Here is a 57,671-nt window from a genome sequence, read left to right on the forward strand (position 1 = left end):
GGTTGATTGCCGTGGTGCCGGACGCGTTGATGGTGGCGAGAAGCTCGATCTGCGAGCCGGCCGCAAGGGCATGGCTTACCGAGGCCAGTACTTTGTCGGTGCCGCCGCCCACTGCCTCGTTGACCTTGTCGCCGGCATTATCGACATAGTAGGTGTCGTTGCCGCCATAGCCGGTCATCGTGTCGGCGCCGCCGCGGCCGTTGATGATGTTGGCGCCGGCATTGCCCTGGATGGTCTGGGCGAACTCGTTGCCGGTGAGGTTGATTGCCGTGGTGCCGGACGCGTTGATGGTGGCGAGAAGCTCGATCTGCGAGCCGGCCGCAAGGGCATGGCTTACCGAGGCCAGTACTTTGTCGGTGCCACCGCCCACCGCCTCAATGACGACGTCGAATGCGTTATCGACGCGGTAGGTATCGTTGCCCAGACCGCCGGACATTCTGTCAGCACCACCTCTGCCGTCCAGAACGTCGTCAAAATTGCCGCCCTTCAGGATATCCGCCGCATCCGTCCCGGTCAGGTGCTGCTCCATCACGTTCGGCGCGGCATAGGCGCGGACGTAGTCGACGACCATCTTGTACGTGCCGGAAGCCTGCTCGACCCCGGAGGAATACATGCTTAGCGTGACCAGCATATAGAGCGGCGTGCGGAAAAAGTCGCTCATTGGAAAGCGGCTCAGCTCCTTGCCGTCATAGTACATGGTGATCCAGTCCGTCGTGATCCTCGCGCCGTAGGTGTGAAACGCCCCGTCGAACATCGAATCGGCCAGGCGCGTATAGTCGCTTTCCCAAGCGTGGCTTTCCTTATTGCTCAAGTGCACCGCCCGGTGATGACCATCGGGATCGCCCCCATACGCTTCAACGATGTCGACTTCCGGACGCGTTACAGAAGTATCCTGCGGCAGCATCCAGAAGGCCGGCCAGGCTCCCGCCCCGCCGTGAAAGGCGGCGCGCATCTCGAAGTACCCGTACTCTTGCGCGAAACCCTCGCCGGCGCTGTTAACCGTTTGCATCGTTCCCGACTGCCAGGCGCCGTCCACCTGCTTCATGGTTATCGTCAGAAGCCCGTCAGAGACGGAGAACGGGTTGGTTTCTCCGACCGGCGGCATGTACTTTGCGGCCCCAGCGGGGGCGTGAACAGGCGCGAACCACTTGCCGATGCCGTTGTTCGGCACGACATCAAGCGTGTTGAACTCGTCAGAAAAGGAAAGCTTGAACCCCGAGAGGTTCAGTTTCGATCCCTTGTACTGTCCGGTCCAATCGCCAGGAAGATCCGTCGCAGCCATTGATGGGCACCTCGTTCTCTCAACATTCTTGTGGTTACCCCACCAAGGCCTAATCGTGTAGTGGACACCCATTCGCAATGCGGCCAGTACGGTTATCCCCAACATTTCACGAGAAATTTGGGAGATGTCGCAAATCGGTTGACGTAGCCGGCACACGATACTGCGTATCCTCCGATACCGTAACGCCGGGCTCGAACGCGCCGCAACCAGCCGCTCCTTCACCGCCCGCGACCAGCGCCGCCGGCGCTGCACCGAGGTGATCACTTCCACGCGCGGAATCGTCATAGGATTATTCCCCGGACTTGCAATGTTCGTCCTAAGGCGACAAGGCGGCCTTCACCGTAGGCTTGTAGGCCGGCGGAGGCGGCCTTCAGTCGGGGTTTCAAGAGGCTCACGGGCGTCTCGCCAGCGGGGTGGCGCGACGGTCGGCGCAGATAGGATGGCCGAACGTCCGTTTTCTCAATCCGATTCGGACCTGCAATCTCGCCTCCGGAATGACCATTAGGGGTCAGTGAACGACCCGCTCGCGGGATGGCGCGGGCTTCGAGGCTTGCGCTTTATCGGCAGCATCGGTGAGGCTTTAATCGATCAGGGGTGACGGACGGCCATCGGCCTCCGAGCATGAAGTGTCAACCTTCAGCTTGAGAGGAGCATCCGATGACCGTCCCTACGCATCCATCCGGCAGCCCGCTTCGCGAGCGCATGATCGAAGACATGTCCATGCGCGGCTTCACCGAGGATACGCGCCGTGACTATATCCATTGCGTGAAGGCGTTTGCAGCCTTCATCGGGCGCTCGCCTGATACCGCGACGCTGAGGACCTGCGCCGTTTCCAACTGCACCAGACCGAGAGCGGCATGCGGCCGCCGGGGATCAACAGCGCGGTCTCGGCGCTGCGCTTCTTCTTCACCGTGACGCTCGACCGGCCCGATCTCGCGCGCCGTCTCACCGTCATCCGCCAGCCGCGCAAGCTGCCGCTGGTGCTGAGCGTCGAGGAGGTGGCGCGGCTGCTCGAAGCCGCACCAGGTCCGAAGTACAAGGCCGCCCTCGGCACGGCCTACGGGGCGGGGTTGCGGGTGTCGGAGATCGTGGCGCTCAAGGTGAGTGACATCGACTCGACGCGCATGCTGATCCGTGTCGAGCAGGGCAAGGGGCGCAAGGATCGTCACGCCATGCTGTCGCCGCAACTGCTCCATCTGTTGCGCGCCTGGTGGCGAGTGGGCAAGCGCCGCGGCGTGATGCTGCCGAGCTATTCCCGAGCCGCAACCCAAGGCCTGACCGAGCGCGCCATCGCGCGCACGCTCGGGGTGAGCAATGGGGTCGTGCATGGTTACCTGCGGCGTGCCCGTCTTGCCGGGCTGAGCTGGCCGCTGCCCGAGGGGATGGATGACGAAGGGCTTGAGCTGCTGCTCTTCCCGGCGCCGAAGGCGGCTTCGCAAAGCCCTCGGCGGCCGGTGCCCGATTGGAGCTATGTGGAGAAGGAGTTGCGCTGCCAACCCTGATGGCTTTGGCTATACGTGGTTTTGCACGACCTTCGAGGCCTGGAAAGGGCACGCGCGCCTGACGATGCGCCAGACGCATCTGGGCGGCGAGAAGGTGTTTGTCGATTTCGCTGGCGACACTATCGACATCTTCGACCCCGTCACCGGCGAAGCGCATTCCATGAAGCTGTTCGTCGCGGCGATGGGCGCCTCGAACTACACCTACGCCGAGGCGTGCCCGAGCGAGAGCCTGTCCGACTGGATCGGCGTGCACACGAACCTTTTTGCCTTTCTGGGCGGCGTGCCGAAGTTCGTGATCTGCGACAAATCTCAAGGCTGCCGTCACCAACCCCGATCGCTACGACCCCGGCCTCAACCGAACCTATGCCGAGATGGCAAGCCATTACGGCACCGCAGTGCTCGCGGCGAGGCCGAGACGCCCGAAGGATAAGGCAATTGTTTCATAATGAGTCCTGTTCGGTTGACGGCACGGTAATTGAGGTACGGCGGGCGGGAACGGCGTTTCGGCCCGGGCGGCCTTTGACGATCTCGAGGTCATGAGGAATGTCCCACAGACCACGGTTGAGATTGTCGCTGTAGACTTTGGTGATGAGGCCCTGGCGCCCCCATTGATGCACGGTGGTCTCGGCGATAGCGAAGCGCTCGGCCACTTCCTGGGTGGTGAGCATACCACAATCCCGCAGGCGCTGGCGGCGGCTGGACAGGTTATAGGCTCCGCGGATGAAGCCGATCTTCTTGAGATTGAACGGCTTGCCTTCCCAGGTCCGCAGACCGCGTTCATTGAAGATATCGGCGATCTCGCGATCGCAATGACGGTCGAGCAAGCGGTCGACCTCGGCGACGAGCTCGGGCTTGAGCTTGCGGATCTGGGCGATCGGCAAAGGCCGGTCGAGCGTCAAGGTGCGGGTCGCCCCGCCGGAGAGTCGCACGTTTGCGGTAATCGTCTCGGCCTTGACCAAGGTGACGTCGGCGACCAGCAGACGGAAGATGCGCTTGCGCTCGCGCATGTCGACTCGAGGATCGCTCCAGATCCGGGGGAACTGCTCGGCAAGATCGCGGACGCGTTGCTGCGTCTCGGCATCGAGGGCGGCGGCTTCCTCGGGCGCGCGTCGTTCATAGTCCTCGAGGACGTCGGTGTGGAGCCGCAGCTTCTCGTTCCACTCGGCCTCGAGGGTGTCGGCAACGAGGCGATTGTCGGGATCGACCTTCATGTAGCGGCGCCGGGCGAGCTCGGCGTCATGACGCGTTCGCTCGATATGTTGTCGGCGCAAAGTGTCCGGCTCGGCGGCGCGTGCCTCAAGCTCGCGCTGCACCGCCAAGGTGACCTCAAGCGTCATCGGCGTCATCAGCTCGACAAGCAATGCACCCACTGCCGGGTCGACGACTTTGCCGGGCACGGACTGGCAGACCTTGCCGCCTCGGCGGGTGGCGGTCTCCTGGCAGATATAGGTCGGGACAGGCTGACCATGCTCTTGGCTGTAATGGACGCCCATGCGCCCGCCACACAGGCCGCAGAGAACTCTGCCCTGGAGCAAGGCAGATCCTTCGCGAACCGGTCCGGCGTGGCGCTGCATTCGGTAGGCTTGCGCATTGTCGGCGAGACGCTGCTGCTTGGCCTTGAAGCGCTCCCAGTCAATATAGCCCGGATGCATGTCGGGGATCACGAACCGCCACTCGGCCATACCAACCTTGATCTGCGAGACGCCGCCGCCCGGCCGCGGCCGACCACGCGTTCGACCGTAGACGAAGGCGCCGGCATATCTCGGATTATGCAAGACCTGGAGGATGCGGGCATGCCGCGGCGGCGCCCACATCAGCTCGCCTTTGTGCGGTCCCTTGCGCCAATCGCCGCGGGAACAAAATACCTTCGTCGAGGAAAAACTTGACGGTTCTGGTTGCGCTGCCCAGGCGCTCGAAGGTCGTGAACACCATGCAGAGCGCGGCCTGCACCTCGGCGTCCGGGTCGAGCGCGATGATGCCGTCGGACAAGTAGACCAGGCCGACGGGCGGCCCTATCTTCAGATCGCCGCGGCTTGCCTTGTTGAGTTGGCCGCCGCGCATGCGCGCCTTGAGGAAGTGCAACTCTGCCTCAGACATCGTTCCTTTTAAGCCCAACAGCAGCCTGTCGTTGAAGCTGGCCGGATCGTAGATGCCGTCCTCGTCGAGGATGAGGGTGCTGGTCAGGGCGCACAGCTCAAGCAGCCGGTGCCAGTCGGCGGAGTTGCGGGCCAGGCGCGAGACCTCCAGCCCCATGACGACGCCGGCCTTGGCGAGGGCTACTTCGCTGACCAGTTCCTGGAAGCCGTCGCGGGCAACGGCGCTGGATCCCGATTTGCCCAGGTCGCAGTCGATAACGTGGATGCGTTCGGCCGGCCAACCGGCGGCAATGGCGCGGTCACGCAGCCCATACTGTCGCTGCGTGCTCTCGCCGTTCTCGGCGACCTGTCGAAGCGTAGACTGACGGATGTAGAGGTAAGCGTCGCGCCGCAGGTGATCGGCGGTGACTTTGAGGTCAGGCATGTGCTGGCTCCGCGGTTAGCGTGACAACAAGGCTGGCAAGGATGAGGGTGAGCTCGCTGGTGGCGATCGCGCCTGCCGACGGGGGGCGATGTACCGGGCAAGGCGGCGTAAAGTTGGGTGCTGTCGATGCGGCCTTGATCCAGGCGACCATGCCCTGACGGCGCAGCGTGAGCAGCCCTGATCCAGTAATCAGCTGGGCGCTGAGCACCGCGGTGCGCAGTTGTTCGTATGTGCCGACGAGGCTGGTCGCGCGGACGGTTAGGGCAGATCGAGTCGTTTTTTTTTGGGCGCCATGGCCCGCTCCAGACTTCGCCGGTGCACCCTGACGCCAAAGCGTGTGGCGATCGCGTCGATACATTGCGGCACGGTGAGGTCGGGCCGCGTCGCCCTGAGTTGGTCGATGTAGGTGAGGACCTCGGCAGAGATCTTGTGGCCGCCCTTTGGCCCCCGCTGCTGGGGCACCAGCCCGGCGAGGCCGTGCTCGGCCAGGGCGCTCTGCGCTTTGTAGAAGGTCGGCCGCGACACCCCGAAGGCGCTGGCGACGTCGCTGATCGGCACGCGATCGGCGTGATGGCGGCGCACCATCTCGTAGCGGACCTGCACAAGATCCTTGGCATCGAAGAAGGGATTGCCGGCGAACAGCGTGTCGCGCACGGCCTCGGGGTGGGGGTTGAGCGCGCCGTCGCGGGCCAAGGCCTCGGCCTTTGGGTCGCGTCGTCTTAGCTTTGGATTCGCCATGCCCATCGTCCAAACTGATTCGTAAATATAAATACGCCTTACTTGATGAGACGTCAAACAAGGAAGATCCGCGATGCCCGGGATAAGTCCTGCAATTGCGGGCATAGCTCCGGTGCGCAAGCAAGCGGTGCGGCGTAATTTGCCTTACACAAGCGGCGTATTTAACCTTACGCATCCTCCGCCTCCGCCGGCGCAGAGATCCGATCCAGAAGCGTCAGCAGATCCAATAGGTCGGATGTCCGGAAGGCCGCGCGCCCGGCGGCGACGCGCCGGAATGCGTCAGGCTGCTCCATGTCCGTCATTGCGGCGGCAATCGTGGGTAAGGTCCCGTCCGCCGCCCGGTAAATCACCCGGTCCTCGCCCCAATGCGGGCTGCGGCTGATCATCTCGAAGCTCTGGCCTTTAAGCGGGTGGAATGGGTGAGTAATGCGGACCGTGAGGCCGGTCGTCCCCACACGGGCTGCAGTTGACGGCTTTATCCAAGGCAAAGGTCGAGGTTGCCGTGCAAATTGCCCAGCGCTGGGTCCTGGCGCGGCTACGCAATCAGCGCTTCTTTTGTCTGGCGGAGCTGAACGCCGCCATCCGCCTGCTCGTCGCCGAACTCAACGCCCGCCAGATGCGCGGCTTCGGCTCCAGCCCGCCGAACTCTTCGCCGAGATCGACAGGCCGAAGCTGGGAGAACTGCCGGACCAGCCATACGTCTTTGCGCGCTGGAAGCGTTGCCGCGTCGCGCCCGACTATCACGTCGAGGTTGACGGGCATTGGTATTCCACGCCCTACCGCCTGATCCGCGAGCTCGTCGATGTGCGGGTCGCCGACAAGACCGTCGAAGTCTTCCACAAGGGGCAGCGGATCGCCAGCCACGCCCGTGCGCCCAACCGGCGCGGCCATACGACCGTTGCCGATCACATGCCGAGCGCGCATCGCCGCTACGGCAAGTGGACGCCGGGGGAACTGATCGCGGCCGGCGAGAGGATCGGGCTTTCCACCGCCGCCTTCTTCCAGACTGTCATCGCTGACCGGCCGCATCCCGAACAGGGCTTTCGCACCTGTCTCGGCATTCTTTCTCTGACCAAGAGCTACGGCAACGCGCGCGTCGACGCAGCCTGCCAACGCGGCATCCTCATCCAGGCACGCTCCGTCGCCTCGATCCGTTCGATCCTTAAGAACGGCCTTGATCGCGCTTTCCTCGACGAGACGCCCGACCATCAACCCCTACGCCACGGCAACATCCGCGGTCAGGGCTATTTCCACTGAACCATGGAGATCTCAATGCTCACCCATCCCACCCATGAACGGCTGATCGCACTCGGCTTGACCGGAATGGCCAAGCCTTCGAGGAGCAGCGACGATCACCGGATCTCGAGGCCCTGTCGTTCGAGGAGCGCATCGGACTTCTTGTCGATCGCGAAGCCGCCGAGCGCGACACCAAACGGCTCACGACGCGGCTCAAATTCGCCGCGCTGCGCCAGAGCGCCTGCCGGAAGATGTCGATTTGCGCACGCCGAGCGGCATCGACCGCGCCGTCTTCGCCAGGCTCGTCGGCGGCGACTGGATCGACCGCCATGAAAACCTGCTGGTCACAGGCGCAACCGGCCTGGGCAAGAGTTGGCTTGCCTGCGCGCTCGGCCACAAGGCTTGCCGCGACAATCGATCGGTGCTCTATCATCGCGTCCCGCGCCTGTTCGAGGCGCTCGCCCTGGCGCGCGGCGACGGGCGCTATGGACGGCTGCTCAAGACGCTGGGCGCGTTCAACTCGTCATCCTCGACGACTGGGGCCTGTCGGTTCTCAGTGCCGCCGAGCGCCGCGACCTGCTGGAGATCCCTCGACGATCGCCATGGCCGTGCATCCACAATCGTCACCAGCCAAATCCCCGTGCAGCACTGGCACGACGTCATCGGCGATCCCACCCTCGGCGACGCGATTCTGGATCGCCTCGTCCACAACGCTCACCGCCTTCAACTCACCGGAGAAAGCATGCGAAAACACAACGCCCGCGCCCACGCTCTTGACGCAGCCGCAAACACCTGAATCAATGAACAGGTCGGTCGAAGCGGCTGCTCATGATCGCGTGAAATACCTGCTCACGATCAAATGAAATGAGCGCTCACCATCGCGTGAAATGGCCGCTCACAATCAGCGAAATGCGCAAACAGGGGATGGCACCGCCGAAGATGGTACGCCAGCGACACCGAATAAGGCTCGCGTCACAGGAAGGCAGTCAGCATGGCAGAGAGCATCCTACCGCAGCACAAGTCACCGCGTCCGACCGAGACGAGACCGGCGACCTTCAGCCTGTCTATGGGCCAGCCGAGCAAAAGACCGAAGACCGGGCAATAAGGACTGCCAAAGCTCTGGCGACGAAACACGCGGGTGTCATTGCGTGGTCGCGTGATGCTCACCCAGCGCTGGGCGAATACGGCGAGCCGACGACACTCTTTGTTGGTGGCGACGTGCCGGACATAGAGTGACGGTCGGCCGGTCAGGAGACTTGGTCATGAGGAAAGGAACAACCCCTCCTCCTCGGCAGCGGCCAGGAATGCCTTCCGTGCCTCCTCAGGTTCCATCTCGTCGGCAATGCAGGCGATGCTTCGTGTAGTGCCGCTTTGATCGAGACGGTGTCGCGACGGTCCGCCCTGTTTAGGAGTGTGGAGATTGCTTGCATAAGAACCGGACTGACCCTTTGCGCGACGCTCATCCAACCCTCCCCAGGGACACGCCGAAGGGGACTCTACTCCCTCCCTGACCGACATCAATGCCATGTACGAATCGTACATTGGTACGGTGCTGGGCCGCAACAGTCGGGAATTTTGGATAGAATTTCTGTGGCGGGGATCGGATAACTGGCTCGCGCGAAGACCTCCCATGCCCCTCTCGACCCTATAGAGCGCGCCTCGATCCGCATTTCGTCCCACAACCTGGTTCGGTCGTCCGACGTACACCGGAGGGGAGAACCAATGGGTTGCCACGAGGCTATTCGCGAAGGTCGAACGCGACGAACAGGCCAAAGGCTGGGGCAGCATCGACAATAAGCTTCACCAGCTCACAGTCACTTACCACCAGATGTGGCCCGTCTCGGCGCACCGCTGCGATAGTCTCTTTGACGGAGATGATTTGGCCGCGACGGGATTGTAAGATCAGCTCTTCAACAAGCTCATGGGCAGTCATTTTGCTGGGTCGACAGTTCGTCCGAACGTTCATCCGAGGCCTCCACCTCAGCGATAACCCAAGGGAACATTGATGATCCTGTGTCGGGAAAAATCAAGGGGAAGGTTTGTAGGAAATTTTCTAAGAGGGGATCAGAGAAACCAGCACGGAGCGAGCCTCTGTTTAACGCTTAGCTAGCCCGCTAGGTACCTTCTTCGGTCGGCCCCTGTTTGGCCCGATCAATAGCCGCGAGTAATGACGCTAGGGTCGGCGGCAGTTCTGGTTCGACTTCTAGCCTTAACAGCTTGCGTATGTGACGACGATTGTCTTCCGAATGGATCAATTTCCGAACTGCTTTGGAGACAGACGCATGACCTTCATTGTTTCTCTTTGTCATGTTCGGGGCGTCCCTTCCCAGTCAGCCGCAACTCGCGTAGGCGCGGATGAGGGAACGATGTAGGCCCTCGCGGGTTTAGAGCTCGCAGCGGTCGATTCTTCGTGGATGTGCAGCCACTGTGGGGGGGCCATCGCCTCTCCCTCACCGGGCTCCTTTCGCGAGGCGGTGTTGGTCAGAGACACATAGAACCTCATACCGCAATCCAATTTAGCTAGTTGTCCTTGGGGGGAGTAACGTCCCTTCCTCTTTTGCAGCAGCCAGGAATGCCTTGCGGGCCTCCTCAGGTTCCATCTCGTCGAAAATTACTGCGATGCAAACGCGCACCGCGAGGTCCCAGCAAGTGCCACGCTTGGTCCACTTCATCAGCTCCTCGCCGGCTGCCTCGGCGTTGTTGACGTTGCGGATGATCCCGAGACGCTCGGTCTTGACGGGGACCGGAGGGTTGAACCAGTGGGGGGCCATGAAGGGACCTCAGGGCGGCTAGCGGGTTTCGTCTTTACTAACCGGCTCAGCGATGAGGACGGTTAACCGTTTGTTAGGCATGTCTGAGTCCGTGACGGGCTGTTTCCAAACGTTTATCGACGGTTGTCCGAGCGGTCGGTACGAAGCCGGTATACGCTTGCCGCGGCATGCCGAATCGACGGCTAACAGTGCTTGGGCCGAAGTCGGGCGCGGTTTTCCCTGACCCCAGTCGCGCCGCCATGCGCGGTATCTCTTTTCGCACATGGCGGACAGTTGGGTCAGCCGTAAACCTGCTTCGGAACGGCCTTGCTCATATCCAAAGCTGGTAGCGGGAATGGTTCGACTTGTCCTCCGGTGTTGTCCAGATACTGCATCAAGGCCGTCACGAGATGGTAGAAAATGCTCGCGGGGACCTCAGTCGCCAGTGACCTTCCGCGCTCGTCAATCCTGTCGACCCACAAGCCAAGCGGTGCGGGATCGATATGCCATTTGAAGAGGCGGGCGACACGAGCTTCGATCTCTGGTTTCAGATCGGGCCCGCCAATTCCGTCCAGGGCGATGGACGCCTTGATGGCTTCGCATTGCGGCCAGCTGCGGGAGAGCCGGTCAAAGGGCATTCCCTGCCGCGACACGGCTGCATAAGCCAGCCCCGTGGCCCGGTTCAATCCGCTGGCGATCGCCGACGAATAGAGCTTCCTTGCGTACGCTGCCAAGTCTCTCTGCCCGCTCGCCCGCGCGAAATCGACGAGGAGCGAGGCCCATTCGAAATGGTGCCCTGGTTCGGTCCACTGTCCCTCGTCTCCCGGCAACGGTAGCCACTCGACATCGAAATGTTCCCCAAGCGTCCAGCTCTCCTGGTCGAAGAAATGGCACCGAAAGAGATCGACGATGCGTGCCGCCCGACGGAGATATGCACGGTCGCCGGTGACCCCATGCCAAGCAAGGAAGGATTCCAGCATGTGCATATGCGGGTTCGAGAACCGCACCCCGTCCCGGCCGGAGGGTCCGAGAAAGCCGTTGAGGCTATCGTCCTCGAGATGGGTGTCGATGAAATGGAACGTCTCTTGTGCCAGCCGTAGGGCGTCCTGATGGCCGCATCGATGAGCATGGGCAAGCGCCAGGAGAACGCAGGAATGATCGTAGGCGTCCTCCGCCGGGTCAGCCACGCTACCGTCGGAATTAAGGGTGCGCACCCAGCCACCGCGATCGGTGCGGCCGTGTCTCGCGATGAAGTCGATGCCGTGGTCGATGAGCTTGTCGGCCGGACCGACCCAGCCGCGTTCTTTGGCCACCGCGAACGCGTAAATCTGGCGAGCCATCGTGCGCATGCGCTTGCGTTTCCCCAGCGGCCTTGCATCGAAACCGAGAGCCTCGTGGAAGCCGCCATACACATCGTCGACACCTGCAGTGGACCACAGCGGCAGGGTTTCGTTGAAGAGCCAGTGCTCGACGCGCTTGCGCCATGACCCGCTGATGATGACCCGGTCTTCCGACGCCGTGAACTTCGTCTCGAGTCGTCCGCTCTTCTCGAGTTGTTCGACGACTTTCTTGACATTCTGGCTGTGGCTGACAGGAGCGACGAAAACCGCGTCCGGTGTTGTCACCACCGCCACATTTTTCATTCCGATGACTGTCAGCAGTCTGCCCTGGCTCCGGAGATAGGAGTTGCCGCAATCCAGGGCGACAACGTCGCCGATTACGACATTGCCGTCGCGGTCCGTCGGGCTGGCTTCCAGCAGCGATTGCCACGATCCAAGGTCGTTCCAGCGGAAGGAAGCCGTGACCATCGCAATACCGCGTGCATGCTCCATGACTGCGTAGTCGATCGACGTCGATGGGACAGCCGAATAGAAGCCCTGGGGCAGGTAGATGCCCGAGACGTCGGTCCGTGCAGTTTTATAGGCCCGTTCCGCGGTGTCCCAGATGTCCGGCCGGAAGTCGAGAAATGCCTTCCGCATCGTGTCGGCACGAAACAGGAAGATGCCGGCGTTCCAGTAGAATCTTCCCGAAGACACATATTTGCGGGCCGTCTCGGCATTGGGCTTTTCGACAAAGTGCAAAACGGAAACGGCGGCCCCGCCGTCACTATTTGCCGTAACCTCGATGTAGCCGTACCCGGTTTCGGGATGCGTCGGCCTGATGCCGAAAATGACAATGCTTCCTGAATCGGCGGCGGGTATGCCCGCCTCGACGGTTTCCCAGAATTGCGTTTCGGTCGATATCTGATGGTCGGAGGGGACCACGAGCACAAGCGCGTCACCGCCATATCCGGAGATCGTGTGCAAAGTGGCTATGGCCACCGCCGCGGCGGTATTGCGGCCGACGGGTTCGAAAATCGGTCTGCCGCCATTTAGGCCAAGCGGACCGATGTCCGAGATAACACGGTCGGCATGCCGCTCGGAAGCTATCAGGTAGATCGGCGTCTCGCCGTCCCTCCGCGCCTTGAGGCGCCGGACAGTCTTCGCAAGCATGGAGCCGTCGCCCGAAAGGTTGTGGAATTGCTTGGGATTATCTTCGCGCGAGAGCGGCCACAGCCGTGAGCCGACGCCCCCGCTCATGACAAAACTTACGATCCGCTCCGGCATGGTCCAGTCCCTCTCAGAATGTCTGGTTGTAGGCTCCGACCTCTGGATTGCGGCGCCGCTCGGCATCGAGAGCCCCGAACATCTCGCGACGTCGCGCCGGAGACCAGCACCATCTTGCTCCGCCCTGGCGCGGAACAGCCCTAGCACGCTGCCGGGCGCAGGCCCCCTCATGAATTCGAGTAGTCCTAACACGCTGGTTCGCGCCCCCTCATCCAATGGGAGCATCCATGCCGATGGCCGAAATGATGACGCGTCCAGGCGTGGTAGTGTATTCCTGAAGCTGCACTCTGCTCGGGCGCCGACGACAAGGATGCGTTGCAAGATGCCGCGGCCCGCGGGTTCCTTGTCCGCGAGAATGTCGGCGAAAGGTGTTTCTGACGCTTGGCTCGCCTTCTCGAAGGCATTCAAGGAAATCCAACGGCATCCGCGGAACTCCGCCCCCCGTGCGAAGAAGGATGACGGACTGTGCGCCGTTCGCACTGGAGGCGATCGAAAACGGCGAGACCCCGAACGTATGTGCGCGAAGATCGATACCTCACGCGGAATGTAGCGATCAACCGCGGACGGCGGGTCTCGTTGGAACCGCAATATCATTTGTCGACAGATCGAGAACGAGGCCTGCCGCGCATTCTCCCCTCCCATAGGGCGTAGGCTATACGCCCATTGGCGGCGTTTACCTTTCCTGGCGCAGGGGTAGCCTTTTGCGGCACTCTGGGAACGCCGGGCCTTCGCTTTCATGAAAACATCGGCCGAATGCCATGGACCGCTTGCGTCGAGACGGCGTGCGCGCAGGATTTTTCCGCACGCGTGCTGGAGAACGTGATTGGATCGCATATCCCCCCACCAATGGGCCTCGACAACTGACTTGCAGCCTTCCGCTAGTCAGGAGTTTATCAGCCTCGCCGATATAGCCGGATTTCTGAGGCGCTATTTCGGAACGATCATTGCCTGTGTGGCCGCAGCTGTCTTGGTGGCCTGGTTTCACAATTTGACCACCGACCCAGCTTTCACTGCCAGCACACAAATCCTGATCGAGCCGAAACTGCCGCAACACCTGCAGGAGGGGGGCGAAGTCAATCTGTCATTGGACACTGCCCAAGTGGAAAGCCAGATCGCAGTCATGCAGTCGGAAAAGATTGCGGTCATGGTCCTCGATCGGTTGAAACTCGTTGACGATCCCAAGTTCAACCGTCCACAGGTTCCGATTTTGGTGGAGAGAATCAGGAAAATAAAAGCGATCCTGGTTGAAGCTTTCGAGCTCCAGAAAAGCGCTTGGCTCACCTCGCTTTGGGAGTTTTCTGGCTTGGACGTGCCTGAGACGCCTGTGATGCTGACCGATTACCAGAAGTCCCGGCGCACCATGTTGATTTTCCGCCAAGGCCTCGACATCCGCAGAGTCGGCGTTTCCTACGCCATCAACATATCCTTCACCTCACTTGATCCCGAAGGCGCAGCCAGGATTGCGAACGCCACTGCCGATGCTTTCGTGCGTGAGCAGATCGAAACAAAGGCCGAGGCAGCAAGGGAAGGCGGCGCATGGCTGGAGAAGCGCCTTCGCCAATTGCGCACCCAGATGAACAGGGCCATGGCGAAAGCGCAGGAGTTCCGTTCACGGCACGATTACAGCGTCGGCGAAGAAGGCGAACCGGAGGACGGGGCAAACACCGTCCCGACGCTTGAGGAGCTTGAGGTAACTGCCGAAACCTACCAGAAGATGTATGAAAGCTTCCTGCAGGCATACACCAACTCGGTGAGCCAGCAGTCATACCCGGTTGCAGACGCAAGGGTGATTACAGCTGCGACGGCGCCGCTCCAGCCGAGCGCTCCAAGGCCGAAGCTGATGCTGGCTTTCGCGGCGGTTTCCGGGTTCATTCTCGGTATCGGCGTTTCGTTAGCAAGGCATACGCTCGACTGGACCGTAAGGTCGCCCCGACGCATCCGGGAGAATCTAGGTGTGGAATGCGTCGGAGAACTACCGGCCATCAGCAGGAGGAGGGCATCAGGCCACGTCGACGAAGTGGCAAGATATCCGCACTCCCGATACAGCCAGAGCCTCAGGAAAGCGAGGACCGAAATCAGCCTTGCGGAAACCAACCACCCGATCAAATTCCTTGGGTTAACCGCTGTATCCAATGACAGTTCGAAGAGTTCCGTTGCCTGCAATCTTGCCACCCTTTACGCGATGTCCGGCCTGAAGACATTGGTGATCGACGCCGACGTCTGGCGGCCGGCTATGACCAAGCGGCTACTCGGCCCATCGGGCGCCCTGGACAAACCGTTCCAAGATCCTGTCCGGCTCAACATCGTCTGCGCTCCGGGGCGGTCGTTCGACCTGCTTCCAAGTTCGGTCGTCCAGGCCAAGAACCTGCTGGCACCACGTAATATGGAGGCGTTTCTCTCGGACCTTGCCGCCTGCGACATTACCCCCTACGACATTGTCATCTTCGACTTGCCGACACTTGCCTCGGGAGCCGACATGCTGATGGTCGGATCCGTCCTGGACGGCGTGGTCATCCTCGCCGAGTGGGGTAAGGTACACGTCGAAACGTTGCGGGGACTAGTCAGAACGCTGCAGGCCAGCAGGACGCCCGTCCTTGGCGTGCTTCTGACGAAGGCGCGCGCCAAGCACCGCAAAGCATGAACGGATGGCGAGGTATTCTCCTTCGAAAGTCGCAAAAAGCGTGTGGGGGATCATTCCTTGGGATTAGCGTGGGATTAGGGGGATAGTTCAGGACCGCCACGCTACCTCCTTTGCCTTTCTTGCCGACGAGCTCCGACCTTGGAAAAGTGTGGAGAACAATTCGAAACAGCGACCCTCCCATGACAACGAATGCCGTCGAGAAGCCGTCGCATCAGGGAACCCCGATCTGGGTTCAGTCACCTCGACTGTCGGCGACCGACAGCAGAACGATAGCACTGCCCGTTATTCCCGCGCCCGACCAGGACAGTGCCGGGACAGTGTTGACAGACCTGTCGCCCGCCACCAGTACACGAGCGACGGAGCCTCCCTTGGGAGGTCTCCTGAAGCGGATCATGGATCTGGTCGTAGCGATCATGGCACTTGTGATCGCGGCGCCAGTGATGATCGTCGTCGCCCTGCTGATCAGGGTGACGGCGGGAGGCCCAGCAGTGTTTTCGCACAGCCGAGTTGGCTTCGGCGGGAAACCGTTCAATTGTTACAAGTTCCGCTCGATGGTTGCCAATTCGGAAGAAGTTCTAAAAGCATATCTCAAAGCCAATCCGGGAGTCGTCTTGGAATGGGAGGAAACCCACAAGATCCGGGACGATCCTCGCGTCACATTCCTTGGGTGGATGCTTCGCAAGTCAAGCCTGGACGAACTCCCCCAGCTCTTCAACATCATCCGCGGCGACATGAGCTGTGTGGGTCCAAGGCCCATCGTGAATGACGAACTCAAACGGTACGGCGACCACCTGGGGGAATACCTTCGGACGCGGCCGGGACTCACTGGCCTGTGGCAGGTGAGCGGAAGAAGCAGCATGGACTACGCCAACCGCGTGGCGCTGGACAGCCAGTACGTGCGGAACTGGTCGGTCTGGGTCGACGTCGTGATCCTGTTCAGGACCGTGTTCGCGGTCATTCGCATCGACAGAGCTTGCTGAAGTCCGCAAGGATCACCGTTCGTTCCGCCTCCGGTGCACGGAAAGGAACAGACCTACGATATAAGCGCAGGCCAATGCGAATGCCAGGATCAGGAATTTGGCGACGGTCACGTAGCCCGGCAGCCCTAGGGAATTCCAGACAAAACTCCCGATCAGTAGCAGGCCGGTGGCCGCGATAAGGGCGGGAGCCTTGAACCGCACTCCCAACATAACGCCGACCGCCGATACGGCCACTACACTTATGAGCACCGATGTCTCCACTGGTATCCGCGGACCAATTGGCTCTTTGCGCCAGGGAAGGTTCAGTCAGGGTGGTGATTTCTGTCACGTTTGGCGGCTCCCTGATAGGGTGCCTCAAAGTACATGGCAACTGCCCCGGTTCACGCCAACGCGTCAATTCTGTGGGTGACCGGTCAACGAGCGAACGAGGCGAAGGCCGCGCTGGACCATACAACTTGATCAGTTGGCGTCCAGAACGGGTATCGGCTCCGCCTGAGAGCTGCCGCCTGCAGGCAGCGCAGCCAAGCCTGACTGCGGCAGTGGGATCTCGATCTTCACGGTATCGCCGGGCTCGACCGGCGTCGTTTCCTCAACCGTGAGTTCTTCCGTGCCGCTGTCGGACGTCCTCACGATCTTGAAGATCGGCTTGGCCCTTTCGGAGCGTTCCCTGAGGGCGAGCAGAGCAGGGGCCGTGACCTCGGTTTCGTGCAGCAACTGTACTGCGGTGTCGACTTTACTGCCGACTTCATTGAGCTGTAGCTGCGTCTCCCTCAACGTCTCGGCGACCTCGCTGGTATGGCGATTGCTGAGGTCGAGGATCTCGATGTCAGTCTTGCTTATCTCCTGCCTGACCCGCAAGAGCGAGGTCTCGGCAGCCAACCTGTCGCTTTGCATCTGGGCGACCATTCCCGCCAGAGAGAATTCCCGCGGAGCAACCGCAAGCCCTTTCTCGACAAGGGTCGAAACGCCCGCAAGCTCCTTCTGGACGAGTTCGACCCGTTTGTCGTGGAAGGTCAGCTGCTTCTCGAGCGAGACCAGTTCGTTTTCCAGGAACTCCCTGAGTTCGTGAAGTGCACGGAGTTGCGTCGTCAGCGCGTCTTTGCGAACAGCGAAGATCTTGCGCTCCTGCTCCATCGTCAACCCGACCGTTCCATTCGAAGCCCTGTTCTTCAGTTCTGCAGGGAAAGAGATGTCGTTGCTGCCAGCCAGTTCGGATTCCAGTCGCGCCTTGCGGGCAAGCAAGCTGACGTTGGTCAGCGCCAGCAATCCCACGTCACCTTGGCCCGCGATCACTTCACGCTCGAGTCTCAAGACGTCTTCCTCGCGTGTCCGCAGGCCGCCCGCGATCCCCACCGCCTGCAGCACCGTCAGTCCGGGCCTATAGGGAAACTCGCCGGGCTGCGCGACGTGGCCGACTATGTAGAACGGTCTGTACTGGACGATTTCGACGGCGACATCCGGCTGGCGGCCGAGGCCCATATGCTGCGTCAGGCGGTCGCTGATCGCGCGGGCGAGGTCGCCGGGGGCGGTGCCTTGCGCGCGTATCTGGCCCGCAAATGGAAGGAAGAGCGTGCCGTCGGCGCCGACAACGAAATCGTCGTTGAGAGCCGTCCATTCGAAGATCACATCGCGTGATGCGCGCCACTCGTAAATTTTGAGCCTGACCTTATCCTGCGGTCCCAGGAGATACTCGGCAGCCACCGTCGGCAAGGGGCAGGCCGCGGCCACGTGTGAAGCCGCCACCACCCTGACCAGCCATTTTCGCATTGTCTTCCTCACATCAGATTTTCAGGATGTATTCGGGTTCGATCCGTCCTGTAGCCACGTGCAGGATCGCAAGCATGTTGCCCCTGAGCCTGCCCCTCCGATCGACAAACGGCTCGGGCCACAGGCTCTTTGCGAGGTTGGCCGCTATGTTCCTGAACATCAGGGGAAGCGCGAAAGAGGCCGGAACAGTGCCCTTCTTGATCAGGTAGATCGCATTCGCAACCTGGGAGTATCCGAACCGCTCTCCGCTGACACGCCCTGTCTTGATGCCGAGATGGACGCCCCTGATTGAAGTCACGCAGACCACTCGGCCTTTGGATCTCATCTGGCTGGTGAAGTCGATGTCTTCCTGCCAACCATAGAGGACGAGCCGTTCGTCGAAGCGCAAACCGCCCACCAAGGAGGAACGGAGGGACATGTTACATCCGTATGCACCGACATGATCTACCACCGATGGTCCGTCTTGTTTTTTACCCTCGGCCTCCCGCAGGGCGGCTTCGGCGTCTTCCCAGGTGAGCCCCGCGTTGTTGGCCCCGTCCCTGACGACCGCGCCCGTCACCACCGCCCAGCCGCTATTTTCAACGAAAGCCTTCTCGACCTGCTCCAGGTATTCGGCGGACGGAACGAAATCGTCGTCGAAGAATGTGATGATATCGAAGCGCTCCAGGGAGGGTACAAGAGCCGTGTTCCGCTGGGCAGACGATCCTATCGGCCCGAAAACGAGCGACAAAAGGAAAGGACAGCTTTCCGGCAGCTCGACATGCGCGGCGTCGGGCGCCGACACTATGACCTCGTCGGGAAGTCTCGTCTGGCCACCCAAATATCTGAGCAGGCGCGCGACCTGTCCGCTGCGGCCAAGAGTCGGGATGATTACGGCGAGTCTCATGCTGGATCCCGTTTCGGTTCCCGCGGACCGTAAGCCGACGAGAGGACCGAGACAGCCTGCATAAAAGGGGACGGCAGGAGCTTGGCCTACCTCGGGACACAGGCTTTGTGAGTACTGCGGGTGAATGCCCCACAGCCATATGTACTAGGCAGGCATGCACCCGGATCAACCTGTAACCGATCGGACAACTTGCCGGAGCCATAACACGGAATGGAAACTGCTGGCCTGCTGAGGCTAGGCGAACCATGCTCCACGAACGCTCTTCCGATTTGGCCATCGCGGCCAAGGTCAACGTGCCCATCGAGGAGTTGCCCGCCGCGCCGGGGCCCGGCGTCGACAGGTACGCGAAGATCGCGGTCGTTCATGACTGGTGCCCGAATTTCCGGGGAGGTGAACGGGTTCTGGCGCAAATTTGCAAGCAGTTTCCTAATGCCGAAGTCTTCACGCTTTTCGATTTCTTGCCAGCCGATGTAAAGGAGAAATATTTCCGCGACGTAGAATTCCATACGTCCGCAGCCAACCGCATACCAATGGTGCACAAATTCTATAGATCTCTCTTCTTCTTTTGCCCCTTCCTGATCGAACAGTTCGATGTGACAGGTTACGACGCGGTGATCTCGTCGTCAGCCGCATTTTCGCGCGGCGTGATCACCAGGCCGGACCAACCGCACCTTTGTTATGTGCACAGCCCCGTCCGCTACGCCTGGGACGAACAGTTTTCTTATCTTCAGCAAGCGCGGCTTGGTTTCGGTCCCAAGGGAATGCTCTATCGGTACATGCTCCATCGGCTGAGGACATGGGACACGAGAACCGCGCACGGCCCGGATATGATGCTCGCGAATTCGAACTACGTCCGCTCCCGAATCCAGCACATTTATGGGCGCCAGGCACGCGTCGTTTTCCCGCCGGTCTCTCTGGGAGAACTGCCCTGCGTGGAGGACAAGGACGACTACTACGTTTCGGCGTCCTTCCTCGCCCCTTACAAGCGCACCGACCTCGTCATCCGGGCCTTCAACGAAATGCCGTCGCGGCGGCTAATCATCGTTGGCGAAGGGCAGCAATCATCCAGTCTGCGAGCGCTTGCCGGCTCGAACGTCACCTTCTCGGGTTATCTGCCTCGGAAAGACTATGTGGACACCTTGGCGCGGGCAAAGGCCATGGTCTTTGCGGGCTGCGAGGATTTCGGCATAGCGCTGGCCGAGGCGCAGGCCTGCGGAACGCCACTGATTGCCTTCGGCCGCGGTGGGGCGGCAGACATCGTGCAGCGCCTTGGATCATCCCTCGAACCGACAGGAGTGCTGTTCAAGGCTCAAACTGTCGATCACCTCAAGGAGGCAGTCGAATGGTTCGAAGAGAACAGCTATGCGATCACGCCCCGCGCCTGCGCCAGGAATGCAGGACGCTTCTCCGAAGAGAACTTCGACCGCGCGATCCTGGAATCGCTCGGAGCTGTCCAGGCACTTCACGAGATCACGTAAGTTCGCGCGCTCTGACGACCTTCGTTTCCGTATCGATACCGTCGGCGGCAGCCATTACCCCGAGATAGCGTAAGGCCGTAGCCCTCCAACTGTATGCCGAGGCTCTCGCCCTGCCCTTGCCTATCAACTGGAGTCGCAAGGCCTGAGAACCGTGAAGCTGCACGAAGCTTTCGAACCATGCTTCCGGGTCGTCGGGAGGTGCAAACAGGGCTGCGCTCCCGCAGACTTCCGGCAGGCTGGCGCGGTCGGAAACCACCACAGGGCAGCCGACCGCCATCGCCTCGAGGACCGGGAGGCCGAAGCCCTCTGAAAGGGAGGGGAAAGCTAGACACAGTGAGTCCCTAAGGAGGGCCGCCAACTCGCCATCGGAAATGCGCCCTAGCCAGTGAATGTTTCGGGCTTCGGCCCGGGCTGATGGTGATCTAAAAACACGGGAATCCGACATCCCGACAATCGCGATCCTGAGTCCGGCCTCGCCAAGATGGTCAGCCATGTTCAGGATGAGCTCCACATTCTTGTGGGGTGCGGCACTGCCGATCATAACGATGGTTTCCCGCGAGGCCGCCAGGCGTGTCTCTGCCGAGTGTTCAGGCTTCCACCGCAAAGCATGCTCGTGGCCGTTTGGCGCCACGAAAGCCTGTTGCTCCCGGATGATGCGGCGGCGGACCAGTTCGCCCAACGAGTAATCGGAAACCGTCGAAATACCCCACGCCGTCTTGCCGAGGCATGGCAACAGATTCCTGTACACTATTCTAAAGGCGATGGAATAGCTCTGCGGAGCGTTCCAGACGTTTGCGTCATGAATGCAGACGATGTGCTTGTGGGAAAGCAGCGGTCCGGTGTTACAGAGGCTGAGCAGTCCGCTGCCGTCTAGCGATGACGGGAGCTGCACCTGCTCCCAGACATGCCCCCTCCTGCTGCCGATCTCGCGGCGTTCGATGGAAACGAGGGGGATGTCGCCCGACCCCGGTGGACAATGTAGTCCGACTTCGAGACCGCGCGCGAGAGGCTCCTGTTCCGCGATCAAAGCGTCGAGCGAACGGACGACCTCGCGCGCATAGCGCTGGACGCCTGTCGTCGGTTGGGAAAGAAAACGCCCATTTATCGTCCAACGCCGTGCCATGCGTTCCCCTTTTTAACCCTCAGTGTGCAGCCGCGAAGACGGGCGGTCATCACGGCCATTGGGTCATCGGGGCTGACCGGGAATCATCCAGATAGGCGAGGGGGATAGTGTGCCTACCTCAAACGTCTGAGGACCCTTGCACCCCCGAGAATGCTAGTCTGGCTCGCGACGCCGAAAGGGCGGGGGAGCGACATGGGCAATCTCGAAACCGATACGACAAAGTGGCCACCAAGACGGCCCAAACAGGTGAACAGAAACAGCGCCGACACAGTGCTGGCGAGATCGCTTGCCGAACATTCCGAATATCTGGTCGCGCATCCCGGCAGGACGTGGGCGGACAGCGAAACTGCGAGGCGGCGTTGGACGATAAACGGCGACTTCACCACGCTCAGGCCGACCGGAATAGCTCGCTACGCCAGCGAGGTGACCATGGCTCTCGACGCCCTCATTTCGGAAGGGCACCCGCTTGGTCGCGATCTGGAGATCGATCTCGTGGTGCCGCGTCCGCTTTCCGAACCTTTCCGCCTCAACGCCATCTCCACCCGAGTCGTTCCCGAATTCAACTTGCCGCGACTTCCCCAATTGTGGGTGCAGGCGCAGTTGCCCTGGCACGTGCCCGGAGGATTGCTAAGCTTTTGCAACCTCGCTCCCATCGTGCTGAAGCGCCAGATCGCGTGCATCCATGATATGCACACTAGGCTCATGCCGTCGAGCTACGGGCGGGGTTTCAGGTGGGCGCACCGACTGATCTTGCCGGCACTTGGCAGGCGAGCCGCCCGCATTACGACGGTCTCGCAACTCTCGCGCAGCCATCTTGTCAAATTCGGGATCGCGCCAGCGGAAAACATCGTCGTCACTTACAACGGCAGCGACCATGCCAAGAGATGGAATGCAGCAAGATCGTCACTGACCGTGGACCGCGGCAGGCCGTACGTCCTCTGTCTTGGAAGGCGGGACCAAGAATACAAGAACATGGGGCTTCTCGCCAAGCTGGCCCCGCTCCTCGATGGGATGGGTCTCGATCTCTGGATGCCCGGCGATGTCAATGAGAACACGGTCCTGCGGTACGTCCCGGAAATGCCCGGGAACATCGTCCTCCTTGGCCGCATAGGGGACGACGACTTTAAGAAGGCGCTCGAAGGCGCCCTGTGCTTCCTGTTCCCGTCACGGATCGAGGGTTTCGGGCTACCCGCCGTCGAAGCGATGGCGTCGGGCTGCCCGGTCGTGGCCTCGACCTCGCCGTGTCTTCCCGAAATCTGTGAGGATTCGGCTCTCTATGCCGATCCCGACGACGTCCATTTGTGGGCCGAAACCGTCCGCCTGCTGATGCTCGACCCAGCGTTGCGGGAGCGGTTCATCACCAAGGGATACGCCAGGGCGAGCAGTTATTCCTGGCGATGGATTGCGTGGAAATACCTCGAACTCATGATACAGGTCGACGCTGATTTTGGGGAGTTCCGCAATTGACCGGCTGGCAATCTGCGGCAAGCAGAGCCAGGAAGCCGAAAACAGTGAAGGGCTAGCGGGAGAGCCAATTGGCAAGCCTCGACGTCGTTATACCGTGCTACAACTACGAGCATTTTCTGTCCGAGTGTGTCGGCAGCGTGCTGTCCCAGGATGTCGAACGCCTCAGGGAGATCATCATCGACAACGCTTCGACGGACGATAGCATCGGGGTGGCAAGGTCTTGCGGCACAGGACCCGAGGGTTGAAGTCGTTTGCCACGAGAAAAACCTTGGGCGCAACGTCTCCTTCAACGAACCCATCGACAGGGCCGAGGCCGACTACTTCATGAACCTTTGCGCCGACGACATTCTCGCAGCAGACACGCTCGGCCACGGAGCGAAGGCGCTCAAACGCGCAACAGCGGCCCTTCCGGAAAAAGTCGGAATTAAAGGGATCCGGCAGATAAGAGTCGCAGGATTTTTGCCTTCCTCGTGATCTTGCGCCATGGGTAGATCCAGTTGAGCCTGTTTTTTGTCCGCCGCCTATGCGAAATTCCCGCGCGCATCTGAGCCTCAGGCGGCTTCGGCGTTTTCACATCGCAGTCTACGAGCAGCAGCTCTGCCATCCGGTGGAATCTGTTAAAATACTCGTCCCAAGGCCATCCCGGCCTATCCCAAGGGTTTGGCCCGCCGGTGAAGTGCCAAATTGCCGGCGCGAACCCGTTCCTACGCGGGTCGAGGACCATCATGTGCTCGCTCTGGTAGTTGTATGTGAGCGGCAGCATATCAACGCGGCCGTAGGCGGCGTGATTCAGCGCGCTCTGATCTGACGAGCGGCAGCCTTCAGGGTGCTCGAATAGGAATTCCAGCGCCTCCGGAACGATGCTGTTCCAAGCCTCGCGCGACGTGTAGATCACACCCGAATTGAAGTAGCTGTCTGCATCGCAGTCCAAGCCGTTCAGGTAGGCGAGCTCGTGCTTCTTGCCCCGGCTTTTCTCGTCCATGAACATGCGCATTACATCCGGGGCCGCCATGATCCTTCCGGGGGAAGGCCGCACAGCCAAGAGGCTGTCCAACTCTCCGTCGACCATCGTGTCTCCGTCGATGTAGAAGAATCTGTCTATTTCCTGGTCGAGCAACCCGTCGAACCAGAGCCGAGCCAGTGCGATCGCGGGCAGATATCTGTCGCGGTGGAACCGGGTTGCTTCCTCGAGCTGAGATAGATGAGCCGCCTCTATCCTGATCTTGGTGCCCGCCACCGCATGGTCGAACTGGCTGGCCCATCCGGGATCGGAATTGACCACGAATATATAGACCGGCACATCAGCCGCTGTGTGGTGATCAGCCGAAAGAGCCGCCGAGAAGGTCGGCAGCAAATAGTTCTCGTTACAAATAAGGACTATCGCAGAGCCTTTTGTTTCCGAAGGAGTTGCTGACAGAACATTCTCCTATGCGCAAGCCTCATTCACCCGGGCGGAGCTTGGCTCGCCGGAATACCGGGATGGTCTTCATTATCTCGTCAAAGAGCGGATGTCGGGTAAGAATCAATGCTGTTGCCCATCCGCTCAACGCAAACAATCCCGCCCCGAATGCCTGCCCGAACAAAAGGGCGAAGCCGGAGCCTGACAAAGCGATCACGGACAGCGGAGCAGCCGCGCTCGCCATGGCCACGACAGCGCTTCTCCATAGCGCTGCAGCGATGTCCCTGCGTCTCAGTCCCAGCCTGCGCCGAACGAAGCTCAAGGCAACGTATGCCTGGAAAGGAAGGTCACCAGCATGCACCAGGCGGCCGCCTGCAGTCCGCCGAAGATCACGGCTATGGACAGGAGAATGCCGGAAAGCGGGAAGACGATCAGTGCGCGATAAACAAGTCGCATCCACCGCAACCATCACCGGGTAATTGAGTTCGAAACTGAAGGAGAAGAGGAGCGCGACTGCGACGACTTGCACGAGCGGAGCGACCTCGATCCATTGATGACTGAGCACGACCACGACGGGGTAAGCCAGAACCGAAAGCACGAGGAGAGCGGGCCAGCGGAGTGCGGTGACAAGAGAAAGGGCGGCGAGATACGGGCCCTTCAAATCCCTGCCTTGCCTAACCTCGGCGGAGAAGGCGGGCAGCACGACCGTCATGGCACCTCCGAGGACCAGTTTGTCGGGTATGTGGCCGATCAAGAGGGTTCTGCTGAACAAGGCTGCCGTATGCGGTGACACGAGGCGCCCCAACAGGAGTAGGGGCAGGGCGTCAAAGATGCCGTAAAGTATGGCGACAACGCCGTTGTATCCACCGAACGAGGTCATTCCGCGCCAGTTGACCAGGGACGGCTTGAACATCCAGAAATGGGGTCGCAAGGCGAGGGCGACGCCTGCGGCAAGACCGCTGCCGATCAACCAGCCCCAGGCGAAGCTCATGTAGGTGAAGCCCGCCAACGCCAGCGCGATTGTTGCCGCGGAACCCGTCGTGGTCCCTGTTATGTTGATGGCCGCTACCTTGCCGAAGGATTTCCCGCCGCAGGAGAGCGTTGATCAGGATGAATGAGGCGTCGAGGAAAAGGCAGATCGAGATGACCCGTAAGTAGGAAACAAGATTCGGCTCCCCGTAAAGCGACGCCACGCCAGGGGAACGGCGACAAGAACGGCGGCGATGATTCCCGTAAGGATGAATATCACCATGAAGGCCCCCGATATCCTCGCGGCTCAGTTCGTCGCGCTGGATGAGGAAGTTCGAACTGGAGAACTCCCTAAATGGACATGACAATCGCCAGGATGGCCATGCCGATCACCGAGACCTGATCTCCTCGGGCGTCAATATTCGCGAGACTACGGCTGCAGTGACAAAATTCGTAACGAGCAGGACGTAGCGTTCACCTGTGCTCATAAGGAGTCGCGTTTTACAGAAAGCATGCGTGCCCTTCTTCCCCAACAGGCCGGGCGCGGCCGCCTGGATGCGGCACGGATAGTCCGACACACCGGTTGGAAGGTCATGCCGTCTAAAAGGCTAGGGAAGGCCCCCGTCTAAAGGAGTAGCGGTGCAAAACGCAGCCCCCTATCTGCAGTCGTCGAGTGGACGGCCGATTTCCCCCGGAGGCCGCGATGCCCCCAACACGCGGACCTGCTTTTCCCGATCCGACGACAAGTGCGTAGCCGACGACACCGATCGCGAGATGGCCAGAAAGGGGATTGAGTGAGGAAAGGCAGGGAAGCCGAGTAGCGGACCAACATTATGATTGAGTTTTGCACCAGCCCGCCACCCTCCGGCAACATAGCGGTTGCGTGCTTGAGAGCTGGCCAAGGCAGACGCTGTCGAAAAGCCATGCCTCGGAAAGCATGCTTGCGCTTCTTCACTCCAAGGCGATTTCGGGGAGTTCGACAGTTAAGCGGCTGCCAGTCCGCGGATTGATCTCCAGGAGAGCACGATGAACGAATGGACCGACCCGCACGGACCAGACGCCGCGGGCCTGCCGGCCACCCTATCAGTCGTGTGTTCTTTGCCTGCCCGCTCCGAGTCACATCGCTCCGTCAATCCAACTAAGGCTCGAGAAGGCCCTGCCTCCCTACGCCATCTATGAAGGCGGCTTGTTTTCAGCCACCTGGCCTACCTTGCCGAGCCAGGACAGGAACGGGCCATAGCACGCATCGTAAGAAAAGAGATTGGCGAAGACACGGGCAGTACCTTCGGATTTCTGACGCCGGAGTTCCGTATTGCTCAACAGCGCGATGACCGCCTGCGCGAAGTCTGCAGCGCCGTTAGCGACGATCGCTCCCTCATCGAGTTGATGGGCGTCACCGGCGTCCACCCCTATTGAGGTCGTCACGAGGGGGCGGCCGTAAGACATGGCTTCGGCCACCTTGATCTTGACGCCGGCAGTACCGGATACGAGCGGAGCCACGACAAGCTGGGCGCGTCGATATTCGGGACCAAGGTCCGGGAGCGGCCCCACACGCTCGAGGCCGTCCGCCTCCGGCGTAGCCTCACGCGTGGAGGCAATAGTTCCGACGATCCGAAACCTTGCCGTGGGGCAGAAGATTCGAACCGCTGGCCAGATCTCCGACAGGAACCACGAGAGCGCGGCACGATTCGGGTCTGTGGCATTCCCAACAAAGAGGACGACGGGCTCATTGCTTTCCGGCGGCTTTTCGTGATTGCTGAAGCCCATGCCGAGAGGGATCACGTGTCTTACCCCGAGTCGGTCGCGGGCGTAGGAAGCGTCATCATTGCTGTTGAAACCGACGCACTCCGCCGCGTTCAGCGAGTGGGACAGTCTCTGCTCCTCAGCCAAGATTTTGCCCGCGCCATGGTTTCCTCCAGCCTCCCAGTGCGACGCCCCACTGCGGTGCTGAAGATGGCCAACGAGCGAGAAAATCCTGTGACCGTTGCGAGAGAGAGAGGGAGCGAAATGTACCGCCTCATGGAACAGTATGACTGCGTCCGGTCTCAGTGCATCGATACGTTCCAGCACCCACTGAATTTCTCCCTCGGGACATTCCGTCCCTGGGGGAACCGGTGCGGCTCTCCGTCCGAGGAACGATCCGGCCAGATTTCTGAGGCCAAGCAGTTCTGTGGATAGAAATGTCCTCCGGCCCAACCTGATGCTTTTACGAACCTGCCACGAAAAATATTCTTCTATTTCATATGCACTCCTGCAGATTGGGCTCCTTCGTCCGCGCGCTATGTCGGATACATACCCGTGTACCTCGTGCCCGGACTTCAAAAGATATTGGCCGAAGGCCTGAATATAGGCACCGTCCCCGCCGAAGAAAGCGTCGTACGGATAGCTATGGACGATTGCTATAGCAGCCATGTCCTACCCCTAGGGGCTTCTCTCGGGCAGTAAGAGTTTCGCCGCCCGGCGCCAATCTATCCAAAACGTCAGGCGATCCGAAGGCGTGTTTCCACAGCCAAGACATTCATCCTGCGCGCCAGGCCTCGCCATTGCCAACTGCCTCAAGCGCCGGCCCGCGCCTCGCCTCGGAAGCTCAGCAGCACATCCTGGAACAGCTTGATCTGCCCCAACACGAACAGCAAGACGAATCCGTAGATACTGGTCAGGACCACCCCTCCCGCCACGAGCCGCAGAAGCGAAGGAACCTCGGGGCCGAGATAGCGCTGGACTGCCAGCGCACCCGCCGAGGCCACGATGCCGGACATCCACGGCCTCATGATCGTCCGCAACAGATCCCCGACTGAAACCGGCGTACGATGCAGGCTCCACGCCAGGTGGGGATAGAGCCAGAGCAGCAGCGCCGTCGAGTAGCTCAGAGCCACTCCCTCGGGGCCGAAGGAAATCCCGACGCAGTAGGAAACGATGACGAGAGGGGCGATGGCAAAGGCCAGATACAGGCTGCGCTTCTGCCTGCCGGTCGAGATGAGCAGCCAATATGTGGGGTTGATGATCCCGAACACCAAGATGGTAGGGGTGAGCAGCCGGAAGATAGTCGCCGCCTCCGTCCACTGCGAGCCTAGCACCACGGTGATGATTTCGTGTGCGAACAGGAACGAGAACATTGTGATGGGAACCGTTACCGCGATGACGATCGAGTATCCCTTGAGGTAGAAGTTCCGTAACCGCGCGGGATCATGCTGCATCCGCGATAACGCCGAGAACAGTACCGCACCGACGGCGCTGTTGATGGTCGCCGTGGGAATGCCGATCAACTGGAAGGCCCGGGCATATAATCCAAGTGATCCGGCGCCCCAGAACCGCCCGAGAAGGACTTTCTCGGCATTGTAGCCAATATAGACGACAAGGCCGTTCAGCGTGACAATTCCACCGAAATGCAAGAGCGAGCCGATATTGGCGCCGCGCCGAGGGAGTCCAGGAATCCACCCAGTGGCGATCCAGTAGCCCAGGCTGCTGACCGCCGGTGAGATAAGGGTCGGGGCGATCAGTGCCCAGTACCCATCGCCACGGAACGCCAGCAGCACACCGGCCATGATGCCCAGGCACAGGGCGCCTGTATCGATTCCGCTCAGGGTGACATAACGCAGATTGCGCTCCAGCAGAGCGGCATGCTGCACACCGGCCGCGTTAAGCAGGAAACCTGGAGCGATCGCGATGGTGATCCAGAGCAGGCGCGGCTCATGGTAGAAGGTGGAGATGAGGTAGGCACTTGCGGCGCAGACCAGTGTGAGGAGGATCCCTACCAGTACATTGATCCAGAACAGGGCCGAGACCTGCTCGAACGAAATCTCATGCCTTTGGATTGTCGCGGAGGAAAGCCCGGCGGTGGTGAAGACATCCAAAATGCCTGTGAGTGCCACCACCATCGCGACCAGACCAAAATCGTTAGGGCTGAGCAGGCGTGCCAATGTGGCAATGTAGCCCACCCTGAGCATCAGGTTCGCGCCCTGGCTCACCATCCTGGCAACGCCACTTTGAATGGCTTCGCTCTTAAGGTTACGGCGCTCGCCTTTCGCGGTCGGGGTCTTGTCGGTCATGTATCACTGGCTGCATGTGCGCTTGGCTCCGTTTGAGCGGTCTGCGCGTGCCTTCTCTGATCAGTCATGTCGCCAGAGGCCCTCTCGAGCCATATCTCTCGCCACCAAGGATAGATGGCTCTTGGGCACTGCATCCGGCAATCGCTATACCGCGAGTTGCACCAGACTTTCTCCAAGATAACGGCCGGCCCTCTGAGATTGGTAAGAAGTCCGGTCTTTTCATTAACGAACGTTGTCACGCGTGATCTGACTTTGAAGATATGACCGCAATAGGGAACCATCTCCGCATCGAAAGTAAGACCCTGGCTCTTGTTGTCGGCATCCAAGGTCGCGAGGATTTCTTCATAGGATCTAACCCTGATCAACTCGCCGGGTTGGAGATCAAGCTTGACAGTCGGAACCGGCTGGCCGGTAGGGATTGATCCCCGATATCGCGGGAAAGGAACGCCACCATAGAGGTGCTGCACCTTGTCATAAACCCAGCTGACACCCAAGGACAACCTGGTGAGGCCTAAACGGCGCGTGTAATGATAGCAACTGAATATCGTTGCATAGACGAACCCGGCGAAGAGGCGCCATGCGCCGGCATTTCCCGATGCATAGTCTTCCGCATATTGCCGAACATCCCACCAAGGAAGAGGGGTAGTCGCCTCCAGAAGTTCTGTGGCTTGGCATGAGTATCTCGGACCACCCGACAAAGGCTGATTCTTGGCGCGCGCACCAGCCAGCACATCGCTTTCTGTGCAACCCGTTCCGTCCGCCATCTTAGTCGGAAGCGAGACAGCCCCATTCGAGGACGGCGAGTCCACAGGCTTAAGCCATGCCTCCTTCCAGAAAACCAGGCACGCCGCCTGACAGCCTCCAAACGCGTTGCCGTCGCACCTCAGTTTTTCAAGATGGATGACGCCGGATAACTTACGTCCGCCAGCAAAGTTGATCGTGTCACACGTCTTGTGCGCGCGCTTGTAAACACGAAAGCGGAGGCCACAATATCGAAACATTTGTGGCATAAAAGGGAGCTTCTCAAGCCGACCATTTTTGTCGAGTGTACGAAGGATTTCTTCCTTAGACCGCACCTCGACCCAGTCTCCGACCCTCAGTGACATGCAGCACCCCCGTTCACAGCGCGCTCCGGAACAATGTCATTTGCCTAGTGTCAAAACCATACCATCTCTAGACTCTGACAGCCGGCCCCGAATTAGCGGTAGCTACCCTCCACTTTTGATTGAGTGGACCAGTAGCTATCCTATTGTTACGATGCAAACGTGGGCCCACGCAGAAGTTTCCTGACCACCGAAAGCGGCTCGGTGCGAAGATGTCGGATCGCTAGTGCGGAGCGGTTTCCCGACGCTGTGCAATAATCTTCTGGAGTGTGCTCATGCCCAGCGTCGACGTAGTCATTCCGAACTATCAGTTCGGGCGCTTCCTGCCCGGCTGTATCAAAAGTGTGCTGTCGCAGGATGTAGAGAATTTGCGCGTGCTCGTCATAGACAACGCGTCGACTGATAACAGCCTCGAGGTAGCCCGTGCTTTAGCGGCCGCCGATCCGCGGATCCAAGTTATCGCCCATCCGGTCAATGTCGGGCTTATGGCCTCCATGAACGAAGGCATCGACCAGGCGAGAGCGGATTACTTTATGATACTTTGTTCCGACGATATTCTTGTGCCCGACAGTCTGTCACGTGCCATCTCTATAATGGAGAAACATCCTACACTAACCGTCGCGCAAGGGGGGGCACAAATCCTTAATGTCGAGGGTGCTCTGCCGACCGAGTTGACCGCTGCAGAGCCGCCGGCTTGGACAATTATTTCTGGATCAGAATATATAGAGGATGTCTGCCGCCGCCCCTTGCAACGGCCGGTCGGGTTCATATTGGTACGAACGGTCGCGCAGAAACGTGCAGGCTATTACATCAGGGAATTGCCGTTCACCAATGACCTTGAGATGCTGATGCGGCTGGCCAGTATCGGGGATGTTGCTGAGACAAATACTATTCAGGGAATCCGAAGGGAGCACAGGAGCAATATTTCGAGCGCTTACTGGCAGGACTTCAAGCTTAGACTGGATTCCGTGTATATGGCCATCGAGACCTTCTTATCGTCCTACAGCATGGTCAAAAACCAATCAGGCAAGTTGCTTATGCTCGCGCGAGTGAGTTTGGCCTGTGATGCCTACTGGTCGGCCGTATCACATCTGATCCGGGGTAGGTATCGTGAGGCCTTTGGTCTGTTCAAGTTCGCCTTCAGCCTGTCGCCGCATTTGGCAGTCCTCCCTCCCGTTGCTCATCTTTTCAGGAGAAAGGATGTTCTCTCTCGGATCCGAGTGGTATTCTCCGAGGTATTTGAACGGGCTGATAAGAGAGGTCGTGCCGCCTCGTATGGACCAAGTATTAGTGCAGCGGACCAGAGTGCCAACCGCAAGCATTGCACAAAAACAGAGACTTGAAGTACCCCGCGTGAATCTTGCCAGGCGCAACGCGCTTTTAAAGAGATCCGGCAGACAGAAATCGGAGAATCTTTCACTTCCTCTGCGTCCCGCTCGGATAGTCTGACAAACCGGGTGAAGGTCATGCCGTCCAATAGGCTAGGGAATGAACACCGTCTAAAGGTCATGCCGTCCAAATAGGCTAGAGAATGAACACCGTCTAAAGCGGTAACGAGAGCTTCCACTCAACCGTATGAGCAAATTGCGCCCAGCGTACGCAATCCCCACTATCCCGAATTTCGAAGTGGGGTAGGGAGGCCCGTGTGCCGTGTCGTTTCGTCTTGCAATCGCTGCGGCCTGCCTGCTCGCAACAGCTGCGCCTGCATCCGCCGATTTCCTCTGGGGCATCAATGGCCATCCAATAGTTTCCTATCCGGGCATCCCGGTCGAAAGGCAACTCGATTTCATCAAGGATCTCGGCCTCAAATCGTACCGGGTCAACGTCACGGCAGAGGACCAGGTAGATAGCCTTGCCCACCTTGTCGAAGCGGGAAAGACGAGAGGGATCGAGATCCTGCCCCTCATCACGCCCGGAGTCGACCTGGACAAGGACAACCCGGACGAGCTCTACGGGAATGCCCGGAGACTGGCGGTCACCCTCGGCACCAGGTTCAAGAACGACATTCGGGTTTGGGAACTCGGTAACGAGATGGAGAACTATGCCATCATCAAGCCCTGTGAGAAACGCGACGACGGCTCGCAATATCCATGTGGATGGGGGCCGGCAGGAGGAATGGGAACGCTCGACTACTTCGGCCCGCGCTGGGTGAAGGTGAGCGCCGTCCTCAAAGGCCTGTCCGACGGCATGACAGAGGTCGACCCGGGGATCAGGAAGGCTTTGGGCACCGCCGGATGGGGCCACACCGGCGCGTTCGCGCGGATGAAGCACGACGGGATCGCCTGGGATATCTCGGTCTGGCACATGTACGGCGAAGATCCAGAATGGGCTTTCCGCGAAATTTCTGGTTATGGCAAGCCGATCTGGGTCACCGAATTCAACAATCCTTCCGGAAGTCAGCGCAGCGAGCGGCAGCAGGCCGACGGTATCAAGCAGGCAATGACGCGGCTTCGCGAACTCAAGGAGAAGTACAAGGTCGAGGCCGCACACATCTACGAACTGCTCGATGAGACCTACTGGGCCCCGAGCTTCGAAGCCAATATGGGGTTGGTGAGGCTCGTGGGTCCCTCCGATGGCAAATGGGTGACCGGTGAACCGAAGCCTGCCTACAAGACGGTACGGGACTTCACCCGCGGTCCTTTGCCGCTGACCAAGCCGCATCGGGACTGCGACACCGAGACCATGGCTGCAGACCAGTCCACGCAGGTGCGGCAGGCAAGTTTCGTCTACTGCCTCATCCTTGGCCACAAGGGCGACACGGCCAGCGTGAATCAATGGTCGGCGGCACTTGAAAGCGGAGACACCAAACTCGCCGACATGATCATGGAAATGATGCGCTCGGACGAATACGAAACCAGATATGCCACGATCGGCCTAACGGACCGCGACTATGTCGGTTTTTTGTATTTGCTGCTTCTGAACCATCCCGCGGACGGTTACGGACTGGAAAGCTACACCCGCCAGTTGCGTGCGGGTTCCATGACGCGTGAGGCCGTGGCCTTCGGAATCATCACTTCGGCGGAGTTCAAATCCAGGCACGCCGCCATCCGCGAAACCTCCACGGTGCCGAACCCTGAGTGAGCAGAGCCAATGGGCGCCATACGTGAGCCACGGGAGGTCGCGGCCTTGCCACGACCGCAAGGCGAGGCAGCGGCAACCGCCGGCGGCAGGGAACCGGGCATCGCCATCTTGGGCCTGTTCGGCTGCGGCAACCTTGGCAATGACGGCTCGCCCGAATCCATGCTCTGTTCCTCAAGGAGAAGCGACCCAACGCGCGGATCGCGAGAGGAGAGGGGATCGCCGGCCTTCTCGACTGCATTTTCCTGAAAATCCCCCGCAAGGTGATGGATTTCCTCCGTGCAGTCCGGCACATCCGCAAGGCGAAAGTCATAGTCGTGCCTGGAACGGGAATCCTTGACTATTTCGGCGACCGCCCGTTGGGCATGCCCTTCGACGTCTTCAAATGGTGCCTTGCAGCGCATCTCGCGGAACGCGCATTGCTTTTGTCAGTGTAGGTGCCGGGCCGGTGGGACATCGCGTCAGCCGATGGCTGATAACAAGCGCGGCCCGCATGCCGGACTACCGGAGCTACAGGGACACTGCCTCGAGGGAATTCATGGCAAGCGTCGGCGTCGACACCAGCCGGGAGTCGATGGATCCCGATCTCGCTTTCACGCTGCCCGTTCCGCAATCTGCCAATGCCGACCCTTCACACCCGCTCACGGTCGGTGTCGGCGTAATGAACTACCGCGGCTGGTGCGGTTTCGAGGAGCGCGGGCTGGGCATCTCTGAATCTTATTTGCCAAAGTAGCGATATTCGTCACCTACCTCCTGGCCAGCGGCTACAATGTCCGCCCTCGCACAGGCGACGAAGGTGATACTCCCGCGGTCGAGGCGGTCCTGGCGGCCCTGGGCGAAACTGATACCCAAGGGCTTTCGTGCCCACCCGTCCATTCCCTTCGCGACGTCTTCGGCCAACTCGCCCTGACCGATCTCGTGGTGGCGATCCGCTTCCAGTATTGTGGCCGCCCTGATGGCGGGAAAGCCCCTGATATCACTGGGCTATGCGCTGAAGAACGACCAATTGCCCGGTCAGAGCGGTTCCGTCAGAATCTTGCCAGCGCGTCGAAAGCTTCGATGTCGAAATCTTGATCAGGCAGTGGCTTGTGGCGCATCGGGAAAGAACATGCGCGCAGGGTCCGTAACAGCGTCGAAAAATTCAGGGAGAGCCTCGAAGTCCAGCACGAATTCCTGCTCTCGACCATCCTTTGACGGAAAAGCCGTCGAAAGGACTAGGGGCTCACCGCCCGAAAGAGGTAGCCGACGGTAAGGCTTCGTCCAACGGGGCATCCTGATCGCCCATTGGCGTTCTCCCCCACTCCTCTCAGCCCACGTAGCCTCTGCGTGATCATATCCGCCCGAGAAGAGGTGTGCGATGAAAGTCATAGTAACCGGTCATCAAGGCTATATCGGCTCGGTGATGGTGACGATGCTGCTCCGTGCTGGGCATTCGGTAACAGGCTACGATAGCGACCTGTACCGGCGCTGCACCTTTGCTTGGGGAGGAGAGCAGGCTTCCGTCCCGTCCATCCAAAAGGACGTCAGGGACGTGCAAGCGCGCGACCTCGAAGGATTCGACGCCGTCATTCACCTGGCGGCTCTTTCCAACGACCCGCTGTCCGACTTCGATCCAGACATCACCTACGAGATCAATCACAAGGGTAGCGTCCGCTTCGCGAAGGCGGCCAAGGAGGCGGGCGTGTCGCGCTTCCTCTTCGCGTCATCGTGCAGCAATTACGGACAGGCGGGCGACGGAATGGTCGACGAAACGGGCGAGCTCAAGCCGGTTACGCCCTACGGCTGGTCCAAGGTGCTTTCCGAACGGGATATTTCCGAACTGGCCGACAGCAGCTTCTCTCCGACCTATTTCCGGCCCGCCACGGCCTACGGGCTGTCGCCCCGGCTCCGCTTCGACATTGTGCTGAACAATCTTGTCGCCTGGGCCGTTACCAGAGGGGTGATCCTCCTGAAATCCGACGGGACACCGTGGCGGCCGATCGTCCACATCGAGGACATTTCCAGGGCGTTTATTGCCGGACTGGAAGCACCGCGCGAGATCATTCACAACGAAGCCTTCAATGTGGGTCGGACGGATCACAATTACAGGATCCGCGATATAGCCAAGATCGTCGCCGAGGTCGTGCCGGGCTGCCGACTCGAATTCGCGTCCGATGCTGGACCCGACAAACGATCCTATCGCGTCAGCTTCGACAAAATTGCGCGTACCCTGCCTGCCTTCAAACCGCAATGGGATGCGCGTAAGGGTGCCGAGCAGCTTTACCAAGCTTACCGCAAGTCGAATGTTACTCTCGAGGAATTCGAGGGGCCCCGCTTCCAGCGCATCGGCCATATCCGGTACCTTTTGGCCAACGGACTTTTAGTCGGGCGCATGCGGGTCGCTGAACGTTCGACAACGCTGGATGTCGCAGCCGAGTAATGGGAATGGAACACCTGAACCCCTACGGACTCGGGCCGCCGCCGTCTTCTTTCGGCGTTGGCCAGGAAATCTATGCCTTGGTCGAACGTCTCTTTCCGATCTGCAGGAGCATCACCGGAGATGGGGTGCGACAAACGCTGGATATCCTATCGGGACACGTTGATTTGGAAAGGCACGAAGTGCCCACCGGGACGCAGGTGCTCGACTGGACTGTTCCGAGGGAGTGGAACATCCGCTCGGCGAGCATCACAGGCCCGGACGGGAAAACGGTCGTGGATTTCGCCGACTCCAACTTGCACGTCGTCAACTACAGCGTACCCTTCAAGGGAGTCCTGCCGCTCGACGAACTGCGGCCGCACATCCATACGCTGCCTGAACAGCCAGAGGTGATCCCATACCGCACCTGCTATTACGCCCCGGCATGGGGCTTCTGCGTGGCCTACGAATGTGTCGCCAAGATGCCCGACGGCCTCTATCGGGTGGAGATCGATGCTGAACTCAAGGACGGCAGTCTCACTTACGGCGAATACCTGCACTGCGGGCAGACGGAGCGGGAATTCTTTCTTTCGGCACACATCTGCCACCCGTCACTGGCCAACGACAACTGTTCAGGCCTGGCCCTGCTGGCAACCCTTGCTAGAAGCCTGAAGGCAAGGAAAACAAGATACAGCTACCGCTTCCTGTTCGCTCCGGGTACGATCGGCTCCATTGCATGGCTGTCGCTCAACGAGGACCGGACACATCTGATCGACCACGGTTTGGTGCTGTCATGCGTTGGCGATGCCGCTAGCCCGGCATACAAGCGCAGTCGTCAAGGCGACGCCTTCATCGACCGTGCCATGGCCCATGTGCTCGGGCAGGAAGCAGGGGCAAAGTTGATGGATTTCTCCCCTTACGGCTATGACGAGAGGCAATATTGTTCGCCGGGCTTCAATCTTCCAGTCGGCATGTTTCAGCGAAGCGTCCACGGCACCTTCCCCGAATACCACACGTCGGCCGACAATCTCGACTTCATCGGCCCGGAGCACCTGGAAGACTCCTTCCGGATTCTGACGGATGTGATCGACATCGTCGAAGGGGACTGGACGCCTTCGAACCTTTTTCCCAAGGGCGAACCACAGCTCGGCAGACGCGGCCTCTACGCAGCCCTGGGAGGGCAGAAGTCTTCGGGAGCAACCTCGATGTCCCTGCTTTGGGTGCTCAATCTCGCCGACGGACAGCATTCGCTTCTTTCGATGGCGGAGTGCTCGGGTCTGCCATTCAGGGAATTGGCCGCCGCCGCGAGATTACTGTCAGATCACGGTCTCCTGGCCGAGGGGCCCGCATGAGCGCTGTTGAACCTTTCGCTTCCAGTCTTTCGGTTCATTAGGGGACCGGCTTCTTGACCAGCGGCCACGTCCTGTCCTTCTCCGACATCGCGGTCGGCATCAAAGGCCAGTTTATCGAAATGGCGGGGTCGCTGTAGCGGACGCCTTTCGATGCGTGGGGTGTATAGAACTGCGATATGAGATACGAGACCTCGGCGTCCTTCGTCAGGGTCTGGAGCCCGTGGGCGAACCCGGCAGGGATGTAGACCTGTTTCATGTTTTCGGGCGTCAACTCGAAGCTCAGCCAGCTGTGCCGCGTCGGCGAGTTCAGGCGCAAGTCCACGACGACATCAAAAATCGCGCCGCGGACACAGGAGACAAGCTTTACCTCGGCATACGGATCCTCTTGATAATGCAGCCCCCGGAGGGTTCCCTTTTCGACCGAATGAGCGCGGCTGTGCTGGACAAAGCGCGTCACCAGCCCGCAATCAGCCATTTCTTTTTCGCAGAACAGGCGGGTGAAGGAACCGCGGTCGTCAATCACCGGCGTCGGCTCGATCAGCCAGACACCCTTCAGCTCCGTTTCGGTAAACTGCATGTCAACCTTAGCCCCAGTTGCCGGGTAAGGGCCGGCAGTCCAATTGTTGGCATCGCCCGCTCGGGCTGGAAGAGCTACCTAAGTCTTAGGTGGCTTCTCCGATAGCGGTATGCCGGGCCGGTCGCTTACCCGATCGAGGGTCTTGGCGGCTTCACTGCCCCTACGGTTTGCCTATTAGGATTAAGGCAACCCAACGGATTGGCAAATCGAACCCGCGCGCGCACCGTCCTAAGCTGCCGCTGCCATAAAAGAAGCACCTCCTGCGGAGTGCGGCGGCAAAGGTTCTTGGTCAGGCCAATGCGTCTCCGTCTTTTCAAACCGGCGGGACAGGAGCACGGAATGAACATTCAGGCTGTCGAAATCGTTCGCGACCATAACGGGGCACGCCGGACTGCCAGCTGCAGACTTTGCGGATCGCGCCTGTGCCACACACTAGTTGATCTAGGCATGTCGCCTCCTTGCGAGGGCTTCCTGCGGCCGGACCAGCTCGACCAGATGGAACTCTATTACCCGCTCAAAGTACTGGTCTGCGACAGCTGCTACCTGGTGCAACTCAAGGAGTACATGAGCCCCGAGACCATCTTCAGCGAATATGCCTACTTCTCTTCTTTCTCGACAAGTTGGGTAGCCCACTCGAAAGCCTATTGCGAGGCGATCACGAAGCGGCTTGGGCTTGGAACTCACAGCTTTGCGGTGGAACTGGCAAGCAACGACGGTTACCTGCTGCAGCACTTCCTGCCGCTCGGCGTTCCCGTGCTTGGCGTCGAGCCGGCGGCCAACGTTGCGCGCGCTGCGGTCGAGAAGGGCGTGCCTACCCGAGTCGACTTTTTTGGAGCGCGGCTGGCAAATGAAATGGCGGCCGAAGGGCTTCACGCCGATCTCATCATTGGCAACAACGTCCTGGCGCAGGTGCCGAACCTCAACGACTTCGTCGCGGGAATGAAAATCCTTCTCAAACCAGAGGGCGTAATCACTCTCGAGTTCCCGCACATCGAGCGGCTGATGGCCGAGAACCAGTTCGATACCATCTACCACGAGCATTTTTCATATTTCTCGCTGCTGACGATCGATCTGATGGCGGCCCGCCACCGGTTGCGGCTCATTGATGTCGAGGAACTGCCCACCCATGGCGGCTCGCTGCGTGTTTATCTCGCCAACGAGGGCAGCAGCTGGGCCGTGGATCACAATGTCGGCGAACTCCTCGACCGTGAAAAGAGGCACGGGCTGACTGTAATGACGACCTACACCTCCTTCGGCTACAAGGCGCAGCGCGCGAAGCGAGATCTCCTAGCGTTCCTGATTTCGGCTAAAAACGAAGGCAAGAGGATCTGCGGGTACGGCGCGCCTGGCAAGGGCAACACGCTGCTCAACTACTGCGCTATCGGCACCGACTTCCTCGATTTCACGGTGGACCGCAATCCATATAAGCACGGCCGCTTCACGCCGGGCATGCACATCCCAATCAAGCCCATCGACGCGATCGACCAGGCCAAGCCAGATTACATCCTAATCCTTCCGTGGAACCTGAAGGACGAGATCGTCCAGCAGATGCACCATGTCGCCGCTTGGGGCGCGAAATTCGTGGTGCCAATTCCTTTCGTGACAGTGATCGATTCATCGGAGTTACCAAGATGAAAGTCATCCTTTTCTGCGGAGGCCGCGGGACCCGGATCCGGGACTATTCCGAAAGCATACCGAAGCCGATGATTCCGCTCGGCCAGCAGCCGATCCTGCGCCACGTCATGCAGTGGTACAGCGATTACGGACACGACGAATTCGTCTTGTGCCTGGGCTACAAGGCAACCGTCATTAAGGATTTCTTTCTGAACACCCGGCCACAGACCTTTTCCGATTGCGTGGTCACCCATGGTGGCCAAGACGTGAAGCTGCTTGGCGACATCGTCAAGGACTGGAGCATTACCCTGCTCGACACGGGCATCTGGCGCAACATCGGAGAGCGCCTCTGGGCCGCGCGGGATCACGTCAGGAACGAGAGGATGTTCCTGGCCAACTACTCCGACGGCCTGACCGATGTCGACCTCGACGATATGATCGCGAAGTTCGAGGCCAGCGGCAAGATCGGCTGCTTCCTTGCCGTGCACGCGCCGCTGACATACCACTTGGCCGACATCGCGGAAGACGGCCGCGTGCGCGAGTTCCGCACGACGGAAACGTCGGAGATCTGGATCAATGGCGGCTACTTCGTATTCCGCCCCGAAATCTTCGACTACATACGCGACGGCGAGGAACTCGTTCTCGAACCCTTCGGACGACTCATCGCTGACAACAAGCTGATGGCGTACAAGCACGAAGGGTTCTGGCGTTCGATGGACACGCTGCGCGATTGGCAATCACTTGAAGACATGGTCGAAAAGGGCGACATGCCCTGGAATATGAAGGTCACCGCCGAGAAAAACAGGCGCAATGTGCTGCTGGCCGTATCATGAGGGGGCTTGGCCTCGCACGTCGCGGGGAGGAACTCTCGATCCTCTGCCTTGGTGCCCATTCCGACGACATCGAAATCGGTGCGGGAGGCACGATACTCGGCCTGATCGCGTCGGGCGTCAAACTAGACGTCCGCTGGTGCGTGCTGAGCGCAGGCGGTCGACGGGTCGCGGAAGCCAGGGCTTCGGCCGAAGCGTTCCTCGAAGGATCGAGCTCGTCCACGGTCGACGTTGCGGATTTCGAAGACAGCTACTTCCCTGCCCATAGCCGATCGATCAAGCAGTGGCTGACGGATGTAAGATCACGGGTTGATCCCGACGTGGTGTTAACCCACGCTAGGTTCGACGCCCATCAGGACCACCGGGAGGTTAACCAACTGACCTGGAACGTCTTCCGCGATCATCTAGTGCTCGAGTACGAGATCCCGAAATGGGATGGCGACCTTTGCCAGCCCAATGCCTACGTGCCGCTCACGGCCGACGTGCTGAAGCGCAAGATCGAGCTCCTCTACGAACATTTCGGGACGCAGCGCTCCAAGGACTGGTTCGACCGCGAGACATTCGCCGGGCTTGCGAGGTTGCGCGGAATGGAATGCCGAGCACCAGAGCATTTCGCCGAGGCCTTCACGCTCCGGAAGATCAAAATTCTTTAGCAGTTGGCCCATATTCTCCTGTGAATAAGGGTGGATCAACGAATTGATCGAGTGAAACAGCTTGTATTCACCGCCTGAGTTGAAGAAAAAGAATACATACATTAAATATAACGAATTTTTACTACCATTTTGAATTTGAGGGGTTCACATCAAAATGGGCAAAGCAAAAATAGCTTCTGGATTGTCGTTCAGCGAAGTCCGGATCGGAACGGTCGAGGGCGGAGAAGCCGGAGTTCTGGTGTGGAAACGCGACCAACTGGTGGCGGTCCTTACCCAGATCGACGAGGAAGTCTACTCCACGAAAGGCAAATGGTTTCTCGAGACGGGGTTCGGGCTGCTGAGCGGGCAGCACAAGAATTTCGACACGATCGAGGAGGCCATACGATGGGTTGGCAGACACACCTATCCCGAGCCTGCTTAGACTGCAGATTGAGCGGCCGATTCCGCGGCAGCAATTAACCCGACTTACGCTCAACTGGGCAAACTGACGATCGTGCCGAAGACCCATGACGGAGGCCCTTCGACTTCCGGGACCCAAGGCAGGCAGCATTATGCCTGGGTCACTCTTGAGCCAGAGTTCCTTCCGCGAGGAGATCGTTGACCTTGTAGGCGACTTCCGTGCGGTTGGTCGCCTTCAGCTTCTTCATGATATTTCGGATGTGGACCTTCACGGTGCTTTCGCGCAGATTCAGTTCGTAGGCGATGATCTTGTTCGCCTTGCCGCGCCGAAGCGCCTGGGCAACCTCGGCCTGCCTGAGCGTGAACATGCCTGTCAAAGGCTGCGTGTCGCGACTGCCCGAATCTATCAGGTGCCGCATGGAAAGGACACTGCTCGCTGGCACGAAGATGCCGCCCGCTGCCGCAAGGTTGATAGCCTCGACACAGACGTCGATACCGACTGAGGTCGGAATGTAGCCGCGTGCGCCGCATTCGAGAGCGGTCAGTATCTGTGCAAGCTCTTCGGTGTCGGCCAGGATGACCACAGGAACTGATTTGAACTCGGACGAAATATGACTGATCTCGTCTGCGATGCCATGATCGGTGACCTTCCGGCCGCCAAGGTTGAAGAGTATGGCTGCAAGGGGAAGGGCCGAACCCTTCTTCACGCGCCATTCGCCGATCGAACCCATGGCGACGACCTGCATGCCGAGATCGTGGTCCACGAGAGCCGATGCGAGACACTCGCGGTCTAAGGCTCTTCCGTCCAGGATGAGGAGACATTCCCTGCCTGCTTGCCCGCGGACGCTTTCCGTTCCGTCGGAAGGAACTCCTGACCGATTGGCCGAAGTGTAGTTATGCAGTTCTGCTGTGGAATCCATATCAATACCCACTCTTTCCCGAACAAGCCGCCTTGCGGCGGCCGATATAGTATCCTCATTCCCTAGCATTGAAGGTTTGATACCACGCCTTGTGAAAGGTCGAGGCTCGATTACCCCACTAAACCCTTTTGCAGTTCTCCGCCCTCAGCGAGACCAGCTTGGGAAGTGTAAGGTTTATTATTAAGCAGTCTCTAACATAGGTTGTCTTTTCATAATTTTCAGACAATCCCATGCCGAGCTGGACTGCAATCTGGCTGAAGACGCAGGCATGGACCGCCGCAGGCACTAGCGATCGACGTTCGACTGCCTGCTGGCGATGGCCAAGCGGCCCAACGCTTTAGCTCGAGAACGCTTGGTCTACCCGTACTATGTGGGCACTTGCAGATATTTCGGCAGCGCGCCGGTCCTCGCGACAGACCGTGTTGCCGTCGCGGCTGCCGCCGTCGAGACATACGCTCCCTGCCAGGTATGCGGCGCACGACCAGTTGTCCGCAAACGTCGTGTCTCCCAGCGGAAAATTTACTGATGGCCGATGCGCTGCCGCTCGAACAGAGATACCCGTTACCTGAGATACTCTTTATCGAATCCGGCTGTTTCAACCAGCTTCTTGCGGTTGATCACCTCTACATGGCCTGACTTGAAAGAGACGAGATCGGCCTTGCGAAGTTCCCTTAATGTTCGGTTGACGTGAACGGTGGTCATTCCAAGAATGTCGGCCAGTTCATTTTGGGTAAGGGGACAATCATATCTTCCATGGGCCGACAGCCCAACCATGGAGAGCCTCTCCTCCAACTCGAGCAGGAAATGGGCCGTGCGCCTCATCGCGTTCCGCCGCCCGGTATTCATAAGATGTTCGGCAAGGATGGCGTTCAGGCGGGCCAGGGAGTAGGCGATCTTCTTGCCGAGGCGGCCGTCCGACAAGATCGCCTCTACCAGTTCCTTACTGGAAATTTCATAAACGGCTAGTTCGGTTATGGCCGCCAGTGACGCTAGACGGGGTCCGTCCGCACCACGGAAACCGACAATGTCCCCCCTAAGAGGAGTGTCGATGATCTGCCGTTCTCCGTCCAGTAATCCCTGGTAAAGGATGGCCCAACCCGATTTTACGATGAATATCTCGCTGTTGTCGTCATCCTGGCGGCATATCACCGAATGGGGTTTGTAGATTTTTGCGGTAACACCGAGAAAATCGTCGTTCCCCCACTCGTTCTTTGACAATGTCCCCCCTATGGGATGAGAGCTTATGAACTGCAATAATGTTTGCATGGAGTATCACGAGGTTGCTTCTATTTCCCATCACCTTCCATGTAATCTCCATTATCTCCCGGATAATTTCGACAGAACGACCTCTTACCCTAGGGGCAGGCTGGCCCACTGTCCTCGTCTGTTTGAATGAGGTAAACTGTTGCAAGGGCGGTTAAGCCTCCGAGTATCCACCGTAAGGAGGAGTGCCTGCCGCGTCCTGCAGTTGCGGGATCTTAGGCTACGCCCTTTGGCTCTCTTGCCCGGAATACCCACCTGCCGAAAGATGAGCCGTCGGACAGCGTCCTGCGTGCGCACACCAGGGCCAAACCAAGCGGGAGGGCCGATCAACAATGCAGGTCTCTTTACCGGGCTTGCTGGTGTGCGCGGCTATTTTGGTCGTTGCCTACTATTCCAGGGGAATGCTGATCATAGGCCTGATAGCTTCCCAGGCGTTCGGCGCGACGGCCCTCATGACCCTGACCTTTTTAGGTGGATCATCTCCACTGATCTACACCATGTTTGCGGCCCTGCTCGTCATGGCGGTTACTGCAAGGCGTCGCATCTGGTTCGACCTTGGCAGCGTATTCGGAAGCATCCGCCCTGTTTGGGTTCTCACGAGCCTCATAGCGTACGCAATCATCGGAGCATGGCTGTTTCCAAGATTCTTCGCAGGACAGACCGCCGTCTTCGTACAGTCGAAAACCCGCGGCGCCGTCGTCGAAGCTTCTCTCGCGCCGGTTTCGGGCAACGTTTCCCAGACGGGCTACTTCATTCTTGGCGGGCTCACCGCCATCGCGCTTTGTGCGCTGCTGCTGCACTCCAACAGGATCGATCAGGTCCGCCGCGGCTTCTTTCTGTGGTGCGGTCTGCACACAGGCATGGGGCTGGTCGATTTCATTGGCAAGAACGCTGGGGCGGGAGATTTGCTCTCCCCGATCAGAACCGCGAACTACGCCCTTATAACGGAGGCGGTCGAGGCAGGATTCGTTCGGATCACGGGACCTTTTTCGGAGGCCTCTTCCTTCGCTGGCGTTTCCCTCGCCTGCTTGGCATTCTGCTACACGTACTGGAGAAAGACTAAATCACGCCTTGCCCAGTGGCTGGCAGGCGTCCTGCTCTTCCTGACCATTCTGTCGACATCATCGACCGCCTACGCTGGTCTGATTCTCCTGTGCATTCCGGTCGCCTTCTCGACGTTGCTTTCGGTCCTCAGGGGGAAGGTTCAGCGCGAGGAGATACTGATAACCGCGCTAATGGCCACAGGCGTGGTGGCCATAATAGGCATCAGCCTCTACAATGCCGAGCTCCTAGAACCGTTCGTCAAGCTAATAAACGCCACCATTATCAACAAGGCGGATTCTGCCTCCGGCGAGGAGCGCACCTACTGGAACATCAAGAGCCTGCAATCCTTCCTGGACACCAGTGGCCTTGGCGTCGGTTTCGGCAGTTCGAGGGCATCGAGCTGGCCGATCGCAGTTCTGTCCCAGCTTGGCGTCTTCGGATCGCTCCTGATGACCATCATGCTCGGTGTCGTCGTCCGCGGAATGGGCCGGGTACGCAAATGGGTGGACCCGGAGACCGATGCAGTCGTGACGAGCGTCAGAAACGCTTCCCTCGCCAGCATAGTTGCCGGCTCAGTGTCAGGTGGCGGCGCCGATCCAGGCATTCTCTTCTTCACCGCATTTGCCGTCGTTGCCGCCACGAGGACGCATGCTCGGCGCACCATGGCAGCAAAACGATCAAACTGGCTACTGATCAAGCATAGCGATCAACAAGCTCGCGACGGTGATGGCGAAGCGGTCTTGGCGGAGGCCTCCGGCCGAACTGTGGCGACGATCGGCGCCGGAAAGCGTGCAGGCACAAAACCTTTTGCGATGAGCGGCTTCGCAGCAGGCAGTGGCGGCGTCGTGTGGGACAGTAACCCGGGCGCCCCCAGGGACAAGCGTGCTACCAAAAAAGCAAAGCCGTCCCAGCCCCACCGGAAAGCTGCCTCGCGCACTGCCGAGGCAAGAATGCCGGAGTTCATCGCCCCTCAAATGTGCGAGACCCTGTCCCGACCCCCTGGTGGGCGCGATTGGGTCCACGAGATTAAGCTCGACGGCTATCGAATCCAGCTGCGTGTTCAAGCCGGCGCCGTCACGCTGAAGACGCGCAAAGGCCTGGATTGGACCTATAAGTTTGCGGCAATTGCAAAAGAGGCGTCAAGCCTTCCCGATGTCATCATCGATGGCGAGATCGTGGCGCATGGCGAAAACGGAGCGCCGGATTTTTCCGCCCTACAGGCCGCTTTGTCGCTGAGGAGAACCAATGACCTTGTCTTCTTTGCCTTTGACATGTTGTTCGATGACGCTGGCGAGTTGCGGCAAATGCCGCTCTCCGCCCGGAAGGAGCGCCTGAAACAGATGCTAAGCAATGTTCATCATGGGGAGGGCAGTCAGCTCGTCCGTTATGTGGAACACTTCGCAAATAGCGGTCATGCGGCCCTGCGAGTTGCGGGCATCATCTCGAAGAAGATCGATGCGGTGTACGTGTCGGGCAGAAGCGATGGCTGGGCGAAATCAAAATGTCGGTCTGGCCATGAAGTGATTATCGGGGGGTGGTCATCCACCAACGGCAAGTTTCGGTCGTTGTTGGTTGGCGTCAATCGCGGTGACCATTTCGCCTACATTGGCCGGGTAGGAACGGGCTACAGTAAGACGAAGGTCAAGCAGCTTCTCCCACGTCTAAAGGCTGCCAAGGATAAGACGTCGCCCTTCACCGGCAATGGAGCCCCAAAAGAAGATCCGGCCGTATTTTGGACCAGACCGGAACTTGTAGCAGAAATCGAAATGGCGGGCTGGACACGCGGTGGCAATGTTAGGCAGGCTGCGTTCAAAGGTTTGCGCGACGACAAGTCAGCAAAAGACCTGGGAGCCGAGCGCCCCGCCTACGCCGGAACATCGAGGCGCCGAACCCTTAAAAAAGGCAAGTAGTTAAGCCGGCTGGCCGGCACAGGGCTCATGCATAGGAGACGTGCCTCATGGAAGATACCTGATTTGTTGGTTTGGATATTCACAAACAGCGGATTTCGATTGCGGTGGCGGAGAGTGGACGCTCCGGATCTCATGCGATCCGGGTTCTGATGAACGGCTTTTCCGTGGCTCTGTTTGGGCGCTCCAACTTGAGAGCGTAGTCATTGCCTCTATACTAAGGCCGCTACCAACACTTAGGCCTGCCTCAATCCGACGCCGGGAGTCCCCTGCGAGTTGAGGGAAGCGACTATTCAATTGCGAAGCATCGGGTGGCCGCAGGCGGACCGCGCCGGCAAGGGATGATCCAGGAGCTCTTGCCTTCTGTTGTCAGATCGGCTTCCTATTAGTTTGGCGGGACGTCACCTTTCGGCTCGGACAACTTTACGAGTCGGGCAGACATCGTTTGATGCTGTAAGTCACCGAGTTCGCCACCGCATCCGAGTAGCTGCGAAGCCGGCTGGGCTGACCACCACTTGCCTTTGTCGTGGTTGCAAAGGCAGCCAATTGGGCATTCGTTCCCTAGCGATCGTGCACGAGACGATCTCGCTGGTCAAAGTGGTAGGCGGAAAAAGGTTCCGAAACGCTAATCACTTGCGGTTGCAGTAGTATGGCCTGCTCGTGGAACGCAAAGCCTGCCCCGATTTCGTCCCGCGATGCGGATGCGACAATTAGAGATCAAGCCAAACGTCGCCTTGTGGGCAGCTGCAGCACGCCAGGACGTAGCCTGCCGATTTGTCCTCCAAGGTCAGCCCGCCTAGGTCATCCATGACGACTTCGCCGGACAGCTTGGCGATCCGGCACGTACCGCAAACTCCCTGCTGGCAGGCGGTCGGGACGTAGACGCCACATTGGCGCGCCGCTTCGAGCAAGGTCTCTCCAGGCGCGCAGTGATGCGCAATGCCGGAGCGGGCGAAGCGGACCGAAGACGAAATCTCTGAAGCCAGTACCGAACGCGAATTGTTGCCGCCTCCGAAGCTCTCCTCATGATACTGTGAAGGGGCGAGGCCGATCCCATCCAGGCAGCCGCGTGCCGCCTTCATGTAGGATTCCGGCCCACAGGCAAAGACGGTGCGGCTGTGGAGATCGGGAACCAGATTGAGAAGCATCTGACTGTTAATGCGTCCAGTTGGACCCGTCCAGGCTGGGTCTTCCCGACTGCAAATGCAAGTCACTTGAACATTGGGAAAGCGAGCGGCAAGTGCGTCCAGTTCTAGCCGAAAGATGATGTCGTCCGGCGTTCTCGCACTATGAATGAAGCGGATATCCTGGTCGGCTGCGCGGTCGGTAAGTGCCCGCAGCATAGACATGACGGGCGTTATCCCGCTGCCACCCGAAAGGAAAAGGGACTTTCCGTGCGGCAGATCGTCGAGATTGAACGAGCCGAGCGGCCCTTCGATCTCGATCCCATCGCCCGGCTTCAAATTGTCATGCAGCCAATTCGAAACGAGCCCGCCCGGCGTCCGTTTCACGGTGATCTGAAGGTCGAGCGGTCGCGTCGGCGGTGACGAAACGGAGTAGGAGCGCGTCACTGCGGCACCGTCGATCGTAAGGTGCACCAAAACATACTGGCCAGCGCTGAAGCAGAACATCCGATCTGAAGCGGGTGTGAGAACGAATGTTTTCACATCGTGCGTTTCGTCGATCACGCGCCGGCAGAGCACAAGTTGCGGCGTGCTCTGGGCCCACTGCCGATGACGCTTCGTCGGGACGAAGCCGGAGGGCCCAAAGGCCGCGTGTGCATTCATCATTCAACTCGGGTTTGAAGTCGAGCCAAGATGCCATTTCAAAACCCGCTTAACAGCCGCGCAATCCTACCTTTATGATCGGCAATTTCGATTAAACTTCCAGTGACATGACCGCCACCTGGAGAGCTCGGATGCCTTTGCGAATAATGGGTTCGTGTTTGCGGCGCGCGAGTATCGCGGTATGGACTGGCTGGTGCAGCGTCGGCGCTCCCTCGACGAGGAACGATGGGAGTTCAGCTGTGAACCTGTGCGCATCATCGCTGCGCATGTAGCAGGTGCCGCCCGTTCGCCGCAGCATGATCTCCGCGAGAGTTTCCGATCCCGTCGAAAGCCGGCAGATCGCCAGTTGGGCCAGCAGTTCTGCGTGCGTCTTTTCCAGCACGGCGGTGTAGCCCGGGCGAATGTAGGTTTCAGGGTCGACGTCGGACAGCGTTCTGGCAGCCGTCGAAACCATCACATATTCCTCCACCATCAAATGTTCGTAGGCGATCTCAGGCAGGTAGCGAGGCGCATAAAGGACGGCGATATCCAGATTTCCCATGCTTAGGTCGCTGACCATCTGGTTCGAATAATCCGACTCGACATGGATCGAGGATTTTGGAAGCGCCTGGCACAATGTCTCGACCCATCCGGGCAGGACCGAGCGGGTCATGCCCACCTGTGCGGCGATGCGCAAGGTGCCCTCGAAACGGTTGAACGCTCGTACGTCGTGTCGAGCTTGCGACCAGGTCGACAGCAAGGACCTGGCGTAGACCTCGAACCGCCGCCCTGCGGCTGTCGGCTCAGCACCGGCGCGCCCGCGCTGAAAGAGCTCCGACCCGATCGCACTCTCCAGATTCTTGATGCGGGTGCTGATCGTCGACTGGGTCAATCCCAACCGATCAGCGGTGCGGTTGAAGTTTCGCGACTCGATGATGTCGAGAAAGGTTTCGATGTGATCTAGCTGCACGCGACCTCCGATCGAAAAAGTCGATCATATTGCGCAGGATCATAAGCTTGATCAAACAATACTCAAGGCCGAAGCTGCACTCGGTGAAATCGGCCGGCAGATCGACCAGGCTGAAGCTACGGAGCTGAGCAACGTGTTCATAGTCGACTGCGATTGTCACAATTACTGGTCAAGCGCGACCGTGTTGGAGCCTTACCTTTCCGGCCTATGGAAGGACATGTTCGTTGAAGGCGAGAAGACAGGTCCCGTTGGCGCCTTCCCGCATGGCCATCGTCCCTGGTTTCATCCGCAGGACTTCTCCCGCAAGGACGTCCGTCCGAAGACGGAAGCCGACAACTATCTCATCATGAAGGAGAAGCACCTCGACAAGTACAAGGTCGATGTGGCGATCCTGACTGGCGATGAGCCGATCGAGGCTTCCACTCTCGCCAATCCCTATTATGCCAGCGCCCTCGTCAGCGCCTATAATGACTACCAGATCGACCAATGGCTGCCGAAGGACGACCGCTTCATGGGCTCGATCGTCATCGCGCCACAGGATCCGAAGCTCGCGGCCGCCGAGATACGCCGCCTGGGCAATCATCCGCGCATGGTTCAGGTTCTTGCCTCGCAAGGCTCCGTCAAGCCCTATGGCGATCCGTTTTACCATCCGATCTATGAAGCATGCGCCGAGGTGGGGCTGCCCTTTGCCATACATCTGGGCGGCCATGGCGGCGTGAATTCGACTGCGATTGCTCCTGCGCCGACGACATTCTTCTGGGAGACCCATGCTATCCTGCACATGTCGGCAATTTCGCACGTCGCAAGCATGATTGCGCATGGCGTCTTCGAAAAATGGCCGGACCTCTACTTCGTCATCATCGAATGCGGCGTGGCCTGGGTGCCGTCGGTATTGTGGCGCCTGGACGCAGATTACAAAGCCCTACGCAAAGAGACGCCATGGCTGAAGATGCTGCCTTCCGAATATTGCCGGCGCAACATCCGCTTTTCCACACAGCCGCTGGAGCAGCCCGCAAATATTCAGCATCTCTGGTCCACTCTCGAGGCGATGGACGGTGAAAACACGCTGATGTTTGCCTCTGATTATCCGCATTGGGACTACGACGATGCCAACACGCTACAAATCCCTCCTGCCTGGAAGAACAAGATCATGGGGCTGAACGCGCTGGAGGTCTACAAGCGCATCCCCCGCGCGCAAGCGGCGAATGCCGCCTGAGGAAGCACACGATGCCTGAGAAGACATACATCTGCAGAGTCGACGAGATCGAAACCGGATCTCCCTTCATCGCCAAGATCCGCAGCCTTTCGGTCGGCGTTTTTCGCATCGGAGATTCATTCCACGCGCTGCTGAATGTTTGTCCGCACCGTGGAGCTCCGCTTTGCGAGGGGCCGCAATGCGGAACAACTGCACCGGTCGAAGAGGCGCAATTCATCTATCACCGCGAAAACGAGATCGTGCGCTGCGCCTGGCATGGCTGGGAATTCGACATCAAATCAGGCGCGGCCCTAGTCGATCCGTCCGTTCGCGCGCGCACGTTTCCAGTCACTGTCGAGGCGGGAAGCATCTATGTGACGGCCTGATTGAGGTGCGGATTTGAGCAGTCAGAAGAAAGGGTGATCGCAGCTAACAAGCAGATTTCTACACAGGTGCGTGACGAACAATAACGCGGAAAATCCGCAATGGGAGAGTCAAATGTCAGAATCTGAATATAAGCTTGGTATCGCTCAAAGCCTGATTGGTCGCGGCAAGATTTCCCGTCGCGACTTCATTCATCTTGGGCTGGCCGCTGGGCTGACGCTCACCGCTGCGGACAAGCTCTTCGTCAGCACGGCGCGGGCCGAACCGCTTCAGGGCGGCTTCGCCAAGCTGGGCATGGCACATGGCGCAACGACAGATTCGATCGATCCAGCCGGCTACCTGGATACGTTCACACAGACCGCGTTCTCGGGCTCGATGTCCAACAGCCTCACCGAGGTCGACGCGAAAGGCAACGTCCAACCGGACCTTGCCGAGAGCTTTGAATCGTCGGACGGGGCCAAAACCTGGGTCTTCAAGCTACGCAAGGGCGCAACCTTCCACAATGGCAAGAATGTCACGGCGGACGACGTCGTGGCTTCGCTGCGCTATCATATGGGCGACGAAACCAAGTCGGCGGCGAAGCCACTGCTTGAGCCTGTGGCGAGCATCAAGGCGGATGGCCCGGAGACGGTTGTCTTCACGTTGAAGAGCGGCAACGCCGATTTCCCCTACATCATGAGTGACTACCATCTGGTCATCATGCCGTCCAAGGACGGCAAGGCGGATTGGGGATCGGGCGTTCGCACCGGAGCTTTCGTGCTCGAGAATTTCCAGCCCGGCGTTTCGGCCAAACTCAAGCGCAATCCGAACTATTTCAAGAACGGCAAACCCTACCTCGATGAGGTGGAGTTCATCGCCATCACCGATCTCGCCGCCCGCATGGCCGCGCTATCGACAGGGGAGGTGGACTATATTGGCCGTGCCGACCTCAAGACACTCGGCATGCTGAAACGCAACCCCAAGGTGGAGATCGTCGAGGTCACCGGCTATGGCCACTATACCTTACCGATGAATGTCACGATGGCGCCGTTCGACAATCCGGACGTCCGAATGGCTTTGAAATGGGCGATCAACCGTCAGGAGATCGTCGACAAAATCTTTCTCGGTCACGCCACCGTGGCCAACGACAACCCGATCGCGCCGGCGATCAAATTCGCCACCAATCCGCAGCCGCAGCACAGTTTCGATCCGGAAAAAGCCAAGCATTACCTGAAAAAGGCAGGAATGGAAAAACTGAAGGTGGACCTCTCGGTCGCCGATGCCGCTTTTGCAGGCGCGGTGGATGCGGCTGCGCTCATCCGCGAGACGGCAGCCCAGTGCGGCATCGACGTAAACGTCGTGCGTGAGGCCGAGGACGCCTACTGGGACAATGTCTGGCTCAAGAAACCTTGGTGCGCTTCGTATTGGAGCGGTCGCGCGACAGCCGACTGGATGTTCACGCAAGCCTTTGCCGCAGACTCCAGCTGGAACGAGTCGTTCTGGAAGAATCCCCGCTTCAACGAATTGCTTGTCCAGGCGCGCGCCGAAACGGACGAGGCCAAGCGGGCGGCAATGTATGCCGAGATGCAGCAACTGACCCATGATGATGGCGGCAGCATCGTGCTGGTCTTCAACAATTTCGTCAGCGCCAAATCCAACAAGCTCGCACATGGCGAAGTGGCGCCGAACTGGGAGAATGATGGATTGAAGATGGCCGAACGCTGGTGGATCGCCACTGCGTGAGAGTGCGGGCCGGACCCGCGATGGCTACTGGGCTCCGGCTTGCAGCCGCGGGCCCTGCCTGGTGTGGCAGGGCAGCGACGGCAACGGGAAACGCGTGCAAATGAACCCCGTCGCAAGAACGGTCCTGCAACGCCTTGGCCTCGGCCTGGTCACGCTGTTCATCGTGTCCATCATTATCTTCTCTGCGATTGCAATGCTGCCGGGCGATTTCGCCAAGGCGATGCTCGGGCAATCCGCGACACCCGAAACGGTCGCCGCCTTCCAGCGAGAAATCGGCATCGACCGTCCGCCTGTCGAGCGCTACTTCGTCTGGGTCGGGCAAATGCTCCACGGTGATTTCGGCTCTTCATTCGCCAGTCGCACCGGGTACCGGCGTACCGTCGCCGAGATCATCGCGCCACGCCTCTACAATACGATGTTCCTTGCATCGATGACCGCGCTGATTGCAGTTCCGCTAGCCCTGGGACTGGGCATCCTCGCTGCGCTCTACCGCAATGGCTGGTTCGACCGGCTGGTGAACGCAGTGACGCTGACAACGATTTCGTTCCCGGAGTTTTTCGTCGCCTATATGCTTGCCTATCTCGTCATCTCGCGCGACACGTTCATCGGATCCGAGTTCGCACAATCACTGCCACACTGGCTTGCGGTCTCATTGAACTGGATACTCAATGCAGTTCCCAAGTTCCCGACATTGTCGAATGTGAACGACCAGACGCCGTTCTGGGAGCATGTTTGGAGAGTAGCCTTGCCGGCAATCACGCTTACGCTCGTCATCGTCGCCCATATGATGCGCATGACACGAGCGGCGATCATCAACATGCTGGCAAGCCCCTATATCGACATGGCGCGTCTCAAGGGAATGTCGCCCATGACAATCGTACTCAGGCATGCGTTGCCCAACGCATGGGCTCCGATCGTCACTGTGGTGGCGTTCAATCTGGCTTATCTCGTCGTCGGAGTGGTCGTGGTCGAAGTGGTGTTCGTCTATCCCGGCATTGGTCAGCTGATGGTTGATGCGGTCAAATCCAGGGATGTTCCGGTCGTCCAGGCCTGCGCCCTGATTTTCGCGGCGACCTATATCCTCCTCAATCTAACAGCCGACATCATTTCCATCGCCACCAATCCCAGGCTCCTGCATCCACGATGACCAGCTACGAACCCATCGCTCAGGTTCACAGGCTGAGGCGCTCGCGCGTCACCCGGGCCAAAACGGCGCTGAAGAAGGCACCCTTCAGTGCCTGGTTCGGCATCCTCGTGATCATCGGCTATGTCATCGTTGCGATCTTCGCGCACTGGATCGCCCCATATGGCGAAACGCAGGTCTTCAGCGAAGCCTTCGCGCCGTGGAGCCAGCAGTTCAAATTGGGAACCGACCAGCTCGGCCGCGATATGCTCACACGCTTGATTTATGGTGCGCGCAACACCATCGGTATCGCCGTCGCGACGACACTGTTGTCCTTCGCAGTCGGCGTCTCGCTAGGCCTTCTAGCCGCATTGTACAGAGGATGGCTCGACCAGATACTGTCGCGTGCGGTGGACGTGTTGATGTCGATCCCAAGCCTGATCTTCGCCCTGGTGCTGCTTTCGATCTTCGGCTCGTCGATCACCAGCCTGATAATCATCATTGCGCTGCTCGATTCTACCCGTGTCTTTCGGCTCGCACGCGCTGTCGGGCTTAACGTGGCAGTAATGGAATACGTCGAAGTGGCGCGATTGCGCGGCGAAGGCCCGAAATGGATCATCGCCAAGGAAATCCTTCCCAACGTGATGCCCCCGCTGGTCGCGGAATTCGGCTTGCGATTTTGCTTCGTGTTCCTCACGATCGCGGCACTGTCCTTCCTGGGCGTCGGTATTCAGCCACCGACCGCCGATTGGGGATCGATGGTGCGCGAGAATGCGACCCTGATCACCTACGGCGATGTCACGCCGCTGCTGCCGGCCGGCGCGATTGCCCTCCTCACTGTCTCCGTGAATTTCGTCGTCGACTGGTTCCTCCACGCAACAAGTGGGTTGCGGGATGAAAAATAGCGCCCCCGGATTGCGCGAAAAAGGCAAGGATCTGCTTCAGATCCGCAATTTGCATGTGGAGGGTTTCTCGGATGAGCGGTGGCACCCCATTGTCCGCGGGGTCGATTTGGCGCTGAAGCGGGGGGAGGTTCTTGGCCTGATCGGCGAGTCAGGTGCCGGAAAATCCACCATCGGCCTCGCCGCGATGGGCTACGCCAAGCCGGGCTGCCGGATCACAAAGGGCTCGATCCTGTTCGACGGTATCGATCTTCTGGCAATCAGCGAAACAGGACGTCGCCGCCTCCGAGGCTCGCGCATCGCCTATGTCGCGCAAAGCGCCGCGGCCTCTTTCAATCCAGCCCACCGACTCCTCGATCAGACTGTCGAAACTGTGGTGGCTCATGGGATTGCCAGCCGAGAAAAAGCGAACCGGAGTGCGGTCGATCTCTATCGCCGTCTTCAGCTTCCAGATCCGGAGACCATCGGCTTTCGCTATCCTCATCAGGTTTCCGGCGGACAGTTGCAACGGGCAATGACCGCGATGGCAATGGCTTGCCATCCGGACCTCATCGTCTTCGACGAACCAACGACAGCGCTCGATGTGACGACACAGGTCGAAGTTCTCGCCTCCATTCGCAATATCGTGGAGGAATTCAACACCGCTGCAATCTATGTGACGCATGACCTGGCGGTGGTGGCGCAAATGGCGGACCGCATCATGGTTTTGCGCCATGGACTTACCGTGGAGGAGGCAGAAACGCGCCAGATGCTCGCCTCGCCCAGCCAGGAGTATACCAGAACGCTCTGGGCCGTGCGCAAGCTCGCAAAGCCCGAAGTTCCGGCCGATGACTATCTGCTTACGATAGACAACGTCACGGCGGCCTACGGCCGAGCGGTCAAGGTGCTTCAGGATGTCTCCATCAAAGTTCCACGTGGAAGAACAGTGGCCGTGGTCGGCGAATCCGGTTCCGGGAAATCGACGCTCGCCCGCGTCGTTACCGGCCTGCTGCCACCGCTTTCGGGGTCGATTTCCTTTGCCGGCCAGACCCTTTCCAAGACCCTGAAGACGCGCCCAAAAGAGATCCTGCGCCGCATACAGATGATTTATCAAATGCCCGACAACGCACTTAATCCGCGCCAGACGGTCGAAGAAGTCATAGCTCGGCCGCTTGAGTTCTACCTTGGCCTCCAGGGTGCGCAGAGGGACCGGCGGATCGACGAACTCATGCACATGGTCGAGATGAGCGAAACTTACCTTGACCGTCTGCCGGCCGAACTATCGGGGGGTCAGAAGCAGCGCGTTTGCATCGCTCGGGCCTTGGCCGCCGACCCGGAACTCATTATCTGCGACGAAATCACGTCCGCGCTCGACCAGATTGTGCAAGAGGAAATTCTGAAGCTGTTAATGCGGCTTCAGCGCGACCTCGGCATGAGCTACATTTTCATCACCCATGACATTGCCACCGTGCGAGCCATCGCCGACGAAATTGTGGTCATGCACCAGGGTAAAGTCGTTGAGCAGGGATTAAAGAGCGAAATTCTCACGCCGCCGCATGCACCCTATACCGAACGGCTTTTGTCCTCCGTGCCGGAAATGGATCCGGACTGGCTCACAAGGCTGCTCGCCAGCCGGAGGATGTGATCGTCGGGCAAAGTGTTCTTCCATATCGCCAGGACTTATAGGCTTCGCGGTGGGCGCTGGGCGAAGCAGCGGTCGATCGCACCGTCCATACGAGGATAGCGAGCCTTTGCCGCCGTTCGGCTTCTGAAATGATGATTGAACACGCGCAATTCGGGAGCCAATAGTCCATGCCAACAAGAAGCGATGCTAGTGAAGCGCGCCGGTGGTTTGCCGAAGACCTGCGTGTCTCGTCACCGGTCTTGCACAACCCTGCGGTCATCGAGGCCTTCGCAAAGGTTCCGCGCGAACACTACCTTGGCAACGGACCATGGCGTATCCATTCGAGATTGCAGATCGGGGCGGTCCATACCAGCCCTTCAGCCGCACTTCATGAGATTTACCACGACGTTCTGGTCTCACTTGACGAAAAGCGCGGATTAAACAGCGGTTTGCCGTCGCTTTGGGCCTTGGTTTTCGACCATGTGAACATCGCTCCCGGCCAGACCGTCCTTCAGGTAGGCGCCGGTGTCGGCTATTTCACCGCCATCCTCGCTGAACTGACGGGTTCTGAAGGACGCGTGATTGCCTATGAGATCGACGAAGAACTCGCCCGGCGCGCGCAAAGCAATCTTGCTCATTATGCCCATGTCGAAGTGGTATCCGGTGATGCAACGCAGGCAGTTGATCTGCCGGACCTCGATGTCGTTGTCGCCTTTGCCGGAGTGACGCACGTGCCGGAACGGTGGCTTTCAAATTTGTCCGACGCTGGCCGGATGGCGCTGCCGTTCACGGGCGAAGACCAACGAGGCTTCATGATGCTTCTGGAAAGGGCTGGCGATACCTTTCCCGTACGATCACTTGTGCCATGCGGGTTTTACCCCTGCAGCGGAGCCAGGCGCAGTGACGAAGAAAAGGCCTTGATGGCCGCCCTCAAGGCTGCGCGAGGCAAGGTTACCCGTCTCGCGCAATATCACCGAGGGCGACCAAAAAATGGCAGCGAGAACGCTTGGTTGGTGACCGACACATACTGGATTTCGAAAGCCTAGAGATCGATGTCGAACTTGCGTGTCACCGTAGTAGCGTGCGGCACGGCATTCCACGAACGATCTATACCATCGGGAGCGGTCCGAAACATCATTGCGTCCTGAGTTTCCCCGATCCGCGCGTGCGGATTGCAGGCGCGGTCCTGGCCGGCTGCAGCACAGGCTTTCTCTTGTCCGACGACTGACCAGACCCACGCGGGGTTGAAAGCGGCGGTGCTGTCTTGGTCAGGCCGGACGGCTTTGTCGCGTGGCGGTCATCGCACGGCGTGCCTGATCCCGTACAGGTGCTGATCGAAACACTTGACGGGTTTGGTTTCCGCACGCAGGCACACGAACACCATCGGTGAGCGCGCGGATACCTCCTGCGTTCCGCCGCGCCGATGGGCCACCGTGGCCTTGGCAGACCGAATGTCGCCATTACCGCAAATGGTCAAT

Annotated in this window: 44 protein-coding genes and 7 pseudogenes (1 of these 51 running past the window's edge); 28 read left to right on the plus strand and 23 right to left on the minus strand. The window is 59.5% G+C overall.

From position 1 onward, the window contains the following. Nucleotides 1-1,567, minus strand: a 1,567-nt coding sequence (locus tag NKJ84_RS17890; RefSeq protein WP_352507529.1) for a family 16 glycosylhydrolase, incomplete at its 3' end; no start/stop codon positions are given. A 572-nt stretch (nucleotides 1,568-2,139) separates the two neighbouring features. Here NKJ84_RS17890 and NKJ84_RS17895 point away from each other — a divergent pair. Continuing rightward, a pseudogene (locus NKJ84_RS17895) lies at nucleotides 2,140-2,454 on the plus strand (tyrosine-type recombinase/integrase); the annotation flags it as partial. Nucleotides 2,455-2,520: 66 nt separating this feature from the next. Continuing rightward, nucleotides 2,521-3,224 (plus strand): annotated as a pseudogene (gene istA, locus NKJ84_RS17900) (IS21 family transposase); the annotation flags it as partial. Here the strand turns inward: istA and NKJ84_RS17905 are convergent. From NKJ84_RS17905 to NKJ84_RS17920, 4 genes are all read right to left on the minus strand, one after another. Then, nucleotides 3,225-4,598 (minus strand): recombinase family protein, encoded by a 1,374-nt coding sequence (locus NKJ84_RS17905; RefSeq protein ID WP_352507530.1) that lies wholly within the window; start codon nucleotides 4,596-4,598, stop codon nucleotides 3,225-3,227. Next, nucleotides 4,552-5,304, minus strand: a complete 753-nt coding sequence (locus NKJ84_RS17910) for a recombinase family protein (protein ID WP_352507531.1) — start codon at nucleotides 5,302-5,304, stop codon at nucleotides 4,552-4,554. Before NKJ84_RS17910 ends, NKJ84_RS17905 begins: the two co-directional genes overlap by 47 nt. 258 nt (nucleotides 5,305-5,562) lie before the next feature. Further along, the gene (locus NKJ84_RS17915; protein WP_352507532.1) at nucleotides 5,563-5,997 is read right to left on the minus strand and encodes a helix-turn-helix domain-containing protein; all 435 of its coding nucleotides are present in this window, start codon (nucleotides 5,995-5,997) and stop codon (nucleotides 5,563-5,565) included. A 212-nt stretch (nucleotides 5,998-6,209) separates the two neighbouring features. Next, nucleotides 6,210-6,497 carry a DUF5372 family protein gene (locus NKJ84_RS17920; protein ID WP_352507533.1) on the minus strand — a complete coding sequence of 96 codons (288 nt, stop codon included), beginning with the start codon at nucleotides 6,495-6,497 and terminating at the stop codon, nucleotides 6,210-6,212. Between the two features lie 26 nt (nucleotides 6,498-6,523). Here NKJ84_RS17920 and NKJ84_RS17925 point away from each other — a divergent pair. From NKJ84_RS17925 to NKJ84_RS17935, 3 genes and pseudogenes are all read left to right on the plus strand, one after another. Further along, nucleotides 6,524-7,299: pseudogene (locus NKJ84_RS17925) on the plus strand (Mu transposase domain-containing protein); the annotation flags it as partial. A 107-nt stretch (nucleotides 7,300-7,406) separates the two neighbouring features. After that, nucleotides 7,407-8,074 (plus strand): annotated as a pseudogene (locus NKJ84_RS17930) (ATP-binding protein); the annotation flags it as partial. A gap of 164 nt (nucleotides 8,075-8,238) precedes the next feature. Then, nucleotides 8,239-8,514, plus strand: coding sequence for a hypothetical protein (locus NKJ84_RS17935; protein WP_502896123.1), 276 nt, complete (start codon nucleotides 8,239-8,241; stop codon nucleotides 8,512-8,514). 502 nt (nucleotides 8,515-9,016) lie between these two features. Here NKJ84_RS17935 and NKJ84_RS17940 read toward each other — a convergent pair. The 3 genes from NKJ84_RS17940 to NKJ84_RS17950 form a co-directional block, all read right to left on the minus strand. Then, the gene (locus NKJ84_RS17940; RefSeq protein ID WP_352507535.1) at nucleotides 9,017-9,244 is read right to left on the minus strand and encodes a hypothetical protein; all 228 of its coding nucleotides are present in this window, start codon (nucleotides 9,242-9,244) and stop codon (nucleotides 9,017-9,019) included. Between the two features lie 550 nt (nucleotides 9,245-9,794). Then, the gene (locus NKJ84_RS17945; protein ID WP_352507536.1) at nucleotides 9,795-10,049 is read right to left on the minus strand and encodes a DUF982 domain-containing protein; all 255 of its coding nucleotides are present in this window, start codon (nucleotides 10,047-10,049) and stop codon (nucleotides 9,795-9,797) included. 278 nt (nucleotides 10,050-10,327) lie between these two features. Then, entirely contained in the window at nucleotides 10,328-12,634 is a 2,307-nt protein-coding gene (locus tag NKJ84_RS17950; protein WP_352507588.1) for an AGE family epimerase/isomerase, read from the minus strand. A gap of 823 nt (nucleotides 12,635-13,457) precedes the next feature. On the opposite strand from NKJ84_RS17950, the gene NKJ84_RS17955 reads away from it, so the two are divergent. Beyond that, nucleotides 13,458-15,275, plus strand: a complete 1,818-nt coding sequence (locus tag NKJ84_RS17955) for a GumC family protein (protein WP_352507537.1) — start codon at nucleotides 13,458-13,460, stop codon at nucleotides 15,273-15,275. Between the two features lie 317 nt (nucleotides 15,276-15,592). Beyond that, the gene (locus NKJ84_RS17960; protein WP_502904026.1) at nucleotides 15,593-16,255 is read left to right on the plus strand and encodes a sugar transferase; all 663 of its coding nucleotides are present in this window, start codon (nucleotides 15,593-15,595) and stop codon (nucleotides 16,253-16,255) included. Between the two features lie 459 nt (nucleotides 16,256-16,714). On the opposite strand, the gene NKJ84_RS17965 is transcribed toward NKJ84_RS17960, so the two are convergent. From NKJ84_RS17965 to NKJ84_RS17975, 3 genes and pseudogenes are all read right to left on the minus strand, one after another. After that, the gene (locus NKJ84_RS17965; protein WP_352507592.1) at nucleotides 16,715-17,620 is read right to left on the minus strand and encodes an HlyD family secretion protein; all 906 of its coding nucleotides are present in this window, start codon (nucleotides 17,618-17,620) and stop codon (nucleotides 16,715-16,717) included. 3 nt (nucleotides 17,621-17,623) lie between these two features. After that, nucleotides 17,624-18,022 (minus strand): annotated as a pseudogene (locus tag NKJ84_RS17970) (polysaccharide biosynthesis/export family protein); the annotation flags it as partial. 13 nt (nucleotides 18,023-18,035) lie between these two features. Beyond that, nucleotides 18,036-18,908, minus strand: a complete 873-nt coding sequence (locus tag NKJ84_RS17975) for a glycosyltransferase family 2 protein (protein ID WP_352507539.1) — start codon at nucleotides 18,906-18,908, stop codon at nucleotides 18,036-18,038. Nucleotides 18,909-19,153: 245 nt separating this feature from the next. Here NKJ84_RS17975 and NKJ84_RS17980 point away from each other — a divergent pair, with 245 nt between their 5' ends. Beyond that, nucleotides 19,154-20,386, plus strand: a complete 1,233-nt coding sequence (locus NKJ84_RS17980) for a glycosyltransferase (RefSeq protein ID WP_352884847.1) — start codon at nucleotides 19,154-19,156, stop codon at nucleotides 20,384-20,386. On the opposite strand, the gene NKJ84_RS17985 is transcribed toward NKJ84_RS17980, so the two are convergent. Then, nucleotides 20,379-21,509, minus strand: coding sequence for a glycosyltransferase family 4 protein (locus tag NKJ84_RS17985; RefSeq protein WP_352507541.1), 1,131 nt, complete (start codon nucleotides 21,507-21,509; stop codon nucleotides 20,379-20,381). The two genes, NKJ84_RS17980 and NKJ84_RS17985, sit on opposite strands and share 8 nt — an antisense overlap. Before the next feature lie 429 nt (nucleotides 21,510-21,938). Here NKJ84_RS17985 and NKJ84_RS17990 point away from each other — a divergent pair, with 429 nt between their 5' ends. Both NKJ84_RS17990 and NKJ84_RS17995 read left to right on the plus strand, forming a co-directional pair. After that, the gene (locus NKJ84_RS17990) at nucleotides 21,939-22,976 is read left to right on the plus strand and encodes a glycosyltransferase family 4 protein (protein WP_352507542.1); all 1,038 of its coding nucleotides are present in this window, start codon (nucleotides 21,939-21,941) and stop codon (nucleotides 22,974-22,976) included. A gap of 137 nt (nucleotides 22,977-23,113) precedes the next feature. Beyond that, nucleotides 23,114-23,450 (plus strand): annotated as a pseudogene (locus NKJ84_RS17995) (glycosyltransferase family 2 protein). Here the strand turns inward: NKJ84_RS17995 and NKJ84_RS18000 are convergent. From NKJ84_RS18000 to NKJ84_RS18020, 5 genes are all read right to left on the minus strand, one after another. Then, nucleotides 23,401-24,393, minus strand: coding sequence for a glycosyltransferase family 8 protein (locus NKJ84_RS18000; RefSeq protein ID WP_352507589.1), 993 nt, complete (start codon nucleotides 24,391-24,393; stop codon nucleotides 23,401-23,403). The pseudogene NKJ84_RS17995 and the gene NKJ84_RS18000 overlap by 50 nt on opposite strands. A 22-nt stretch (nucleotides 24,394-24,415) precedes the next feature. Then, nucleotides 24,416-25,435: an oligosaccharide flippase family protein gene (locus NKJ84_RS18005; protein ID WP_502899871.1), complete on the minus strand. Its 1,020-nt coding sequence runs from the start codon at nucleotides 25,433-25,435 to the stop codon at nucleotides 24,416-24,418. Between the two features lie 1,082 nt (nucleotides 25,436-26,517). Further along, nucleotides 26,518-27,414: a glycosyltransferase gene (locus NKJ84_RS18010; protein ID WP_352507543.1), complete on the minus strand. Its 897-nt coding sequence runs from the start codon at nucleotides 27,412-27,414 to the stop codon at nucleotides 26,518-26,520. 485 nt (nucleotides 27,415-27,899) lie between these two features. Next, on the minus strand, nucleotides 27,900-29,393 hold the full coding sequence (locus NKJ84_RS18015; RefSeq protein WP_352507544.1) for a lipopolysaccharide biosynthesis protein: 1,494 nt from the start codon (nucleotides 29,391-29,393) through the stop codon (nucleotides 27,900-27,902). Then, nucleotides 29,390-30,499 (minus strand): hypothetical protein, encoded by a 1,110-nt coding sequence (locus tag NKJ84_RS18020; RefSeq protein ID WP_352507545.1) that lies wholly within the window; start codon nucleotides 30,497-30,499, stop codon nucleotides 29,390-29,392. The genes NKJ84_RS18015 and NKJ84_RS18020 overlap by 4 nt, the downstream gene beginning before the upstream one ends. 272 nt (nucleotides 30,500-30,771) lie before the next feature. On the opposite strand from NKJ84_RS18020, the gene NKJ84_RS18025 reads away from it, so the two are divergent. The 5 genes from NKJ84_RS18025 (at nucleotide 30,772) to NKJ84_RS18045 (ending at nucleotide 37,321) form a co-directional block, all read left to right on the plus strand. After that, the gene (locus tag NKJ84_RS18025) at nucleotides 30,772-31,839 is read left to right on the plus strand and encodes a glycosyltransferase family 2 protein (RefSeq protein WP_352507546.1); all 1,068 of its coding nucleotides are present in this window, start codon (nucleotides 30,772-30,774) and stop codon (nucleotides 31,837-31,839) included. Nucleotides 31,840-32,146: 307 nt separating this feature from the next. Then, nucleotides 32,147-33,577 carry a DUF4214 domain-containing protein gene (locus tag NKJ84_RS18030; protein ID WP_352507547.1) on the plus strand — a complete coding sequence of 477 codons (1,431 nt, stop codon included), beginning with the start codon at nucleotides 32,147-32,149 and terminating at the stop codon, nucleotides 33,575-33,577. 382 nt (nucleotides 33,578-33,959) lie between these two features. Next, complete coding sequence (locus tag NKJ84_RS18035; protein WP_352507548.1) at nucleotides 33,960-34,307, plus strand: polysaccharide pyruvyl transferase family protein; 348 nt, start codon at nucleotides 33,960-33,962, stop codon at nucleotides 34,305-34,307. Nucleotides 34,308-34,931: 624 nt separating this feature from the next. Then, a complete protein-coding gene (locus NKJ84_RS18040; RefSeq protein WP_352507549.1) occupies nucleotides 34,932-35,993 on the plus strand; it encodes an NAD-dependent epimerase/dehydratase family protein in 1,062 nt (353 codons plus the stop codon). A 5-nt stretch (nucleotides 35,994-35,998) separates the two neighbouring features. Further along, nucleotides 35,999-37,321: a DUF4910 domain-containing protein gene (locus NKJ84_RS18045; protein ID WP_352507551.1), complete on the plus strand. Its 1,323-nt coding sequence runs from the start codon at nucleotides 35,999-36,001 to the stop codon at nucleotides 37,319-37,321. Between the two features lie 37 nt (nucleotides 37,322-37,358). Here the strand turns inward: NKJ84_RS18045 and rfbC are convergent, their stop codons facing one another. After that, a complete protein-coding gene (gene rfbC, locus NKJ84_RS18050) occupies nucleotides 37,359-37,898 on the minus strand; it encodes a dTDP-4-dehydrorhamnose 3,5-epimerase (protein ID WP_352507552.1) in 540 nt (179 codons plus the stop codon). A 339-nt stretch (nucleotides 37,899-38,237) separates the two neighbouring features. Here rfbC and NKJ84_RS18055 point away from each other — a divergent pair, with 339 nt between their 5' ends. The 4 genes from NKJ84_RS18055 (at nucleotide 38,238) to NKJ84_RS18070 (ending at nucleotide 41,416) form a co-directional block, all read left to right on the plus strand. Next, nucleotides 38,238-39,533: a methyltransferase domain-containing protein gene (locus NKJ84_RS18055; RefSeq protein WP_352507590.1), complete on the plus strand. Its 1,296-nt coding sequence runs from the start codon at nucleotides 38,238-38,240 to the stop codon at nucleotides 39,531-39,533. After that, complete coding sequence (locus NKJ84_RS18060) at nucleotides 39,530-40,345, plus strand: sugar phosphate nucleotidyltransferase (protein WP_352507553.1); 816 nt, start codon at nucleotides 39,530-39,532, stop codon at nucleotides 40,343-40,345. Before NKJ84_RS18055 ends, NKJ84_RS18060 begins: the two co-directional genes overlap by 4 nt. Next, the gene (locus tag NKJ84_RS18065; RefSeq protein WP_352507554.1) at nucleotides 40,342-40,995 is read left to right on the plus strand and encodes a PIG-L deacetylase family protein; all 654 of its coding nucleotides are present in this window, start codon (nucleotides 40,342-40,344) and stop codon (nucleotides 40,993-40,995) included. The genes NKJ84_RS18060 and NKJ84_RS18065 overlap by 4 nt, the downstream gene beginning before the upstream one ends. Before the next feature lie 154 nt (nucleotides 40,996-41,149). Next, a complete protein-coding gene (locus NKJ84_RS18070; RefSeq protein WP_352507555.1) occupies nucleotides 41,150-41,416 on the plus strand; it encodes a hypothetical protein in 267 nt (88 codons plus the stop codon). A 139-nt stretch (nucleotides 41,417-41,555) separates the two neighbouring features. Here the strand turns inward: NKJ84_RS18070 and NKJ84_RS18075 are convergent, their stop codons facing one another. Further along, entirely contained in the window at nucleotides 41,556-42,314 is a 759-nt protein-coding gene (locus tag NKJ84_RS18075; protein WP_352507591.1) for a LuxR C-terminal-related transcriptional regulator, read from the minus strand. Between the two features lie 561 nt (nucleotides 42,315-42,875). Continuing rightward, nucleotides 42,876-43,532, minus strand: a complete 657-nt coding sequence (locus tag NKJ84_RS18080; RefSeq protein WP_352507556.1) for a Crp/Fnr family transcriptional regulator — start codon at nucleotides 43,530-43,532, stop codon at nucleotides 42,876-42,878. A gap of 377 nt (nucleotides 43,533-43,909) precedes the next feature. Here NKJ84_RS18080 and ligD point away from each other — a divergent pair, with 377 nt between their 5' ends. Continuing rightward, the gene (ligD, locus tag NKJ84_RS18085; protein ID WP_352507557.1) at nucleotides 43,910-46,531 is read left to right on the plus strand and encodes a non-homologous end-joining DNA ligase; all 2,622 of its coding nucleotides are present in this window, start codon (nucleotides 43,910-43,912) and stop codon (nucleotides 46,529-46,531) included. A gap of 707 nt (nucleotides 46,532-47,238) precedes the next feature. Here the strand turns inward: ligD and NKJ84_RS18090 are convergent. Next, nucleotides 47,239-48,318, minus strand: coding sequence for an FAD-binding oxidoreductase (locus NKJ84_RS18090; protein ID WP_352507558.1), 1,080 nt, complete (start codon nucleotides 48,316-48,318; stop codon nucleotides 47,239-47,241). Nucleotides 48,319-48,406: 88 nt separating this feature from the next. Then, entirely contained in the window at nucleotides 48,407-49,264 is an 858-nt protein-coding gene (locus NKJ84_RS18095; protein ID WP_352507559.1) for a LysR family transcriptional regulator, read from the minus strand. Nucleotides 49,265-49,397: 133 nt separating this feature from the next. Between NKJ84_RS18095 and NKJ84_RS18100 the strand changes: the two genes are divergently transcribed. The 8 genes and pseudogenes from NKJ84_RS18100 to NKJ84_RS18135 all read left to right on the plus strand — a co-directional run. After that, the gene (locus NKJ84_RS18100; protein WP_352507560.1) at nucleotides 49,398-50,480 is read left to right on the plus strand and encodes an amidohydrolase family protein; all 1,083 of its coding nucleotides are present in this window, start codon (nucleotides 49,398-49,400) and stop codon (nucleotides 50,478-50,480) included. A gap of 11 nt (nucleotides 50,481-50,491) precedes the next feature. Then, on the plus strand, nucleotides 50,492-50,845 hold the full coding sequence (locus tag NKJ84_RS18105; RefSeq protein ID WP_292653661.1) for a Rieske (2Fe-2S) protein: 354 nt from the start codon (nucleotides 50,492-50,494) through the stop codon (nucleotides 50,843-50,845). A 112-nt stretch (nucleotides 50,846-50,957) separates the two neighbouring features. Then, entirely contained in the window at nucleotides 50,958-52,565 is a 1,608-nt protein-coding gene (locus NKJ84_RS18110; RefSeq protein WP_352479459.1) for an ABC transporter substrate-binding protein, read from the plus strand. A 100-nt stretch (nucleotides 52,566-52,665) separates the two neighbouring features. Next, nucleotides 52,666-53,712, plus strand: coding sequence for an ABC transporter permease (locus tag NKJ84_RS18115; RefSeq protein WP_352507561.1), 1,047 nt, complete (start codon nucleotides 52,666-52,668; stop codon nucleotides 53,710-53,712). Continuing rightward, the gene (locus NKJ84_RS18120; protein WP_352507562.1) at nucleotides 53,709-54,593 is read left to right on the plus strand and encodes an ABC transporter permease; all 885 of its coding nucleotides are present in this window, start codon (nucleotides 53,709-53,711) and stop codon (nucleotides 54,591-54,593) included. Before NKJ84_RS18115 ends, NKJ84_RS18120 begins: the two co-directional genes overlap by 4 nt. Then, a complete protein-coding gene (locus NKJ84_RS18125; protein WP_352507563.1) occupies nucleotides 54,583-56,214 on the plus strand; it encodes an ABC transporter ATP-binding protein in 1,632 nt (543 codons plus the stop codon). Before NKJ84_RS18120 ends, NKJ84_RS18125 begins: the two co-directional genes overlap by 11 nt. A 167-nt stretch (nucleotides 56,215-56,381) precedes the next feature. Continuing rightward, nucleotides 56,382-57,239 (plus strand): protein-L-isoaspartate O-methyltransferase family protein, encoded by an 858-nt coding sequence (locus NKJ84_RS18130; protein ID WP_352507564.1) that lies wholly within the window; start codon nucleotides 56,382-56,384, stop codon nucleotides 57,237-57,239. A gap of 203 nt (nucleotides 57,240-57,442) precedes the next feature. After that, nucleotides 57,443-57,583: pseudogene (locus tag NKJ84_RS18135) on the plus strand (aromatic-ring hydroxylase C-terminal domain-containing protein); the annotation flags it as partial. Nucleotides 57,584-57,653: 70 nt separating this feature from the next. Here the strand turns inward: NKJ84_RS18135 and NKJ84_RS18140 are convergent. Beyond that, nucleotides 57,654-57,671, minus strand: the end of a protein-coding gene (locus NKJ84_RS18140; RefSeq protein WP_352507565.1) for a phosphatidylglycerophosphatase A family protein. The gene runs 495 nt beyond the window's last position; 18 of the gene's 513 nt are visible here — the last part of the coding sequence; its start codon lies off the right edge, out of view; it ends in the stop codon at nucleotides 57,654-57,656.

This window comes from Mesorhizobium sp. M0048, from assembly GCF_040323405.1.
Classification (GTDB): domain Bacteria; phylum Pseudomonadota; class Alphaproteobacteria; order Rhizobiales; family Rhizobiaceae; genus Mesorhizobium.

Excerpts from the sequence above, each read along its gene's own strand:
- NKJ84_RS17905 (WP_352507530.1), bottom strand. The coding sequence starts at position 4,598 with ATGTGGGCGCCGCCGCGGCATGCCCGCATCCTCCAGGTCTTGCATAAT.
- NKJ84_RS17910 (WP_352507531.1), bottom strand. The coding sequence starts at position 5,304 with ATGCCTGACCTCAAAGTCACCGCCGATCACCTGCGGCGCGACGCTTAC.
- NKJ84_RS17940 (WP_352507535.1), bottom strand. The coding sequence starts at position 9,244 with ATGAACGTTCGGACGAACTGTCGACCCAGCAAAATGACTGCCCATGAG.
- NKJ84_RS17945 (WP_352507536.1), bottom strand. The coding sequence starts at position 10,049 with ATGGCCCCCCACTGGTTCAACCCTCCGGTCCCCGTCAAGACCGAGCGT.
- NKJ84_RS17950 (WP_352507588.1), bottom strand. The coding sequence starts at position 12,634 with ATGCCGGAGCGGATCGTAAGTTTTGTCATGAGCGGGGGCGTCGGCTCA.
- NKJ84_RS17975 (WP_352507539.1), bottom strand. The coding sequence starts at position 18,908 with ATGAGACTCGCCGTAATCATCCCGACTCTTGGCCGCAGCGGACAGGTC.
- NKJ84_RS17980 (WP_352884847.1), top strand. The coding sequence starts at position 19,154 with ATGCTCCACGAACGCTCTTCCGATTTGGCCATCGCGGCCAAGGTCAAC.
- NKJ84_RS17985 (WP_352507541.1), bottom strand. The coding sequence starts at position 21,509 with ATGGCACGGCGTTGGACGATAAATGGGCGTTTTCTTTCCCAACCGACG.
- NKJ84_RS17990 (WP_352507542.1), top strand. The coding sequence starts at position 21,939 with ATGGCTCTCGACGCCCTCATTTCGGAAGGGCACCCGCTTGGTCGCGAT.
- NKJ84_RS18015 (WP_352507544.1), bottom strand. The coding sequence starts at position 29,393 with ATGACCGACAAGACCCCGACCGCGAAAGGCGAGCGCCGTAACCTTAAG.
- NKJ84_RS18020 (WP_352507545.1), bottom strand. The coding sequence starts at position 30,499 with ATGTCACTGAGGGTCGGAGACTGGGTCGAGGTGCGGTCTAAGGAAGAA.
- NKJ84_RS18025 (WP_352507546.1), top strand. The coding sequence starts at position 30,772 with ATGCCCAGCGTCGACGTAGTCATTCCGAACTATCAGTTCGGGCGCTTC.
- NKJ84_RS18035 (WP_352507548.1), top strand. The coding sequence starts at position 33,960 with ATGGTGCCTTGCAGCGCATCTCGCGGAACGCGCATTGCTTTTGTCAGT.
- NKJ84_RS18040 (WP_352507549.1), top strand. The coding sequence starts at position 34,932 with ATGAAAGTCATAGTAACCGGTCATCAAGGCTATATCGGCTCGGTGATG.
- NKJ84_RS18045 (WP_352507551.1), top strand. The coding sequence starts at position 35,999 with ATGGAACACCTGAACCCCTACGGACTCGGGCCGCCGCCGTCTTCTTTC.
- rfbC (WP_352507552.1), bottom strand. The coding sequence starts at position 37,898 with ATGCAGTTTACCGAAACGGAGCTGAAGGGTGTCTGGCTGATCGAGCCG.
- NKJ84_RS18055 (WP_352507590.1), top strand. The coding sequence starts at position 38,238 with ATGAACATTCAGGCTGTCGAAATCGTTCGCGACCATAACGGGGCACGC.
- NKJ84_RS18060 (WP_352507553.1), top strand. The coding sequence starts at position 39,530 with ATGAAAGTCATCCTTTTCTGCGGAGGCCGCGGGACCCGGATCCGGGAC.
- NKJ84_RS18065 (WP_352507554.1), top strand. The coding sequence starts at position 40,342 with ATGAGGGGGCTTGGCCTCGCACGTCGCGGGGAGGAACTCTCGATCCTC.
- NKJ84_RS18070 (WP_352507555.1), top strand. The coding sequence starts at position 41,150 with ATGGGCAAAGCAAAAATAGCTTCTGGATTGTCGTTCAGCGAAGTCCGG.
- NKJ84_RS18075 (WP_352507591.1), bottom strand. The coding sequence starts at position 42,314 with ATGGATTCCACAGCAGAACTGCATAACTACACTTCGGCCAATCGGTCA.
- ligD (WP_352507557.1), top strand. The coding sequence starts at position 43,910 with ATGCAGGTCTCTTTACCGGGCTTGCTGGTGTGCGCGGCTATTTTGGTC.
- NKJ84_RS18090 (WP_352507558.1), bottom strand. The coding sequence starts at position 48,318 with ATGATGAATGCACACGCGGCCTTTGGGCCCTCCGGCTTCGTCCCGACG.
- NKJ84_RS18105 (WP_292653661.1), top strand. The coding sequence starts at position 50,492 with ATGCCTGAGAAGACATACATCTGCAGAGTCGACGAGATCGAAACCGGA.
- NKJ84_RS18110 (WP_352479459.1), top strand. The coding sequence starts at position 50,958 with ATGTCAGAATCTGAATATAAGCTTGGTATCGCTCAAAGCCTGATTGGT.
- NKJ84_RS18115 (WP_352507561.1), top strand. The coding sequence starts at position 52,666 with ATGAACCCCGTCGCAAGAACGGTCCTGCAACGCCTTGGCCTCGGCCTG.
- NKJ84_RS18120 (WP_352507562.1), top strand. The coding sequence starts at position 53,709 with ATGACCAGCTACGAACCCATCGCTCAGGTTCACAGGCTGAGGCGCTCG.
- NKJ84_RS18125 (WP_352507563.1), top strand. The coding sequence starts at position 54,583 with ATGAAAAATAGCGCCCCCGGATTGCGCGAAAAAGGCAAGGATCTGCTT.
- NKJ84_RS18130 (WP_352507564.1), top strand. The coding sequence starts at position 56,382 with ATGCCAACAAGAAGCGATGCTAGTGAAGCGCGCCGGTGGTTTGCCGAA.